We start from the raw sequence: 57,671 nt of genomic DNA, 5'->3' as shown, positions 1-57,671 counted from the left end.
CGATGCGAGGCTGGTCATGATTACACCAAAATAACGCATTCCATCCTCCGCCCTTTTGCATTTCAATTTGCCAGCTAGACATAATCTCTTTTAATTTAATAAAATCAAAATCAGCCTTCGTCCACTTATCACCATTCGGATAATCTACTTTTAAATGATGGAAACTAAACGTCATACTTAATTCATTACGCTCAGGGTTTGAATATTTAATACAATTATCAATTGTCGTAGATGACATTTCTCCAACTGTAATTACATCTTTTCCTGCAAAAACATTTCGGTTCATCTCTTGTAAATATTCATGAACACGCGGACCATCTGTATAATACTTGCGTCCATCACTTGTCGCAGTACTACCTTCATCGTTTAAGAAACATTGGTCTTTTGAAATTAAGTTAATGACATCTAATCGGAATCCTGTTACTCCTTTATCCAGCCAAAAACGCATCATATCATATACTTCTTCACGAAGTTTTTCATTTTCCCAATTTAAATCAGCTTGTGTTTCATCAAATAAATGTAAATAATATTGCTCCGTCTTCTCATCATATTTCCAAGCAGATCCACCAAACTTAGACTGCCAATTATTTTTTTCATCACGCCAAATATAGTAATTACGATATGGACTATTTTTATCTTCCTTCGCTTCTTTAAACCACTTATGTTCAGTCGAACTATGATTTACAACAATATCAAGCATAATTTCAATGTTACGTACTTTCGCTTCTGCTAAAAGTTCTTCAAACTCTTCCATCGTTCCGTAAGATGGATCAATGCTGTAGTAATCACTTACATCATATCCATTATCATTTTGTGGTGATTGGTATATCGGTGTTAACCATATATAATCCACTCCGAGTTCTTTTAAATAATCTAGTTTCTCTGTAACACCTTTTATATCCCCGGTTTCTCTATTGTAATAACTATTAAAGCTCTTCGGATAAATTTGATAGACTACACTTTTATGCCAATCCTTCATGTTTAACTTCCTCCTACTTCTGTTTGACTCTTTTTGCAAATAACCATGTTAAAGTAAATGGGATTACAACTGCAATAATCATTCCTACAATAAACATTGGAATCGATTTCGGAATGATAGAAATAAATGCTGGCAATCCGCCAATTCCGATAGCAGGCGCTAATACACCATTTAATGTAATGAATATCGCTGCCACAGCAGATCCTATAATCGCTGCATAGAACGGGAACTTATTTCGTAAATTCACCCCAAACATCGCTGGTTCTGTAATACCGAAGTATGCTGAAATGGCTGATGTTGATGCCATACTTTTATCATTTTGATTTTTAGAAATCCAGAACATCGCAAGTGCCGCACTACCTTGCGCAATGTTAGAAAGAGCGATCATCGGCCAAATAAATGTCCCGCCATGTTGTGCAATCAATTGTAAATCAATTGCAATAAACATATGATGCATACCTGTAATTACAAGCGGTGCATATAACGCTCCAAATAATACTGCTCCAACTACTGGTACTGTTTCATATACACCTACTAATCCTACTGTTAATAAATCTCCAATATGACGTGTAACCGGACCGATAATTCCTAGTGCTAACACACCTGTCACAACGATTGTTGTAATTGGTACAACTAATAATTGAATTGCATTTGGTACATGTTTCTTTAAGAAAATTTCCACTTTACTTAATACAAATGCTGCTACTAAAACAGGTAAAATTTGTCCTTGATATCCTACCTTCTCAATTTGGAATAGTCCTAAAATATTGAAGTACTCAATCTTTTGACCCTCTAAACCAGTCGCTGCTTTTCCATAGTCCCAAGCGTTTAATAAGGCCGGGTGCACAAGCATTAATCCCATAACAATCCCTAGTATTGGACTACCACCAAAACGCTTCGTTGCTGACCAACCGACAAGTGCTGGTAAGAATACGAATGCTGTATTGGCCATCATATTAATTAAATCCCAAAGCCCGCCTAAGTTCGGATAAACATCTAATAAATTTTTCCCATCAAAAAATAAGTCCTTTGCGCCTAATAGATTGTTAATACCCATTAGTAAACCAGCTGTTACGATCGCTGGTAATATCGGCATAAATACATCCGAAAATATTTTCACAAACTTTTGAGCTGGATTTAACTTCTGATTTCCAGAGTCTTTTACGTCCGCTACAGTCGATTCTTTCATACCTGCAAGCGTTATCAATTCAGCGTAAACACGATCTACATCCCCTGGACCAATTACAATTTGAAATATACCAGCGTTATGAAACGCTCCTTTCACTAATGAAACAGACTGTAATTTATCATTATCTATTTTACTTTCATCTTTTAAAGCGATACGGAGCCTCGTCACACAATGTGCAGCTTGTTCAATATTGTCTTTCCCACCAATATACTGCAACACTTCCTCTGCTGTTTTACGATAGTCTTTCCCCATATTCCCGTCCCTCTTTTCTTTTTTTGATACCGTTTACAATTACATATTAACTCGTATATATAAGTTAGTCAACACTCGTATATACGAGTTTGTGTTTTTTTTATAAAAAAAAGAGATGAAACAATATTTTGTTCCACCTCTTTACTTCCTGCGTGCCACATCCGAAAAGTGAAAAATATCTAAACGGTGGCGTGATTCTGTATATTCAAACTGACTTCCATCATACAAATGTGTAAAATTTTTCACAACGACAACATAGTCTGTTCCATTTAAATCTAAATACTTTCTGTCATCCTCTGTACATGGCTGTACTTCTATTACCCTCTGCGAATAACTAATATGTAGCCCAAGCTCTTTCTCGATGTATTTATAAATCGATGCAGTTGCAATTTCTTTCGTTAATCCTGGAATAAACTCAGATACAAAATGATTTATATCTAAAATTACTTTTTCTCCATCAATATTTCGTACACGTTTAATATGGTCAATCTCTGTTTTTTCTTTTACATTTAATAATTTCGCAATTTCTTTTGTGGCTTTTTCTTTGTCCATTTCCACAACTTCCGTAATACAATGACGTCCCAAACGTTCATTTTCTTCTTGGAAACTTACAATACCGCCAAAATTAAATTCAATATTTTTTCGCTTTAAAACAAAAACACCTTTTCCATGAATTTTTTGCACATATCCACGCTCTTGCAGTAAATCTACAGCTTTTCTTACCGTGCCTCGGCTTGCCTCATACTGCTTCATTAATTCTGTTTCTGATGGGATTTTGCATCCCTCTTTTAATTGTTTATTATCAATAGATTTACTGATTTCTGTATAAATTTGTTCATACTTACTCATCATCTACAATAGCCCCTTGTCACCTTCTAATTCTATATGTATTATAACATGCTTCACTCTTCTGCCAATCTCTCACTTATTTTCCAGTACAAGAAAAATATAGGTAAATATTTAATCTTTAAAACGTATTTTTATAAAAATTTTTATATTTTTCTTTTCATTCAAAAAAACATGTAGTATACTAACTTCAAAATCAGAGGAGAAAGGGAGCAAAGAACTATGCTTACTTATACAACAACTGTAGTTACATTTGCACAAAAACATCATCATCATACGTAACCCTTGAAACCTAGCGGAAAAATTACGCGTAGGTACAAGGGTTATTCCCGTTGTACCTACGCTTTGGCGAAAGAGCCATGTAGGTATTTTTTTATCTACATGGCTCTTTTTTTATTGTCAAAAAGCTAGTAAAAAATGATGTTTAAGCAAAACTTACTACAAAGGAGTTAACAAAAATGGAAACGAAAAAATGGGGATTATGGGTTTTAACAGCATTTGTTATCGGGAATATGGTTGGCGGTGGCGTATTTATGCTTCCAGCAAATTTAGCACAAGTATCAGGGCCAATGGGTTCTACACTCGCATGGAGTATTACAGGCCTTGGCGTATTTATGATTGCACTTGTATTTGGAAATTTAGCGGTTCGGAAACCAGAATTAAAAGCTGGACCACAAAGCTATGCTCAAGCGATGTTTCCTTCAAAAAAAGCTGGTAAAGTTGCAGGATATAGTATGGCATGGGGATATTGGGCTGCTAACTGGGCTGCAACAGCATCTGTTATTATTTCCTTTGCTGGATATTTATCAACATTCTTTCCAGTTTTACAAAGTAAGCAAATTCTTTTTTCAATAAATGGATTTTCACTGGAACTCGGAAAAGGATTAACTTTCCTCGTATGTAGCCTTATGCTGTGGGGAATTCAATATATTCTTTCTCAAAATATTGATCGAGCTGGAAACATGAATCTACTTGCTACCATTGCAAAAATTATTGGATTTACAATGTTTATTGTAATTACATTATTCATTTTCAACGCCTCTAATTTCGGAGACGGTCAAACCTTTATGAATGAAGCAGGACAATCAATCTCATTAGGTGGACAAATCAATTCAGCTGCTATTGCAACACTCTGGGCATTTATCGGTATTGAATCAGCAGTTATGCTTTCTAATCGTGCAAAATCACAGCGCGATGTAAAAAAAGCTACGATTTTCGGATTAATTATCGCTCTTCTTATTTACATGTCAATTACTTTACTTACAATGGGAGCTCTTCCGCAAGATGCTTTAAAAGAGTCTCAAAAACCATTAGTAGACGCATTAAATTTAGCAATTGGAAATAAAGGTGCATATATAATGGCTTTACTCGCTCTTATATCTTTATTTGGATCTACAGTTGGCTGGATTGTTGTTAGTTCAGAGGTACCTTACCAGGCAGCAAAAAATGGACTTTTCCCTAAGTTTTTCGGGAAAACAAATAAAAAAGGTAGTCCTTCAAAATCATTATTGATTACAAATGTAATGACGCAAATTTTCTTATTTTCAACGATTTCTGGTACTGTTTCAGAAGCGTATAGTTTCGCTATCGTCGTAGCAACATTAGCCTATTTAATTCCATACCTTGTTTCTACCTTGTACCAATTAAAATTAGTTATTACAGGAGAAACGTATGATATACTGCCAGGATCTCGAGTAAAAGATGGAATCATTACTACATTAGCGTTGATATACTCCATTTGGGTTATCAAAACGGGAACTGCTGATTTAAAAACATTCTTCTTAGGAATTGGATTGTTCGTATTAGGTCTTATTCTTTATCCAGTACTAATGAAAGACTCACAAAAAACGGATTAAATAAAGAGAAGCTGCTGGCTTCTCTTTTTTATTAAAAATCTGTAATTAACTTTTCTTTTAGCTCTCCTACAGATAAAGGTTTCGCATAATAAAATCCCTGTACATAATCACAGCTCATTGATTGTAACAAACTCTCTTGCTCTACTGTTTCTACTCCTTCAGCAACTACTGCTAAATTTAAACTATGAGCAATTTCAATAACGGATTTTACAATCGTTCGTTCTGGTTGTGCGTGATCATAATGAAATTCACGAATAAAATTACGATCAATTTTTACAATATCCAGTGGTAGTTGTTTTAAATAATATAAGGAAGAATAGCCAGTTCCGAAATCATCCAAAGCAATTAAAACACCCATATTTCTTAATTCTTGTAATGTAGCAATAATATAATCAAAATGGCGGACTGCAATACTTTCCGTTATTTCTAATATTAAACGGTTCGGAGGAAAACCAGTTCTCTTTAAAATGCTACGTACTGATAAAATAAAACGTTTCTGCATTAATTGTTGTATAGATAAATTCACAGATAACTTTAGTCCTTCTTGATAATTCGGCAATGTTTTAAACAAGCGACATGATTTTTCTAATACCCAGTCTCCTAGTTTTATAATAAGTCCAGACTCTTCAGCTACAGGGATAAATTCGCTTGGTGAAATAGGTCCGTCTTCTGTCATACAACGTACTAGAGCTTCTATACCAGAATATCTCTTCGTTTTCAAATCAATAATAGGCTGCAATGCTACATCTAACTCTTCATCACGAATTGCCTTTTGCAAAGCAAACTCAACTTTCATTCTACGATTTATTTTCGCGCGTAGCTCATCTGTAAAGAAACACGCAGCGTTTCTCCCCTGTTCTTTTGCACTATACATAGCTAAGTCAGAGTTTTTCAATAACGTTTCCACATCTTGTCCGTCTTGTGGATAAGAACAAAGTCCTAGACTAGCTGAAATGTATACTTCATGGCCTTCCAGCATAAATGGTGCCTGAAAACATGACAACACAGATGTCGCTAACTGACTCATATCATCTTGTCTATGATTTTTTGTTAACAGCACAAATTCGTCGCCACCTAGCCTAGCCAGAACATCTTTCTCTCCTAGTACATAATGCAACCTTGAAGCAACTTCACTTAAAAGTAAATCCCCTATCATATGACCTAATGTATCATTTACTAATTTAAAACGGTCCAAATCAAAGTAAATCATACCAAATTCTTTTTTATCTGCAATCAATTCGTTAACGGTCGTTATTAATTGTAAACGGTTAGGCAAACTCGTTAAAGCATCATGATAGGCAAGTTCCCTATAACGACTTTCACTTAGCCGCAATCTATGTTCCGCTTCTTTTCTACTACTAATATCATTTCGAATTGCGATAAACTGGTATGGCTCTCCTTTTTCATTTAAAAATGGAACAATTGTTGTTTTGACCCAATAATATGTACCATCTTTTGCTCGATTCCGAATCTCACCTGTCCATACTTTCCCATTCAAAATACGCTTCCATAAGTCTTGAAAAAAGGTTTTTGGATGATGTCCTGAATTTAAAATACGGTGATCTTTTCCAATTAATTCTTCTCTTTTGTATTTAGAGATTTCACAAAATTTATCATTTACATATGTAATAAGACCTTTTCGATCTGTAATTGCAACAATTGAAGACTCATCTAATGCTAACTTTAAATCTCGCAATGAAGAGTCATATAATGCATGACCTCTCTGTTCTAGCATGCGCATCTCTCCTTGCTTCTATCTGACTAAAACACAACCTGTTTCTCTTCATAGAAATAGAGATATTTCATTTTCTAATACTAGCCCATTACATAAATTATCTTTTTAAATAGACCGATTAAAATAACATAATATTATTTGTAATAAAAAGCAATATTATACCGTTCTAATTATAAATAGTAGCTTCTCATCTCCCTAATTATTTCGTACCTTATTATACTGCAATCCCTTTAAGTGGCTCTATGCAAGCCTTGTTTCCAACTAATACCACTCATATCTGATCTCTTTGTTTTTAATAACGAAATAGAAATTAGAACATACTACATAACTATTCACGAATAATAATATAAAACTCTACATCAATGTATATGTTTTTGAATTACAATAACAAAATATTAACATATTTTCACCTTAATTTTGGAAGTATTTTATAAATAAATACCGTATTAAACTAAAAAAGAGGATAGCCTCTTTTTTAGTTTAATACGAATATGGTATTTGCTGATAACCTGGGTATGGCATTGGATACGTTACAGGGTATGGCGACGGATAAGCTACTGGATATGGAGCCGGATAATACCCTCCACTTGTTGCACCTGTTAATGCACCAGCTGTCAGTCCGCCTAACACTCCTCCTGCAAAGCTTCCAGGGAAAAATCCGCCTCCCCATGAACTACCACCCCAGCCCCATCCGCCTCCGTGATGATGATGGTGATCATAGTGATTGTGTCCTCCATGGTGATGATGTCCACCGTTATGATTGTGCCCACCATGATTGTGTCCTCCATGATGATTTCGATAATACAATCCATTATTTTCTATATAATTCATGTTTCTCCGCTCCTTTTCGATTTTTTCATTTTCATATGCGTTAAGAGTGGGATAAAAAATGGGATAGTACACTGTATGTAGGACAAATGCGGAAAGTATAGGTGAAATGTCTATATTTTGTAAAAAAAGCAAAACACCTTATAATAAAGATGTCATATTACATCTTCTATTTAAGAAGTCTATATTGAAAAAAGATTAGGGGAATTATATAGAAATGAAGAAGCCTATCGTTCAATTACTATTAATATTTACAATTGTATCTATCGTTCTGTTCCTATTAAATACATCGTATATCTCGTTATATACATTTGTCGGTGCTCTATGGTCCATCACAATCGTAGGAATTTCATTCGTTATTTTTATAGAAAATAGATCTCCACAAAGTACATTAGCATGGTTTTTAGTATTAGCACTTCTTCCTATTATAGGTGTGCTATTATACGCTATTTTCGGGCGCAGCCGCTGGAGAAGAAAAAAACATCTCCATCGTTCAGAAGAACAAAGAAAATTATTCCGTGAAATATTAGAAGGAAGAAGACTAGAGTTATTACTCACAGTCCCACTAAATGAACGTTCCATACATTTAACAGAAGTCATACAAAAATTTGGAGGCGGTCCTGCTGCAGATAAAACAACTACAAAACTTTTAACAAACGGAGATCAAACATTTTCAGAAATTTTGCGAGCTATAGAGCAAGCAAAACATCATATACATATTCAATACTACATTTATAAATCTGATGAAATTGGTACAAAAGTTCGAGATGCTTTAATACAAAAAGCAAAAGATGGTGTTATTGTACGCTTCCTTTATGATGGCCTTGGAAGTAATACGTTAAGACGACGATTTTTGCACCCTATGAAAGAAGCTGGGATTGAAATTGTAGAATTTGACCCTATTTTTTCAGCTTGGTTACTTGAAACTGTCAATTATCGTAACCATCGAAAAATTGTTATTGTAGATGGCGAAATTGGTTTTACCGGAGGACTCAATGTCGGTGATGAATATCTTGGCCGTTCCAAGAAATTTCCTGTTTGGCGTGATAGTCATTTAAAAATAGAAGGAAAAGCATTATATAAATTACAAGCAATCTTTCTAGAAGACTGGCTCTATGCCTCTAGTGGTTTAAATACTTATTCCTGGGATCAATTCATGAATAGACAATACTTCCCAGGTAAAGAGATTTCAAATGCAGAAGGTGCTGTTCAAATCGTAGCAAGCGGACCAAGCTCCGATGATAAAAGTATTCGTAATACATTATTAGCTGTTATGGGTTCTGCAAAAAAATCCATTTGGATCGCTACACCCTACTTTATTCCAGATCAAGAAACTTTAACATTATTACGCTTAAGTGCAATTGCCGGAATAGATGTACGGATTTTATATCCAGGTAAAAGTGATAGCATCATTAGTGATCAAGCATCTCAATCCTATTTCACTCCGCTTTTAAAAGCTGGTGCTTCTATTTACAGTTATAAAGATGGTTTTATGCATGCAAAAATTGTACTCGTTGATGATACAATTGCAACTATTGGAACAGCGAACATGGATGTACGTAGCTTTGAATTGAATTACGAAATTATTAGTGTACTTTATGAATCAAAAACAGTTCACGATATTAAACGTGATTTTGAAGAAGATTTTAAACATTCAACTGAAATTAAATGGAACTCTTTCCAAAAAAGAAGTATAAAAAAACGCATATTGGAGTCTTTCATGAGGCTCATTTCTCCTTTACTGTAGGCAATCAACTTCATCTTGATTGCTTTTTCTTTTCCCTTTATCCTCCTTCCTTTTCTTTGCATACCATATTAAAACAAGTTATCATAAGATGTATTACTTTATGAAAATAATGTTAGGTGGGAAATACATGTTAGAACAATTTCATATACATGCTGATTTAAAACAACAGCTTTCTACGATTCATGAAAAGAATAAGCAAGAAGCTGGTGAAAATGCACATTTAATCGGAACGAAAATATATAAAGCGTCTGATAATAGCATTATTGAAGATGCGATTACAGCACTTCTTCTTGGCAAGAACATTCTATTAAAAGGACCGACTGGTAGTGGTAAAACAGTACTAGCGGAAACTCTTTCTTCTTTATTCCAAAAACCAATGCATAGCATTAACTGCTCTGTCGACTTAGATGTAGAGGGTATTTTAGGATACAACACACTACAAACGAAAGATGGTGCATCTGAAGTTTCATTCGTTAACGGTCCTCTTATGAAAGCAATGAAGAACGGCCACTTCCTATATATTGACGAAATCAATATGGCAAAACCTGAAACGTTACCACTTCTTCACGGCGCATTAGATTACCGTAAAATGATCACAAACCCATTTACACAAGAGGTTGTATACGGTGATGACGAATACCGTGTAATTGCTGCGATTAACGAAGGTTACGTTGGAACAAGTGAACTAAACGAAGCGTTAAAAAACCGTTTCGTTATTATTGAAGTTCCTTACATTCAAGGTGATACATTAAAAGAATTATTATTAGCAGAATCAAAATTAAAAGATGTTGCAACAATTGAAAAGTTCGTTGCCTTTGCAAGCGACCTTATGCCTTTAGCTCGCGATGGACGTGTAAGTGAAGAAGCGGCAAGTATTCGTGGCATTATCGACGCATGTGATTTAGGTGTATATATTCCTGTTATGCGAGCGATTGAACGAAGCATAATTGCAAAACTTAATGATGAAACAGAACAAATGACTGTCCGTGAATTAGCAGAAAGTTATTTCTTTGAGGGATAATTTATGAGACAAATTTTTAGTGACAAAAAAATTGATGCGTCGCTGTTTCTACAAATGGAAAACTTAATGTATGCCCTTCTAAAAGAAGACGATGCCTATCTTGAATATGGCTATAAAGCATACTACGACGAAATTGAAAAGAAAGTTGTCATTAGTCACTTTTGGGATGATCGAAAAGAAGAAGATACAGTAATCGGATTAAAAAGCGAAGTGTTCTTAAAAGCACTTGGTAATAAACATTACTCGGACATGACTTTAATTCGTTCTTATGCGATTGAATTGCAAGAATCGCCCCTAAAAAAGTTTTTAACACAATTATTTGTTCTATTAGAAGATTTACGCGTTGAGGAAATTGTAAAGAACTTACGTCCTGGCACGAAGCATGTTTTTAAAAGAAGAAAAGAAATGTATCGCAATTACTTTAGCTCACAAAATGAAATCAATCGCGTTCGTAACTATCACGGTGATCGTCTATTTTGCCTATGCTATCTTTCATTAACGAGCGATAAATATGAAATGTTTAATAATGAATATTTCGAACAAATTGAAGCTATTTTGCATGAAACATTCCAAGCTCGTAATACGGAAGATATTATGTATATCGTTGAGAAAATTCGCTACCGCTTAGAGGAGCTTCTTGAAAGTGATATGCTTAACAACTATTTCGGACATGCACCGCTTTATTTATCTGTTCTTGCAGACGAAAAGAACTGTCGCGTCGAAGATTTAGCAAATGATGATACGCAGCTTATAGATGACGATGAAAATAAAAACAAAATGGATGAAAGTTTCTCCACATGGCATCGTGAAAATAAAAATAACGAAAACGAGAACTTTTTACGCTTTGAATTAGAAAGCGGAACAAAAACAAACATGATGGGCGATACTGCTCGTGAATCAGAAGATGGCGACCAAGCACTTGGTTCTGTACAAGGTACTTCTCAAAAAAGTACACAATCCAACTTTGATGGCGCTGATACAGAAGAAGCAAGGGCTTCACACGCTTCTAGTCAAAATGATGGTGCATATGGTAAATATAACACTGGCGCTTCTCATACATTTAAAGAAGCACGTAAACCAAATCCTGATGAGAAAAAGGATTACCAAGCTATCAAATCAGTCGTTAATAAAGATGTAAAAGAATTAAAGAAAATTATCGAAAAAACGATTGAAAATAAAACGAATGCAAATAGTGATAAATATTACGGAAGACTTCGTAAGAAATTCCTTCGTATTTATACTGAAAAGCAGCCTCGCATGTTTTATAAAAAAGGGCAAGAATCACAAGAGCTCGACGTTGCATTCCAACTATTAGTTGACTGTTCTGGTTCTATGTATAACAAAATGGAAGAAACGAAGAAGAGTGTTGTACTATTCCATGAAGCTTTAAAATCTTTAAAAATCCCGCACGCTATTAGCGGATTTTGGGAAGATGCCTCTAGCGCTAAACCTGAAGATAAGCCGAACGTTATCCATGAAGTTGTAAATTATAAAAACTCAACGTTACCAAACGTTGGTCCAGAAATTATGCAACTTCGTGAAGAAGAAGATAACCGCGACGGATATATTATTCGTATCGTTTCTGAAAAGCTTGCCAAAAGACCTGAGAAACATAAATTCTTACTAGTCTTCACAGACGGTGAGCCTTCTGCGCTAGACTATCAACAAGACGGAATTTTAGATACGCATGAAGCTGTTAAACTCGCGCGTAAAAGTGGTATGGAAGTAATCGGTATCTTCATCGAAGAAGGCGAAGCGAAAGAAGCAACTTATCAATTGATGAAAAACATTTATAACCATCACTTCTTAGTTGCAAATCACGCTGAAGATTTACGACTGAAGATTAAACCATTACTGAAAAAATTATTACTGAAGACGATTGAATAGAAAATAGGAGCCTTGTGGCTCCTGTTTTTTCGTTCAATTACTTTGTTTCTGGTTGAAACTTGTATGGAATGGCTACTTCTAACAAATATTCAAATCCTCCGTCATAGTATGGGAAGCGCTCATTCGCAATTGTTCGATCCACCCACTCTACTGCAGAAATTTCACCTTCATCTTCCGCAATAAGTTCACCTTTTTCTACATTCGCTCGGAATGTAAAGAATAGCGCATGATTCCCTGATTCTTCAAAGAATTTTTCATTGATCGCAACAAGTCCACCTAACGTAGCAGTTAAACCTGTCTCTTCTTTCACTTCTCTTATTAGTGCTTCCTCTAATATTTCACCTTTTTCCACAGCCCCACCTGGCAATGACCAAACGTTTTGTTCTACATTATGTACCATTAATATTTTATCTGTTTCTTCGTCATGTATTAGTGCATATACGACATCAACTCTTTGCATAAGACTTCTCTCCTTCCAAAAATGAGGAAGAGCCGATTCCTAAGAATCGACTCTTCCTATTAATTCATCACTAACTCAGCTGTGAGCTTTTTTTTTAACTTAGCCAGCATGTCAGTTGTCATTTTGTCTAAATCGTATTCTGCTTTAAAGCCCCACTCTTTCATTGCTGCTGTTGCATCAATAGAGTTTGGCCAGCTATCAGCGATTGTTTGACGAGCTGGATCTACTGCATAATCCATTGTAAACGTCGGAATGTGTTTACGAATTGACGCTGCAATTTGCTCTGGCTCGAAGCTCATTGCTGTAATGTTAAATGCATTTCTATGCACTAGCTTACTTGGATCAGCTTCCATTAATGAAATGATCGCTTGTAAAGCATCAGGCATATACATCATGTCCATGTACGTTCCTTCAGCAATGTATGAGGTGTATGCACCTTTTTTAATCGCCTCATAATAAATTTCAACTGCATAATCAGTTGTTCCGCCTCCTGGAGGAGCTACGTAAGAAATTAAACCTGGGAAACGGACACCGCGCGTATCTACGCCAAATTTTTGATGATAATAATCACACAGTAATTCTCCTGCTACTTTGTTTACCCCATACATCGTAGTAGGACGCTGAATTGTATCTTGCGGTGTATTATCTTTTGGCGTCGATGGACCGAATGCACCGATAGAACTTGGCGTGAAGAACTTACAGTTTAATTCACGAGCTGCTTCTAGAGCATTTACAAGTCCACCCATATTTAAATTCCATGCAAATAACGGATTTTTTTCTGCTGTTGCTGAAAGTAAAGCTGCTAAATGAATAATTGTATCTACTTCATTACGCTTTGCGATATCATGTAGTTTTTGTCCATCTGTTACATCTAACGTTTCAAATGGACCAGACGTTACTACTTCACTATCTGTTTCACGAATATCTGTTGCAATAACATTTGATGCGCCGTATACATCACGAAGTTTCATTACTAGTTCAGAACCAATTTGCCCTAAAGAACCGGTTACTAGAATTTTTTTCATTTTCCCCACTCCTCATTTGCAAGCTATTCAAAAGATGTCGTTACTTAAATGATGCCCATTTCTTTTCCTACTTTTTCATACTTAAGAATTGCTTCATCTAACATTTCTTTCGTATGAGCTGCTGTAGGCATATTACGAACGCGCCCTGTTCCTTTTGCTACAGTTGGGAACACGATAGATTTTGCGTATACACCTTCTTCATTTAGACGTTTACTAAATTCTTGTGTTAATACTTCGTCCCCAATGATACAAGGTGTAATTGGCGTTTCACTTTCCCCAATGTTAAAGCCAAGTTCTTTTAATCCTTGTTTCAAGTAGCGGCCATTTTCCCATAAGCAATCGTGTAACTCTGTGCTTTCCATTAAGATTTCAATTGATCTCATGCAAGCTGCTGCATCAGCTGGTGTTAATGCTGTAGAGAATAAGAATGGACGTGAACGAACTTTTAACCAGTCAATTAAGTTTTGTTTCCCTGCTACATATCCACCAATTACCCCAATTGCTTTTGATAATGTACCAATTTGGAAATCAACTTTATCAGAAAGACCGAAGTGCTTTACAGTTCCTGCACCTTTTCCAAGTACACCTGAACCGTGTGCATCATCTACGTATGTCATTAAATCTAACTCTTCTGCAATCTCAACAATTTCTGGTAGTTTTGCAACATCTCCATCCATCGAAAAGACACCATCTGTAATTACCATTAATTTATTGTAAAGACCTGATTCTTTCGCCGCGATTGCTTTTTGGCGTAAATCTTCCATATCAGAATGTTTATAAACAATAATTTTTGCTTTTGATAAACGACTACCGTCAATAATAGATGCATGATTTAATTCGTCTGAAAGAATCGCATCATTTTTATCCATAACAGCTGAAATCGCTGCCATATTACAGTTAAATCCTGATTGATAAGCAATTGCTGCTTCTGTATGTTTAAACTTTGCAATTGTTTCTTCTAACTTAATATGCAAATCTAAAGTACCGTTAATTGTACGAACAGCCCCTGCTCCAACACCGTACTTATGAATAGCACCAATTGCTGCTTCTTGCAAACGGCTATCTGTTGCTAATCCCAGATAGTTGTTTGAAGATAAGTTAATATATTCTTTTCCGCCAATTGTAATGATCGGTCCATTTGAACTCTCAAGCGGATCAATTACGTTATAAAGCCCCTTTGATTTTAAATCCTCTAAATTTTCTTCTAAAAATTTCGCAAGTGTTTTACTAGACATCGTGAAGCCTCCCATCGTTCATGTAAGCGGATTATTGTCTTAATAGTTCTAATAATCCCTCTACTAGCTTAACACGTTTTCAGAATTTATTATAGAAAAATAGTTTAAAGTAACCGCTTACAATTCTAGATTATATATGATTCATTACAATAAATCTATCATTTACTTTTCATATTTGATAGAATTAAAAAAATATTTCGGGAGGTTTCAAACATGGCATTTACAGAATCTGATGTATACAATAACACAGCATTTTTCGAACAATATATGAAACGAAGATACCGAGAAAATAGCCCAAATGAATCCATTGAAAAACCAGTATTCTTTCAGCTCATTGGTCATGTACAAGGAAAACAAATTCTCGATTTAGGCTGTGGTGATGCTAAGTTTGGCGCGGAATTATTAGAGAAGGGATGCTACTCTTACACCGGCATTGAAGGCTCCGAACTTATGTATGAAAAAGCTAAAAAACAACTAGAAAATAAAAATGGATCTGTTCATTTTTTAAACCTCAAAGATTATACCTACCCCTCTTCCACTTTTGATTTAGTAACATCTAGACTCGCCTTACATTATATTGAACATCTTGATACTATTTTTCAAAATGTATTTCAAACTTTAAAAACAAATGGCACCTTTACCTTTAGCGTTCAACATCCCGTTATTACTTCTTCATTTGAAAGCTTACAAACAAGTGGTAAAAGAACGAGTTGGCTCGTCGATGATTACTTTAAACTAGGCAAACGGGTTGAACCATGGATTGACCAAGAAGTTATTAAATATCATCGTACAACGGAAGAGTATTTCACATTATTACAGCAAGCCGGATTTACCATTACATCATTAAAAGAAGCTACACCAAATCCAACCTATTTTCAAGATGAAGAAGAGTATAAACGTCGCTTACGTATTCCTCTCTTCCTCTTATTTTCTTGTACCAAATAAAAAAAACGATGAATCACTCATCGTTTTTTTATCTCATTGCCTGAGCAACTTCTTTAACTACACGTCTTCCTCTTCCGTGAGGGATACAAAGCGGTGTTCCAAACAACGGATCCGTACTAATTTGACACTCCATTCGGAATACATCACGTACTAGTTTCTCATCTACCACTTCTTCAGGTTTACCTTGTGCATATATTTGTTTATCTTGAATTGCTACAATGTTATCTGCATAGCGGCATGCTAAATTCAGATCATGTAATACCATAACAATTGTTCTTTGTTCTGTTTCATTTAATTCGAATAATAAATCTAGCACTTCAATTTGGTGAGTCATATCTAAGTATGTAGTTGGCTCATCCAGTAAAATGATATCTGTATCTTGTGCAAGTGTCATTGCGATCCAAGCACGTTGACGCTGCCCACCTGAAAGAGCATGCACATCACGCTCAGCAAATTCTGTCATACCTGTTGCTGCAAGTGCCTTCTGTACCATTTCCTCATCTTTTTCTGACCACTGTTTCAGCCATGTTTGATATGGATAGCGTCCTTGTTTTACAAGTTGCAATACTGTAAGCCCTTCTGGTGCTTGCGGTCCTTGCGGTAAAATTGCCATTTGACGAGCAATTTGCTTCGTTTGCATACTTTGAATAGCTTGATTATCTAACAAAATGTCACCAGTTGTTGGCTTTAATAATCTAGCTAGTGAACGTAATAAAGTTGATTTCCCGCAACCGTTGGAACCGATAAAGATTGTAATTTCACCTTTTGGAATTTCTAAATTCAACTCATCAATAATAATTGTTTCACCATAAGACAACGTCAAGCGTTTCGTCTCCAATGCTTTTTGCATATTCATCTCCCTTTATGAATTCCGACTTTTATAAAGTAAATAAATAAAATAAGGTGCACCAATTGCTGATGTAAATACCCCTGCTGGAATTTCAAGTGGTGTGAAAATTGTACGCCCTATTAAATCTGCAGCAAGTACTAGAATTGCACCGACAATAGCTGCAACTGGGAGCAATGCACCGTATAAAGAACCAACTAGCCTTCGTGAAATATGAGGTGCCATTAAACCGACAAATCCAATCCCTCCGGCGAAGGCAACTGCTCCCCCAATTAAAGCCGTACTAAGTAATAACATGAATACGCGTGACTTCGTTAAAGGAACACCAAGTCCTACCGCAATATCATCCCCTAGCTCTTGCGCATTTAAATGTCTAGCAGCTATAAATGATATTACTGTTAAAATGAGAACCCACGGTGCAAGTACCATAACATTTTGCCAAGAAGAGCCATAAACGGTACCCGTAATCCATACATTCGCTTGGCTCGCTTGATAAATTGGTGCTAACAACATAAATAATGTTGTTGCCGCCTTCGTTAATGCCCAAAATCCAACACCAATTAAAACGAGAATAATTGGTGATAATCCATCATTTTTCCATGCAAATAAGTATACAAAAACCGCTACAATCGTTGCTCCTGCAAAAGCTGCTAACGGCATATAATGAATGCTTACAGTTAGCGCATTATTTTTATCACTAAATAGCGCTAAAAATAATACAACTGCGACACTTGCCCCGCCCGTAATCCCGATGATATCAGGAGAAGCAAGTGGATTTCGAACGAGCCCTTGTAAAATACAGCCCGCTACCGCAAGCGCAATTCCTACGAGGATAGCAATTAAAATACGTGGCATACGAAACTTATTTACAACCATATTTGACATTGCATCGCCATTTCCGGTAATTGCTTGCCATACGTCATAAGGAGCAATTTTCATGTCTCCCATACCTGCGCTCGCAAAGAATAATCCTATTAAAACAACTAGTAAACTTAACAAGACGAGACAAGCTCGTTTATACATTAAAAACGAGAGCTCACCTTTTCCTATACGAAACGGAATATATTTCTTCATTTGCTAAGCCCTCTCTTACGTGCAATATAAATAAAGAATGGAGCTCCAATAAATGCTGTCATAACTCCTACTGGTACTTCTTGTGGCATAATGACATATCTTGCTGCTATATCAGCCAATATTAGTAGTATTGCACCTAACAATCCGCTATAAGGCACTCTCCATCTGTGGTCAACTCCAACAAGAAATCTCGCAAAATGCGGAGTAATAATTCCAATAAATCCAATTGGGCCAGCAACCGCAACTGAACCACCAGACAACAGTACAATAATAAGTAACACGAATGATTTCATTAAAATTGTTCGTTGTCCAAGTCCTTTCGCGACGTCTTCTCCCATCATCAATGTATTTACTTTCCCTGCCATCATAAGAGATGCAATCCATCCTATTAATAAATATGGGAATACAGATTGTAAAATTTCTAACTTTCTCCCTTGCACAGATCCAGCAAGCCAAAATAATACCTCTTCAAGTGCTTTTTCATTTAACACAAGTAATCCTTGTGTTAATGATGAAAATAACGCACTAATTGCGACCCCTGCTAACGTTAACTTAAGAGGAGTAGTCCCTTCTTTTCCTAAAGAACTAGAAGCAAATACAAGTACAGCTGCAACCGCAGCTCCTAAAAAGGCAATCCATGTGAAAGCTGATAATGATGTTACTGAAAAGATTACAATTGCTACAACTATGAAGAACGCAGCACCTGAATTTAATCCAATAAAATCTGGAGAAGCAAGTGGATTCTTAGTTAAAGTTTGCATAAGACAACCCGCGATGGCTAAACTAGCACCAACACTTGCTGCTATAAGTGCCCTTGGAAGGCGCACATTTTGAATAATAATATGTTCATTAGAACCATTAAAATGGAAAAAAGCATCTAGCGCTAATTTCCAGCTCGTATTTGTATATCCGAAAATAATACTTCCCCAAATACAAATAACGACTGCAATGATTCCAACAAATAATCCAATCCATTTTGCTTGATTTGTTTTTAATAACATGCAGCGTTTCCCCTTCAATGTATAATGATACGTTGTAAGTGTATTTCAACTTAATTCTCATTGTCAACGGAAATGAGAATTATTTTCAACCATATGTATTGACAATCAAAAGATAAAGGCTTAATATCATGCTTGCTATTGAAAAATATTCTCAACATATAGGGGGTACATAATGAATTTCATGCGGAAGAAATCGTTTACAGTATTTGTATTTTTACTAGCATTTTCAATGCTTTTAAGCGCTTGTGGAAAATCAAATAACAAAGAAGAATCTACAAAAGAAGATAATAAAAAAGAAGTGGTTACTGTAGAACATGCAATGGGTAAAACAGAAGTTCCTGCTAATCCAAAACGTGTAGTTATCTTAACAAATGAAGGAACTGAAGCTTTACTTGAATTAGGTGTGAAACCAGTTGGTGCTGTAAAGTCTTGGACTGGTGACCCATGGTATCCACATATTAAGGATAAAATGAAAGATGTAAAAGTTGTTGGTGATGAAGGACAAGTTAACGTTGAAACAATCGCTTCTTTAAAACCAGACTTAATTATCGGTAACAAAATGCGTCACGAAAAAGTGTACGAACAATTAAAAGCAATTGCACCTACTGTGTTCTCAGAAACATTACGTGGTGAATGGAAAGATAACTTCAAATTTTATGCAAAAGCATTAAATAAAGAAAAAGAAGGTCAAAAAGTTGTAGCTGATTACGAATCACGTATGAAAGATTTAAAAGGCAAACTTGGCGATAAAGTAAATCAAGAAATCTCTATGGTTCGTTTCATGCCTGGTGATGTTCGTATTTATCATGGCGATACATTCTCTGGTGTTATTTTAAAAGAACTTGGATTTAAACGTCCTGGAGATCAAAACAAAGATGATTTTGCAGAGCGTAACGTATCTAAAGAGCGTATTTCTGCTATGGATGGTGACGTATTATTCTACTTCACATTTGATAAAGGAAATGAGAAAAAAGGATCTGAACTAGAAAAAGAATATATAAACGATCCTCTATTTAAAAATTTAAATGCCGTAAAGAATGGTAAAGCATACAAAGTCGACGATGTTATTTGGAATACAGCTGGCGGTGTAATTGCTGCTAACCTATTACTAGATGACATCGAAAAGCGCTTTGTTAAATAATACACCTCTAGTCAGCACCCTCCTATGGTGCTGGCTATTTTCTATTTCACTGAAGTGTCACATTATTTCATTTTGTATTTTTATTCCCAATATGTTATATTATAAAAGTAAATAGAATATATTTTCTCTATATCAGAATAAATATTTTAATCTAAATTTTCTGATTAATCACTATTTTATTTTCTTTTAGAATTCAATTATTACATTTGAAAACGCTTATCATCTCGTTTTCAGGGCAAAATACAGTAACGGTTGAAGAAAAATAGAACTTTTTTAGAAATTTTCTTTCTATTTCCATATAATTCTATTGACTTCTAAATATTTTGTAAATTAAAATGATTACATAAATATCCGTTATACAGGATTAGGGGGAAACAAAAATGGATGCAGCTTTAAAATTAGACAAAGCTGGAGAGCAACAATCACCAAAAAAACATCCACCAGGGTTATACTTGTTGTTCTTTACAGAAGCATGGGAAAGATTTAGTTATTACGGAATGCGTGGCTTATTAGTTCTTTATTTAACAACGAGCTTAGTAAGCGGCGGTTTAGGATTTGATAAAGCAGTTGCAGTTCAAATTTACGGTATTTTCACAATGTTAGTATACTTCACACCGATTATCGGTGGTTGGTTAACTGACCATTTCATTACGAAGCGACATGCCATTACTATTGGTGGTATCATCATGGCACTTGGTAACTTTGTACTATTTTCAATGAACACAAAAACCGGACTATTTTTAGGATTAGGATTATTAGTTATTGGTAATGGATTCTTCAAACCAAATATTTCGACTTTATTAGGTCAATTATATAGCGAAAACGATTCTCGTCGTGATAGTGCCTTCACTATCTTCTACATGGGAATTAACTTAGGGGCTTTTGTTGCTCCATTCATTTGCGGTTATTTCGCAGATTATAAATATGGATTCTTAACAGCTTGTATCGGTATGATCATTGGTCAGATTGCCTTTAACTTATTAGCACCTCGTTACTTAGGATCTATCGGAACAACTGTTGTAGGGAAAAAATCTAAAGAAAAAAATGCAAAAGTAATTGAGAAAAAACCTTTAACAACACAAGAGAAAAAACGCACTGCTGCAATTTTAATTTTAACTTGTTTCGTAGTATTCTTCTGGGCAGGATTTGAACAAGCTGGTAGTTCTTTAACACTTTACACAGATAAGTTCGTAGATCGTACAATCGGTGGATTTACAATTCCAACACCTTGGTTCCAATCTGTAAACCCACTATTCATTATCTTATTAGCATTACCAGTTTCTGCATTATGGATTAAACTTTCGAAAACAAAAAATGGTGATTTGAAAATCCCAACAAAAATGGCATTAGGTATGATTTTACTAGGAATTGGATATCTAGTTCTAACTTTAGCTGTATTAAAAACTGGTAGCGATGAAAGTAATATTACAATAAAGGCAAACTTACTATTCATTGTATTCACTTACATGTTCCATACAATCGGTGAGTTATTCTTATCACCTATCGGATTATCTATGGTAAGTGCAATCGCTCCTGTTAAATTAGCATCATTATTAATGGGTGTATGGTTAGCTGGTACTGGCTGCGCAAACTTATTAGCAGGACAATTAGCTGCTTTCACTCAATCTTTAGGATATTTAGAAGTATTCGCAAGTATCGGTATTATCGTAATTGTACTGGGATTAGTACTTCTTATGTTCTCTAAGAAAATTGCACATATGATGGAATAACAAAAAGACGCTTCTCAATTGAGAGGCGTCTTTTTTATTATTTCTCCTCTAAAGCTGTCACGTCCACATGAACGCTCTCACCAGGATTAGATACATCATACACTTGAGCACTCCCCTTCTGCTCATCACAGCTCTCAATCCATACTGGTACGCCCTCATATGTAACGTCAATTCTACTTGAAGAAGATAAAATTTGTTTCACACGTTTCACATCCATACTACTATCCCTCCTTTTGCTTACTACACTCCTTTCTATTTTTTCTTTTCCTTTTAGAATATATTCCGTAAGGCAGCATGTTGATTGATAGTCATTTCTTCCTCACATGCTAATATTTACTCTCTCGCTACCTTTCTGACAAATAAAAAAAGACGTATATTCCATACGTCTTTTTCCATAATATTCAAATTTTAAGAAAATAATGTTTTTACTACCGCACTTACTTTATCATTATGGATTTGATAATACACTTCTAATCCTCGTCTTTCAAAGCGCACTACTTTATTTTGCTTTAACTTCGTTAAATGTTGTGAAACCGTTGATTGCGGAATTTCTAATACTTCCTGTAGTTGTGTTACATTACATGTTCCTCTTTGCATAAGTTCCATTACTAGACGTAGACGAAGTGGGTGAGCTAACGCTCTTAACATTTGTACATCTTCTTCTGAAATACGACATTCGAATTGATTTTGGCTCATAAAGTTCCCCTCATTTTCGTTTTTATTTGCGTTTTTATGTTCTTTTTATTTATTTATATATCTGTTCTTATATTTCCTGTTACGACATAACTTTATCAACCTATAAAGCCGAAAAATTTTTCCATCTTTATCAGCAAAAATTCAGGAAAAAATCCTTGCTGATTTTGAATATTATACTATATGATATAACGAAAAAGCAAAATAATGGCCTACGAATACTTTGCTTGCAAACGTTGTTTTATCAAGCTTTTTGTTATATTTTCACCTCATTGAAACGCACAGTAACGGTATTGTAAAATACCGTCTATAATTGATAACCTATCGTAATGTAGTTGAACTATAATTAACCTCTTTGTTACGCTAAAAGGAATTTTCAGTAAAAAGAGATGATATGATATTAAAAATTTGTTTCTAATTTTTTATTCGTATTGCAAGCAGTTGGACTGTTGTGCAAAACTTCCTATTTAAATCCACTCACCAATCCTCCCTCACACTAGATCAAATAGGACAGATCAGTTCATATATCAAACTTTATACTCGATATAAAAGATGGCATCTAATATACACTTATAGGAAACATGCCAGCTGAATAAGCAAAATAATATGCAAATAGTTTATACAGCACACTTAAATTCATTTGAGTGTGTTTTTTGTCTACTTTATGAACAAAGCTTTTCTTTTAACACTATTATGGAATAATTATACTTTTTTACGTTGACAATAGTGTTGAAGGAGAATATACTAAGCATGTAAGTTGATTGTGAATAGTTTCACAAATAATGTGAATTTCTTCACATATAATAGATAGGAGTTGTCATTATTATGAGTACTTGGACACAAATTTATGACCCCTTAAACAATATTTGGTTATCTGCACTAATCGCAGCACTTCCAATCTTTTGTTTCATCATTTGTTTAATGGGATTCAAAATGAAAAGTTACATGGCTGGTCTTTATAGTGTGATTGTCGCTATTATCCTTGCAATATTTGTTTATAAAATGCCAGCAACAGTAGCTGTAGCATCTGCTGGATTCGGTGTTTTATCTGGATTTTATCCAATTTGTACTATCGTTATCGCCGCAATTTTCCTTTACAAATTAACTGTTAAAACAGAGCAATTCAATATTATTCGCGATAGTATTTCAAGCATTACAAATGATCAACGTTTACAAGTATTATTAATCGCTTATTCTTTCGGTGCTTTCTTAGAAGGTGCAGCTGGTCTAGGGGTTCCAGTTGCTATTACAGCCGCACTACTTGTAGGTATGGGCTTTAATCCATTAAAAGCAGCAGGTATTTGTTTAGTAGCTAATATTGCTGGTGGTGCTATGGGTGCTATGGGTATTCCAGTTACAGTGCCAGCACAATTAACTCAACTTGACGCATTAACTATTGGTCGTCAAACTGTTCTTATTTTACCTTTCATTAGTATTATTTTACCTTTCTTACTCGTTTCAATGGTCGATGGAATTAAAGGTATTAAAGAAACTTGGCAAGGTATTCTTGTAAGTGGTGTTTCTTTCGCTATTACTCAATTCGCTGTGACTTACTTCTTAGGTGCAGAACTTACTAATATTTTCGCAGCAGTTGTAAGTATGATTGCTCTTGCATTATTCTTACGTGTTTGGCAACCAAAATCTTCTACTAAAGAAGAAAAACAAGAAACTAAAGTATCACATACATTCAATCAAATTTTATACGCTTGGTCTCCATTCGTATTCTTAACTGCATTTGTAACAATCTTTAACTTAAAACCGATTAAAGCTTTATTTGCTCCAGATGGTGCGTTAGCAAACTTAGTATTTAACATTCAGTTCCCTGGTCTTCATAATGCTGTTATGAAAACTACACCAATTACAAAAGCTGATACACCTTTCGCAGCTGTTTTCAAATTTGATGTATTCTCTTCTACAACTACTGCGATTGTACTAGCAATTATCGTTTCACTTATCGTTTACCGCGTAAAAGGTAAAATGGTTAAAGAATTAATGATTGAAACAATGAAAGAATTAAAAGCTCCAGTATATACAATTTGTAGCGTTATCGCTTTAGCTTACGTAGAAAACTACTCTGGTATGTCATCTACACTTGGACTTGCATTCTCTTCTACTGGTAATGCATTCCCAGTTCTTTCTCCAATCTTAGGATGGATTGGCGTATTCATTACAGGTTCAGTAGTTTCAAGTGGTTCTTTATTCGCACCACTTCAAGCAGTAACAGCAGACCAGTTAAACATCGTTCCTTCTACACTCGTTGCCTTAAACGTAGTAGGTGGTACAATGGCAAAAATGGTTTCACCACAATCTGTAGCAGTTGCTTGTGCCGCAGTTGGACTAGTTGGTAAAGAATCTGCTCTATTTAAAACAGCAATGAAATACAGTTTAATCTTCTTAGCTGTTATTAGCTTACTTCAATTAAACGCTGTATTTAATATCTTTTAAAAATAAAACACCGATCCAAGTGGATCGGTGTTTTTCACATTACATTTTTTTATTTTTTAATAAAGAAGCTCCAGCAATTTCAGGGTGAGTCATTTCGAATGGATCTAAAATAATATCCAATTCCTCTTCTGTCAGTACACCATGTTCTAAACATAACTCCCTAACAGATTTCCCTGTTTCAATTGCTTCACGTGCAATACGAGATGCTACTTCATAACCAATATGAGGATTAACTGCTGTAATAATTCCAACACTTTTCTCAACATATTGCTTCAGCAATTCTTCATTTGCCGTAATTCCTTCAATACAATATTCACGGAATACACGGAATCCATTATTCATAATACTAATAGATTGAATTAAATTAAATACAAGCACAGGCTCCATTACGTTTAACTCTAATTGTCCTGCTTCTGATGCTAAGCAAATTGTATGATCGTTTCCGATTACTTGGAATGCGACTTGGTTAATCACTTCTGCCATAACTGGATTTACTTTTCCTGGCATAATCGATGAACCTGGCTGACGTGCTGGCAATTGAATTTCAGCTAACCCAACACGTGGACCAGACGCCATAATACGAAGATCGTTTGCAATTTTAGACATGTTCATCATACATACTTTAAGTGCTGCAGATACCTCTGTGTATGCATCTGTATTTTGCGTTGCATCAACTAAATGCTCTGCACCAACAAGTGGGAATCCACTAAACGTTCTTAAATGTTTTACCACTTGTTCAATATACATAGGATTTGCATTTAATCCTGTACCAACAGCTGTCGCGCCCATATTCACTTCATATAAATGTTGACGAGACTGTTTAATTCTTTTTATATCACGCGCAAGCACTCGGCTATACGCTTCAAATTCTTGTCCAAGGCGAATTGGAACTGCATCTTGTAAATGTGTGCGTCCCATTTTAATAACATGATCAAACTCTTTTGCTTTTTTACGAAAAGCAGAATGAAGTTCTTCCATTGTAATAAGAAGCTTTTCTAACATCATAAGAGTTGCAATATGAATCCCTGTTGGAAACGCATCGTTCGTTGATTGGGCCATGTTCACATGAGTGTTTGGGCTAATTTTCGCATACGCCCCTTTTTCATATCCCATACGTTCTAACGCTCTATTCGCAATTACTTCATTTGTATTCATATTAATAGAAGTTCCGGCTCCACCTTGAATAGGATCCACGATAAATTGATCATGAAACTTTCCATCAACAATTTCTTGCGCTGCTTCTGCAATTTCATGTCCAATGTCTTTAGCTAAGTAACCAGTATCTATATTCGCAAGCGCCGCCGCTTTTTTCACAATTGCCATTGCTGTAATGAGTGATGGATGAATGCGATATCCTGTAATTGGGAAGTTTTCTACGGCACGTAATGTTTGTACACCATAATAAGCTGCACTTGGTACTTCTTTTTCACCTAAAAAATCTTTTTCTATACGTATATCCTTCGTTGCTATCATTTTTATCACCTATACTTTTTCATTCTAAATCCTTATCCAAAAAATCCGCCCTCTAAAAACACGAGTATCATTCAGAAGAATTTTTCAGTATCCACCTTCACTATATAGCACCTTTTTTGAAAGCGCAAACATTTATTTTTCTGTATATCCTTTTTATTAAAGTTTATAGAAAATCATTCTTCTACTTTCCTTATTTCCACTCGTTTAATTTGATGCATATCCTTTTCAAGGACTTTAAAATAAAAACCGTGTTTCTCAATAATATCTCCTTCAGCAACGATTTGTTTTTGTACCATAATCCAGCCACCAATTGTATCTACATCATCAGCAATTAAATGTATGCCAAGCAAATCATTTACTTCACTAATAAGCACTTTTCCTTCTACGATTTTATAACCTTCACTTATATGCTCTATAGGGGGATTCTCATCTTCATCGTATTCATCTCGAATTTCTCCAACAATTTCTTCTAAAATATCTTCTAGTGTAACAATCCCAGCTGTACCACCATATTCATCATACAATACAGCTAATGGAATGTGTTTTCTTTGCATTTGTAATAGTAAATCATGAATTGGAATATTTTCTAGCACTTCAATAACTGGCCTTGTATATGGCATAATTGAGCACTCCTCATCCCGATTACCATCCATATAACGAATAAATAAATCTTTTACATTAACCATCCCAATAATTTCATCTTTATCTTCACCAAATACAGGATATCTCGTGTACTTTTCTTGCGCGATTACTTTAATATGTGTTTCAAATGGTTCGTCCTCATATAAGCCTACAACTTCCGTACGAGGTACCATAATTTCTTTTGCTACTCTATTATCAAATTCAAAAATATTATTTACATATTTAAATTCCCTTTGGTTAATCTCTCCACTCTCATAGCTCTCAGATAAGATTAACCTTAATTCTTCTTCTGAATGAGCTACTTCATGTTCAGAAGCTGGATGTAATCCGAATAAACCAGTTACAACCCTCGCTGAACCATTCAAAGCCCAAATAAACGGATACATAACTCGGTAAAAATAAATAAGTGGTTTCGATAACAATAAGCTAACTTGTTCTGCTTTTTGTATAGCAAATGTCTTTGGAGCAAGTTCCCCAATGACAACATGTAAAAATGTAATTACTGCAAAGGCAATAATAAATGAAACTGTACTGGAAATTGCAGGTGAGAATTTTAATTTTAAAAACAACGGCTCGAGTAAATGTTTAATGGTTGGTTCCCCTAACCACCCAAGCCCTAAAGCAGTAATTGTAATACCTAGCTGACAGGCCGATAAATATTCATCTAAATTTGAAGTTACCTTTTTAGCTGCCAGTGCACCTCGTCTTTTTTCGCTAACGAGTTGATCAATACGACTGCTACGTACCTTAATAATTGCAAATTCAACAGCCACAAAAAATGCTGTTAACCCAATAAGAATGACTACCATCAATAATTTTAAAATATCCACATATGCTCTTTAGCTTTCTTAGCTAAAGTTACACCTCCTTTTAAAAAGAAGTTTCACTTTAGTTTCTTCAATTATTGGAAAGCAACTCTATATAAAATCCACCAATTTTCAAACCTCATACAATTCTAAAGGTAAACCATCAGGATCTTGGAAAAAGACGAATTTCTTCGCCGTTATTTCATCAATACGGATCGGTTCCGTCTCAACACCACATTGGTTTAAATGCTTCACAGCTTCTTCTATATTTGTAACAGCAAATGCTAAATGTCTAAGACCGGCTGCTTCTGGAAAACTTTTACGCTCAGGCGGATTTGGAAATGAAAATAATTCGATTTGATACTCTTCTCCTACACATAAATCTAATTTATAAGAATCTCGTTCCTTTCTATATACTTCATTTATCTCTTTAAACCCTAATATCCTAGTATAAAAATCCTTTGACGTCTCATAATTCGAACAAATAATTGCAACGTGATGCACTCTACATATATTCATGCTCTCTCTATTCCTTTCTTTACCAAAGATGCATATTCTCCCTTGAAATGAAAAACATATATAGCAGAATATCTCTTTTAGGGGGCTTACCATGAAATTCATTACTTTTTTCGTCGGACTAATTGTTGTTTTCTTGCTCGCTTATATTGCTAGCAATAATAAGAAGCATATTAAATTTAAACCAATTTTTATCATGCTTATTATACAGTTAATTTTAACCTATTTACTATTAAATACAGAAATCGGCCTCATACTTATTAGAATCATTTCCAGTTTGTTTACCAAGCTACTCGAGTATGCTGCTGATGGAATAAATTTCGTATTTGGTGGTCTTGCAAATAAAGGTGAAATGCCATTTTTCCTTACTGTATTATTACCAATCGTCTTTATTTCTGTTTTAATTGGTATATTACAACATTTCAAAATATTACCATTTTTCATTCGTTGGATCGGGTACTTTCTTAGTAAAATAAATGGTCTTGGTAAATTAGAATCTTACAACGCTATCGCCTCTGCCATTGTCGGCCAATCAGAAGTTTTTATTACAGTGAAAAAACAATTAGCTCAAATTCCAAAACACCGTCTTTATACACTTTGTGCCTCTGCTATGTCAACCGTATCTATGTCTATCGTAGGTGCCTATATGACAATGATTGAACCTAAATATGTAGTAACTGCACTCGTTCTCAATTTATTTAGCGGTTTTATTATCATACTCATCATTAACCCTTACGACGTTAAAGATGACGAAGATATTTTAGAAATCAAAGGTGAAAAACAAAGCTTTTTTGAAATGCTTGGAGAATACATTCTTGATGGTTTTCGTGTAGCCATTGTTGTCGGCGCTATGCTCATCGGATTCGTCGCATTAATTAGTTGTATTAATGACCTGTTCCTCATTATATTCGGTATTACGTTCCAACAATTAATCGGCTATGTATTTGCACCTATCGCATTCCTTATCGGTGTACCCAGTTCTGAAATTGTCGCGGCTGGCAGCATTATGGCAACGAAGCTTGTAACGAATGAATTTGTCGCAATGATGGACCTTAGTAAAATTTCTAATAGCCTTTCTCCCCGTACAGTTGGTATTATTTCTGTTTTCCTTGTATCTTTTGCCAATTTTTCTTCCATTGGTATTATTTCAGGTGCGGTAAAAGGACTAAACGAAGAACAAGGAAACGTTGTTGCGAGGTTTGGCCTTAAATTACTATATGGAGCTACTCTCGTTAGTATTTTATCTGCAATTATCGTAAGCATTATGTTGTAATTAGGTAAAATTTTATCATTTTCTTATCCCTATCTTTTGTATACAATAACGAATAGGTGTCTTATAAATAATCAAGACATCTATTTTTTATACATGTACAATCGCTTTTATTTAGCGTAAAATATTTTTTATGTGTTTGAATACACTTCTAAATGTATACACTTTGATAGTTTTAAAGGAGAAAAAATGATGAAATCCGACACGAACAACAATACGCGAGCCAAAAAAGGACGCTCAAAGAAAAAACGCCTACTTTGGTTCCTTCTTATTCCATTACTAATTGTAGCACTTGGAGCAGGAGGCTACTCCTTCCATATATACAGTAAAGCAAAGTCCGTCTTAAATAATGCTTATGCTGAACTAGGTCGAGGAGATAAGTCCAGTAAACGTGAAAAAGCTGTTAAACCTATGACCGACAATATTTCCGTACTAATTATGGGTGTTGATGAAAGTGATATTAGGGAAAAAGGTTATGGAAAAGCAACTCGAACAGATGCGTTATTACTTGCAACAATTAATAAAAACGATAAATCCGTTAAACTTGTAAGCATTCCACGTGACTCACGCGTCTACATTAAATCACGTGATAAATACGATAAAATCACACATGCGCACGTATTCGGTGGTGTAGACAGCACAATTGATACGGTAGAGAACTTTTTAGATGTTCCAGTTGACTACTATGTAACATTCAATTTTAAATCCTTTATTAAAATTGTTGATTCTCTTGGTGGTATTACTGTAGACGTTCCAGTTGAGTTCACAGAGCAAAATAGTAAAGATGAAGCAGATGCCATTCATCTAAAAAAAGGACGTCAACATTTAAATGGAGAAGAGGCACTGGCACTAGCTAGAACTCGTCATATCGATAGTGATTATATGCGTGGTCAACGTCAACAGCTTGTATTAGAGGCCATTGCTGAAAAGGCACTATCTCTTAATTCCATTAATAAAATCGGTGGCCTACTAGACGCTGTCGATAAAGATTTAAAAACTAATTTAACTTTTGATGATATGATGACAATTACAAAAAATTCAATGGATTCAAATTTAAAAATGGAAAAAATGCAAGTAGAGGGTACAGATAAATATATAGGTGGTATTTATTATTACGTTCCAAATGAAAAAAGCGTCGATACTATTTCAACTACCCTTCAAAAACATCTCGGTGTTACGAATAAAAATGAACATAAAAAATTATAATAAAAAGGCTGCTAGATCTTTCTAGACAGCCTTTTTATTATATTTTTCAACATATTTTTCATACACATTGTGACAAGAAGTGACAATTATTACAGCGGTGTAACATTTTTTATGAAAACATTACACACACAGTGAAAATAATAGTATACTAGTACGTACATAATGTTATTTTCATCATTTTTATACAAAAAATGTAATACATATATTTATACATAAATTTCTGGGGGGAAATAAATGAAGCTAAGTAAAATACTGATTGGTTCTGCAATTGCTGGGGGCATATTACTTTGTGTAGGCGGTGTTGGGGGATATCAATATGTATCCAAATTAAATAATCAATTAGATACTACTGCATTACCAAATACTACATTTGAAGGTATTTCTCTCGACGGAAAAAATAAGAAGGATATTCAAGCAATTATTAATCAAAAGGTAACTGAGTTAGATCAAAAATCCCTTACCTACATATTCCAAAACGATAAACAAACTTACACATGGAAAGATTTAGGAATAAATTATAAAGAGAAAGATATTATTGACAAAATCTTCAAAGAACAAGAAGGAAACGTAATGAATCGTTACAAAATGCGTAAGCAAGCTGAAAACGGTGAATTAAAACGTGACTATAAATTAACACCACAATTAAATGCAACAGCTTATGAAACCTTTATAAAAGATAAATATAATGAAACATTAAAAAATCCTGTTAACGCAGAATTAAGTATTGAAGGCTCAACAGTAAATATTAGTCAAAGCCAAAACGGAGAAAAAATTGATAAAGGGAAACTAAGCGGTTTAACAAATGAAGCTATTACTACTGGTAAATCAGATGTTACATTACCAGTTACATTCATAAAACCAGAACGTTCTACAGAAGACATACAGAAAATGGGTATTAAAGAAGTCATTGCTGAATATTCTACTCCAATGGCTGGCCGTAACGGAAATCAATCATTTAACGTAAATAAGTCAGCTAATACTTTAAGTGGGGTTATTGTCGCACCTGATGAAACATTTAGTTTTAACGGTCGCGTTGGCGTAACTGATGCTGCACATGGTTATAAATCTGCAGCAGTATATTCACAAGGTAAAGTAATACAAAGTGCAGGCGGAGGAGTTTGCCAAGTCAGTAGTACATTATACAGTGCAGCTTTAAGGGCAGATTTAGGCATTGTTTCTCGAAGCAATCATTCTATGCCAGTAAATTATTTACCACTTGGGCAAGATGCAGCAGTAGCAGATTATGGTCCAGATTTAAAATTTAAAAATAATACAGGCAATCATATTTATATTCAAGCATTTTCAAATGGAGGTAGTATTACTACACGCATTTTCGGTACAAATACTGGTAAAAATGTTGAAGTTTCTTCTCAAGTAATTAGTAGAACTAGTGATAAAATCACCGCGGTTACGTATAAAAAAGTAACACAAAACGGGGAAGTAATATCAAATGGACAAATTTCAAAAAGCGTATATAAAAGCGCTCCAAAAGAATAGATAATATCAACCGAATAACATAAAGAAAAAGGCGTGATTTAATCACGCCTTTTTCTTTTGCAGTAATAGTAAAAAAGTTTCAAGATGGTCTTTCGTTTCTTCTAAAGACCACATACGATTTCCTTGCTTCGCAGCTAATACACACGCCTCTTCCCACGCGTTCTTTTTCTTCATATTTATTAATTCATCACGTAATTTCAAAACAATTTCTTCATCTTCTTGTTCAATAAACTCTTCCATCACGCTTACTATTTCATCCTCATGAATACTTAACGTACAGTACGATTTAAGAAAGTATTGTAATGTCGTATACATAATGTACTCCCCCTTCTTATTTATCAGATGGATAAGAAGTAATAATCTTAAACCCTAATTCTCCTGACTTATCTCTTGCTAAAACAGTAACAGTTTTTACTAACTTGTCTTTTACACTCATATTTTTCTTTATTACCGTTTTTCCAACAGGAAATGAATGAGTTGTATTTAATACGAGACGAGCCTCTTTAGAATTTTTTAACCAATCTTGAATTTCCTTGTCATGTTGCTTCAAGCTATCTTTTACAGCTTTCGTCGCTGTTTCTTTATCATAGTATGTACTTGCGGCTGACACTTTATCTGTCTTCAAGCGATTCTTCAAATCCTCTTCTGACTTGCCTACATGTCTTTCAATCGTATGACCATTTTTAGGTGGTCCTTCCATTTCATCTAAAATATTATCACTAATTTTTTCTACCGATGTAGCTTGATTCCCTGTCTGTTTCTCTGTTTTTTGTTCTTTTCCTGCACATCCGCTTAAGATCAGCATTAATGCCAATAAACTACTGAAGAAAAGACTACTTATTCGTTTCATCATATCACCTCTTCCATGATTATTATCGCAACTTCACTAAAAGTCAATTTCACAACGAAAAAATCTATCAGTTTTCATTTTTTTATCTATTTTTCCATATTTACTCCAGCAAATTCATCAACCCTCTATTTTTCGCCTTTTATAATATATACCCCCTATATTTTTCGTTTATTTCCCAGATAAAATCACCGATAACATAACTATAAAACTCTTTTATACAAAGGTTTTTATAGTATTTTTAAAAATATTTTAAAATACCCCTATTTTTACATACCCAATACCCATATAAGGTATAAAACACCCTTCTTATCAACGTTTTTCTACATTATGTAAATTCCCCCTTGCCTATACAAACGAAATGTGGTGTAATGCAAAAAAAGATAAAGGATTTTAAACAATGGCTGAAACGATTCAAAATTTCTTAACAGAATACTATTCAATCGCAATTCCACTTAGTATCTTAATTAACATCATCATTAGTCTTTTAGGTTTTATCCCTAGTATTTTTTTAACCGCCATTAATATACAGCTCTTTGGCGTAACAAATGGTACTGTTATTTCGATCGTAGGCGAAGCATTAGGGGCTATTATCTCGTTTTATATTTACCGCATGGGCCTTCAAAAGTTCACTCACGATAAAGTAAATAAATACCCAAAGGTAGAGCGTCTTCTTTATGTAGAAGGTAGAGAGGCCTTTCTACTCGTTCTATCGTTTCGCTTGATACCTTTCATCCCATCAAGTATCGTGACTTTATTTGCGGCTCTAGGTAAGATGTCATTACTATCCTTCAGTATTGCCAGCACAATAGGGAAAATACCGGCATTGTTAATCGAAGTATATTCTGCCTATCATGTCATCAACGGAACAAATGAAGCAAAGTGGATTGTGACAATTGCAGGTTGTATCGGATTATATTATTTGTGGAAAAAATGGAGAAAAAAATAAAGAAGGAGCATAGGCTCCTTCTTTATTTTTGAGGTATTTTATTAATAGCTATCCTTTAAATCCTTAGTTAATACCAACAGCACTAAATGATTGCTTAACTGCTGCTACTTCCGCAGAAGTCGCACCATATAAATCAGCTGCAGCTTGTACTGCACCAGCACGAGCTTGGCTAAATGTAGTAGATTGCGTGAAATATTGTGTGTTTGCACGGTAATAAATTGCACCTAACTTATCTTTACCAATGCCCGTTACAGTTACACCCGAATGCGTACCACCATTTGCTAATAAATAAGCTTGTTTGTTAATGATACCACTGTTTGTATGAACCCCACCGTTATCACTAGTACCAGTGTAACGCTTAGAATAATGGTCTGGATCACCGTATTTCGCTGGATCACTCATAGAGCGAAGCGCATCTCCTGCTTTACCAGGCGTATAAATATCTTCACCAATCTCCCAATCCGGGTTACGGTTATCATAGAATTCTACTAAAGTACCAAAAATATCAGAAATTGCTTCATTTAGCGCTCCTGATTCATTTTGATAAATTAAGTCCGAGCTATTTTCAGTAACAGCATGCGTTAATTCGTGACCAATTACATCAATTCCACCAGATAATGAAGTGAATGTTACACCATCACCATCTCCGTATACCATTTGTGAGCCATTCCAGAATGCATTATTATACTTACTTCCGTAATGAACTGTCGATTTTAACGGAGCTCCTGCATCATTAATAGAGTTTCTGTTAAATGTAGCTTTATAATAATCATATGTTCTACCTGCATAGTAATGAGCATCTACTGCTGCTGCATCATACGCTGCATTGAAAACATTATCTGCATCTACCCATAAAGTTCCTGGCAATGTAGTACGATTTTTCGCATCATATGTGAAAATTGTTGCCCCGCGCGTATTATCTTGTAAGTAGTAAGATGAACCAGATAACGTTGTATTAAGTGATTTCGTATCTCCTAATACACCTTTACCAGTTCCTACTTTATTTGTTCCTGTTACAGGTTTTACTACTGCTTTCGCATCCTGTTTAGGAGCCTCTTGCTTAACTGGTGATTTATCTTCATTTGTTACATGATCCAATTTATTATATTTATTTAATACTTTACCGCTGTCTGCTTCAATGAAATAGTAGTAGTTTCCTGGACTTGGATCTAAGAAGTTTAGATTTACAACGTATGCATATGTTGTTTCTTCACCATTTTGATATACATATAAGTCCGCTTTTGGTTCTACCTCATATTTCGGTGTTACCCCTAAATCTTGTTGCGCGATTTCAATTGCTTTTGCGCCTTCAATCTTATTTTTATTTTTCAACTTTTCCTTTTTGTCTAAATCAGGTGCAACTGTTCCAGACAATACTTTTAAAGAACCGTCTTTACTTACGTGAGCCACTTGAGTAGAACCCCATACAGGCACTCCTTCGTAAACTTGTTGCATACGTACTACTGTTGAATCAGTTACAGCATCTTTCTTCACTTGTTTCACTTTGAAAGAATCTTGCGCACTCTTTTCCCCTAGCTTGTAATCACCTTTTGCTGCATTTAAGTAATCAAACACAACAGATTCCGCTTTCTTACCAGTCGCTCCAGTTAGATCACCAGAAATAAACTCAGGTGACTGTACTGTCTCATTGTACTTCTTCGTAGAGAGTACATTTTTAGAATCCGCAAATGCAGAGCCTGTCCCTCCAAATGTTGTAACTGCCATTCCTGTCGCTAACACTAACGCTAAACTTTTCTTTTTCATGAACCTTCCCCCTAATAAAAATTTTTTTTGAAAAAGAGTAGTTTTATATTAGCATTATGTTTCCACTATTAATATACTAAAAATTCAAATAATTATTTTCTCAAGTTTTGTAGAATTTTGAGGAACAAATATTGAAAAAACCCTTTCCGATTGGAAAGGGTGGAGATTATAAATTAACTTGTTCAACAGTTTTAGCTTGTTGACCAACAATATCAGGTTTACTGCTATATTGATGTATTCCTCCAGCAACTGTAAGAGTCAATATAAACGCCAATACTCCAAATACCATCTTTTTCATGTTTATTCCTCCTTATTATCATTCATTAAATCAATAACTAACCTATAATATCGATTACTTTCTTCAAATCTCGATAAACTGGAAAAATGTTCTGCTAGTTCAACGTATACTTTCTTTAATTCTATTTTATTTCCTGCAGATTTATACAACGGGATAGCCTCATTTTCCAAAAATGCTTTATAATCTTTTGCTTCTTCAAAATATTTATATCTAAGCATTAAAAGCAAATATAATTTTGCATTAAATCTCTCTTCCTGTTTTGCTGCATCAATTCCCTTATCAATTAATGTCCTTGCCTCTTCCAATTCTTCTAATTTAATGCATACTAATGCCATTTCGTATATTGTATCTAAATAGTTTAAATCTATTTGTTTTTGAAGTTGTAGACTATCTAAATAATATTTTTTCGCTTGCTGATATTTACCTTTTTTATAATAGATACTTCCCATATTACTTAAAGTAATAGCTAATAGTACATCCTTATCAGCAAAAGATGTGGCCTCTCTCAATATACTCTCATACATTTTTAAAGCTTCTTCATACTGACCTTTTTCTGTATAACTTACCGCAATAAGGATTTGGCAATTAATTATATTTCTAAACTTATATTCACTACGAAATCCTTCTAATGCCATATTTACAAAATGAATTGCAAGATGATGAATATCTAAATGAGTATATGCAAGCGCTATATTATAATACAAGCCTGTTTCATGATACCCTTGTTCTTTGGCCATTACTTCTGTTTTTAATAAGTAATCTAGCCCATCCTTCCATCTATACTGTAAACAGCACAATAATCCTCTACTATACATATATAACAACTTCTGAAATGGAGAATATTTTTTATATACCTTCTTCAACTTATCTAATTCTTCTTCGAGTGCAGAAATATCCCTTTTCATAATTAAATAACGTGTATACAGCAGTTTATAATAATTTATAATTTCAAAATCCAACACATGCTTCATTTCACCTTGCAACTCTTCATATATACGTTCTACTTGTTGCTTGTCTAAATGAACTAGTGCATTTAACCATTCATCTAGCTTCCCCTTCACATCTTCTTCTACATCTCTCAAATCCGTCACAGCAATTTCTAGTCTTGTGCAGAGCAATTGTAGAATTTCTTCTGATGCTTCGATCTTTCCATTTTCGATCTTACTTAAGTATGAGACAGAACAAATGCCCTGACATAATTCTTCTTGTGTCATTTTTTGCTGGAGCCGTTTATAAAAGACTTGTTTGCCTATTTTTTCTAATGTTTGTTGCATTGTCCTCCTCCATTCTCATTACCCCCATTACTCTAATAATACATAAAATTTGGAGAAATATAAATTGATAAATATAAATTTTCTAAAAAATATGCATAATTTCATTTTTTTCTCTCTTGACTTCACATCAATATCTCTTCTTTGCTACGAATGGTGAAAAATTGGTATACTATAACCAAATTATGGAGGTGTTCTCGCGATGACTCATTATAAAGACGATAGTTATGCCTTACATACAGACCTATATCAAATCAACATGGCTTATACATATTGGAAAGATGGTATTCATAATCGCCGTTCTGTTTTTGATTTATATTTTCGAAAGCTTCCATTTGAGAACGGCTACGCTGTTTTTGCTGGCCTTGAGAAAATTGTAGAGTACATAGAAAATTTCAGTTTTACTGAAAGCGATATCGCTTACTTAGCAGAATTACAATTCGAAGAAGAATTCCTTCATTATTTACAAAATATGAAATTCACTGGGACGATTCGCAGTATGCAAGAAGGTGAAGTTGTATTTAATAACGAGCCTTTATTACGTGTTGATGCACCACTTGGTGAAGCACAAATTATTGAGACTGCCCTCTTAAATATTGTGAATTACCAAACATTAATTGCCACAAAAGCAGCACGTATGAAACATGCTGCAAGTAATGATGAGCTTTTAGAGTTCGGCACAAGACGTGCCCATGAGTTCGATGCTGCCCTTTGGGGGACGCGTGCTGCCTTTATTGGTGGTTTCTCCTCTACAAGCAACGTTCGTGCTGGGAAACGCTTTGGGATTCCTGTAGCTGGCACACACGCTCACTCTTTCGTTCAAGCATATCGCGATGAATACGTCGCGTTTAAAAAATACGCTGAAACTCATAAAAAGTGCGTCTTTCTCGTTGATACATATGACACATTGAAATCTGGTGTTCCAAATGCGATTCGTGTTGCAAAAGAATTTGGGGATCGTATTGATTTCTATGGCATACGTCTTGATAGTGGTGATATGGCTTATTTATCGAAAAAGGCACGAAAACTACTAGATGAAGCAGGGTTTACAAATACAAAAATTATCGCTTCTAGCGATTTAGATGAATACACAATTATGCACCTTAAATCTCAAGGAGCAAAAATTGACGTATGGGGCGTTGGAACGAAATTAATTACGTCCTTTGAGCAACCTGCATTGGGGGCTGTTTACAAACTCGTTGCGATTGAAGATACTGACGGAAAATTAAATGATACAATTAAAATTTCATCTAACCCTGAAAAAATTACCACTCCAGGACTGAAACGAATTTATCGTATTATCAATCGGGTTAACGATCATGCAGAAGGCGATTATATTGCGTTAGATTCTGAAGAACCAGGAAAAGAAGAGCGCTTAAAAATGTTCCATCCAGTTCACACATATATAAGTAAATTCGTAACAAACTTTGAAGCCCGTGAACTGCATAAAGACATTTTCGTTAACGGTGAAAGAACATATGAACTACCAAGTATATTAGATATTCAAAAATATAATGAACAGAGCCTCTCTCTATTTTGGGAAGAATATATGCGAACTTTAAACCCTGAAGAATACCCTGTCGATTTAAGCCAAGAGTGCTGGGATCATAAAATGAATTACATTCAAACAGTTCGAGAACAAGTTGAAAAAAACATACAAAAGTAAACAGAGAAGTTTCCCCTTCTCTGTTTTTTCAATACTATATGGATATTTGTAAAAAATATATTAAAATAATAAGACGAATGTATCTTATTTGTAAATTTTAATATTATACTATTTTAAAGTAAAATAATATTTGATATTATTTTATTGAGTCAATTTCAACAAAATCACCAATAAAAAAGAGGACGCGGTTCGCGTCCTCTTTTTTATAAATCTTTCACTCGTAATACACGCATTGCATTTAACACTGCAAGTAGTGTCACACCAACATCTGAGAAAACAGCTTCCCACATTGTTGCAATACCAAAGGCACCAAGTAATAAAACGATCCCTTTTACACCTAGAGCAAAGATGATATTTTGCCACACTATACTTCTTGTGCGTTTTGCAATTTTTACAGCTGTCGCAATTTTTGAAGGCTCATCAGTCATAATAACGATGTCTGCCGCTTCAATTGCTGCATCTGACCCTAAACCACCCATCGCAATACCAACGTCTGCACGGGCTAATACTGGTGTATCGTTAATACCGTCACCAACGAAGGCAATTTTTTCTTTTCCGTGCTTCGCTGCATCAATTTTTTCAATCTCTTCTACTTTTTGTTGCGGTAGTAATTCCGCATGAACTTCATCTAAGCCTAATTCTTTACCAACAGCTTCACCAACTGGTTTTGCATCACCAGTTAACATTACTGTCTTTTTAATACCTAGTTCTTTTAACTTTTGAATCGCTTGTTTCGAATCCTCTTTTACCTCATCAGAGATAACAATATAACCTGCATATCTTCCATCTACAGCAACGTGAACTAATGTACCTACTGTTTCTGGTTGCTTAAATTCAATATTTTCTTTTCTCATTAATTTTGCATTACCTGCAAAAATTTCTTTTCCTTGTACTTTTACGACTGTACCGTGACCAGAAATTTCGTTATAATCATCGATTATTTTTTCATCAATTGATTTTCCATATGCCTTTCGAATAGATTGGGCAATTGGATGGTTAGAATATACTTCAGCAAATGCCGCATACTCTAATAACTCTTCACTTGTAGTACCTTCGCTCGGTTCCATTTTTGTAACTTTGAAAACACCTTTTGTTAATGTTCCTGTTTTGTCAAAAACAATATATTTCACATCATTTAAAGCTTCTAAATAGTTACTACCTTTTACTAACACACCACTTTTAGATGCACCACCAATACCTCCAAAGAATCCAAGAGGAATGGATACAACTAACGCACATGGACAAGAGATTACTAAGAACACTAAAGCTCTATAAATCCACTCAGAGAATGTAGCTCCTTCTAAAATAAGTGGTGGAATAAACGCCATGATTGCCGCTGTAATAACTACAACTGGAGTGTAGTAACGTGCAAACTTCGTAATAAAGTTTTCCGTTGGTGCTTTTTTACTGCTTGCATTTTGAACTAAATCTAAAATTTTCGATACAGTTGATTCACCGAATTCTTTTGTAACTTCAATTGTCAACACACCGTTTTGGTTCACAAAGCCACTTAATACATCATTTCCAACTTCAACTTCACGTGGTACAGATTCACCTGTTAATGCTGAAGTATCTACCATTGATGTTCCTTCAATTACTTTTCCGTCTAACGGCACTTTCTCACCTGGCTTAACGATAATATAATCGCCAATTTGTACATCTTCTGGTGATACTTGTTTCGTTTCATTTCCAACCTTTACATTCGCATAATCAGGACGAATATCCATTAATGAAGTAATTGATTTTCGAGAGCGGTTTACCGCAATGCTTTGGAATAGTTCTCCTACTTGATAAAATAGCATTACTGCTACAGCTTCTGAGTATTGTTGAATTGCAAAAGCTCCTACAGTTGCAATTGCCATTAAGAAGTTTTCATCAAATACTTGGCCACGAGTTATGTTTCTTACCGCTCTCCAAACGATATCTCCACCTATTAATAAATAAGCAAGGACGAATAACGGAATTGTTACCATTTGTGGTAAGCCCGCTAATGCAGCAATTGCTGTCAAAATTCCGCCGACCACTAATCTCCCTACCATCTTTTTCACATTTGCTTCACCATGATCATGACTATGCCCGTGGTCATGACCGTTCTTCTCTTCACGAACAACTTTCACGTCTGGCTCTAACTTTTGAACGACATTTGTTATATTTGCTACAGTCGCTTCTAGTTCTCTTTTATTCGCAACTTCTACTCGTAGTTTCTTCGATACGAAATCAACAGTTGCTTCTGAGACAGCTGGCATTTCCTTAACTTTATTTTCAATTTTCATTGCACAGTTCGCGCAATCTAAACCTTCTAATATAAATACTTCTTTAGCAATTTTATTTTTTTGTTCTTCTTGCACTTTAATATGCGGTTCTAATTTTGTAACGAGTTGTTTTGCTTCCGTAACAACTTCGTTTTCTTTATTTTGTGCCGTTTCTAAAATCATTGTCTTTGTTGCAAAGTTTACAGAGCAAGAATTTACTCCTTCTATATTCCCAACACCTTTTTCAATTTTCATTGCACAATTCGCACAATCTAAACCTTCTAACATCAGTTTCTTTTTCACTAACGCTTCAGCCATCGTTCTCCCTCCTCGCGTTCTTTTTATTCTTCTTCGTTTACGTGTTCAAACGCTTGCTCGAAGATATGAATTACGTGCTGGTCAGCTAACGAATAATAAACAACCTTTCCTTCTTTACGATTCTTCACAAGTTTCGCTTGCTTTAACACACGAAGCTGATGCGAAATAGATGATTGTGTCATTCCTAATAAATAAGCTAAATCACAAACGCACATTTCAGCTTCAAATAGCGCATGTAATATTCTCGTACGTGTACGGTCACCTAACACTTTAAATAGTTCTGCTACTTTACTTAAACTTTCATCAGTTGGAATTGTTTGTTTTACTTGCTCTACAACTTCTTCATGAATTATCGTTTGAGAACATGTCTCTTGTGGTGTTTCTACTTTATTTCCAGCCATTATAGCTCACCTCTTTAATTGAACATATGAACAATCATTCATATATCTTATACTCTTATTATATGAGCGCCTACTCATATGTGTCAATGAAATCTGATTTTTTTTTATGAACTTTCCGTTCACATTTTAATAAGTCATATACATATTTTTCGCATCCTCTATATTCTCATACAAAAAAGGATGCACAATTCGCACACCCCTTTTTACTTACTTTTCATTTTCACCGCATCCACAATTAAAGAAACAAATCCTAACTGATTATCCCGATTTCTATGGTCAAAACGTTTCGAACGATAAATAAATCCATCTTTCTCATTCCAATCATTATAGTGAAACTTACCATTTTCATCACAGTATTCTAAGAGCCTCACTTGAAAACCTGCTGATTCAAATATGGACGTGATTGTTTTATAGTTATGAACAATTTTATGGCTTGCTGCAGGATGATCTAATGGACCAGGTCCACCTACTTGTACCCCTTGCTGATATTCTTCATCTGGAAAAAATGCATCTGGTACTGCACAACGAATATATCCATTCTCCATTAAAAACTCATAACAAATTTTTGCAGCTTCAATTCCTTCTTCATATGATAAATGCTCCCATACATGTTCTGCCAAAATTACTGATAAAGAATTAGGTTGAAATTTATCAAGCCAAGTTTCTCTCCGTAATAAATTTAATTCTTCTTCATTCGTATGTAACCAACCAGGGTTATTATTATAACCCTCTGCTCCAACTACAACTTTTGTTTCTTCCATTTTGCTCCCACCCTTTTTTCATATTCCGACATAAAAATTCAACAAAGTAATATATATTCCCTTTATTTCAACAAAAGAAAAAGCCTTGCGCGCTCCCTAGACGCACAAGGCTTACTATACTTATATCCCTTTTAATTAAGCTTTTAATTAGCTTGTTCTAAATTATCCTGCGAACTTCCATCGTCTTTTAAATGACTATGTTTTTTCGAATAAACAAAGTATACAACTACTCCAATTGCTAACCAAGCACCGAAGTACATCCATGTTTTTAATGGTAGATTTACCATTAAGAATAGACAACATGCAATCGAAATAATCGGCAAGATCGGTACAAGTGGTACCATAAATCCACGTTGTAATTTTGGATGTGTTTTACGAAGAATAATAACTGACACACCAACCATCGCAAATGTTAACAACGCTCCAATATTCGCTAAATTCGACAATTCTTTTAAATCGATAAATCCAGCAATTAAAGCACTACCAATTCCTGTTAACCAAACTGTAAATGTTGGCGCTTCTGTCTTTTTATTAATTTTCGCGAAAGATTCTGGCAATAAACCGTCACGGCTCATCGCAAAGAATACACGTGTCGTTGCATAAATGTAAGCAAAAATTACTGCCATAATACCAATTACAGCTCCAATTGCGATTACACCTGCTACTTTATCTTGTCCTACAACTTCTAACACATATGCCATAGCTTCTGGTACATCTAATTCTTTATAAGAAACCATACCCGTCATAACGAGACAAACTACAACATAAATGATTGTACAAATGACTAACGAAGCGATAATACCAATCGGTAGATCACGTTGCGGATTTTTTACCTCTTCAGCAGAAGTTGCTAATGCATCAAATCCTAAGAAAGCAAAGAATACTGCTGCTCCCCCCGCGAAAACTCCACTTAAACCGTACGGTGCAAATGGTATCCAGTTTTCTGGTTTCACGTAGAATACACCAACTGCAATGAATAAAACAACGATACCAATTTTAATTAATACCATTATGTTATTCACGCGTTTACTTTCTTTCGTACCTCTTGATAATAACCAAGTTATAACTAATGTAACGATAACTGCTGGTAAATTCACCATACCACCTTGAGACGGAATCGTTAGCAGTGCTTTTGGAATTTCAAGCCCTAATCCACTCACTAAGTTATGGAAGTAACCAGTCCATCCGCCAGCTACTGCGGCAGTCGTTACAACATATACGGATAGTAATGTCCATCCCATTAAATGAGCTACAAACTCACCAATTGTTGCATATGAGTATGTGTACACACTACCTGAAACAGGAAGTGTAGAAGCAACCTCTGCGTAACATAATGCTGCAAATCCACAAACGATGGCTGCAATCATGAATGAAAAAATAACTGCTGGACCAGCATCTCTTGCTGCTACTAATCCAGTTAATACTAGAACTCCTGTACCAATTATCGCACCAATCCCTAGCATTGTTAGGTCAAATGCCCCTAGCGTTTTCGTCAAAGTTTTACTTTTACTTTCCCCTAACAATTGCGTAACGGATTTCTTTTTAAATAGGTTGGCCACGATGTATGCCCCCTTTTGCCAAGAAGAGCTAAGAGATCTTCACTCTTAGCTCTTATCATGTTGTTTTATATATTGTTCGATTTTGTTTTGTATAATGCTTCTATTAGCAAGATACTGTTTCTGCTTCTAATAATTCTTTAGCACCTTTGTACTCTACACCGTGAGCTTCTGCAACTGCTTCGAATGTTACATAGCCATCTAATGTGTTAATACCTTTTAGTAATGCAGAGTTGCCTAGGCAAGCTTCTTTGTAGCCTTTGTTAGCAATTTGTACTGCATATGGTACTGTTACGTTTGTTAATGCAAGAGTTGATGTACGTGGAACCGCACCTGGCATGTTTGCAACTGCATAATGAACAACGCCGTGTTTTTCGTAAGTTGGGTTATCATGAGTTGTAATACGGTCAGTTGTTTCGAAAATACCACCTTGGTCAATCGCGATATCTACAACAACAGAACCTGGTTCCATTGATTTAATCATTTCTTCTGTTACAAGTTTTGGAGCTTTTGCACCTGGGATTAATACTGCACCGATTACAAGATCAGACTCTTTAACAGCTTCTGCAATATTGTAAGGATTAGACATTAAAGTTTTTACTTGGTTTCCGAAAATGTCATCTAATTGACGAAGACGTTCTGCACTTAAGTCGATGATTGTTACATCCGCACCTAGTCCAACTGCAATTTTAGCAGCATTTGTACCAGCTTGTCCACCACCGATGATTGTTACTTTACCACGTTTAACCCCTGGAACACCTGCAAGTAAGATACCTTTACCGCCTTTGTTTTTCTCAAGGAATTGTGCACCAATTTGTGCAGCCATACGACCAGCTACTTCACTCATAGGTGCAAGTAATGGTAATGAACGGTTTTCTAATTGTACTGTTTCATATGCGATAGAAACAACTTTTTTCTCGATTAAAGCTTTTGTTAATTCTGGCTCTGGAGCTAAGTGTAAGTATGTGAACAAGATTAAGCCTTCACTGAAGTGTTTGTATTCGCTTTCAATTGGTTCCTTAACTTTCATAACCATTTCCATATTCCAAGCTTCTTCAGCTGTATCAACAATTTTTGCTCCCGCTTCAACATACTGAGCATCTGTGAAACCAGACCCTAAACCTGCACCCTTTTGAATGAATACTTCGTGATTGTTACGAATTAAATGTACAACACCTGCTGGTGTCATTGCCACACGGTTTTCGTTGTTTTTAATTTCTGCTGGTACCCCAATACGCATAATGAAATGCCCCCTTATAATTAACAGAAAAAAGAGATTCTTTTTTCTTTTTGTAATAATTAATAACTTATGTCCTTATTCTAGCATAACTTAAAAGTTATGAAAACGCTAACATATCATTTTCCTAAAGTTTTTATATTTAGAATAGTGTAAATATATAAAACATTGATTCTATTAGGGGTTTCGTGTCATTCCATTATCTTTCACTCTATTTTTATTATACTGCTTCAAAATAAACAGCAATCATTTATTATTTGACAATAATTTAACAATGTAAGAAACCTAAGCGATAACGTATACATATACAGTTATTACTTTACTCAATACTTTAGAGATATATTCTTTTCACAAAAAAACAGCTGCTAGCATTTAGCTAGCAGCTGGGTAACTTATAAATAACTTAGAAAATAAATCATCTGTCGTTTCAGTAATTTTATCAAACAGATCACTTTCTTCCGCTTCTTGCTCTTTTAACATCTTAATTGTTTCACGTGCATCTTCAGGGTAATCGGTTATAATACCATCTACGTTTAACTTATAATATGCCTTTAAATTTTCCATATCATTTACTGTCCATACGTAAATTGGTTTGTTTAACTTCCTTGCTTCTTTTACTAATTTCTTATTTAACATATATTCTTCTGCTACGTAAAAGTCAGCCTTCACATTCTTTAAGTTAGCTCTACTTGCATACAGTATATACCCTACTTTTATATCTGGATTTGCACGCTTAAACTCTTTAATAAGTGGATAGTGTAACGTTTGAATTACACATTGCTTCTCAAATTCATTATCTTTAATCGTTTTTAAGACTTTGTTTACAAAATCTTTTTCGCCCCCATGAAGCTTCACTTCTATATTAAGTTTGATTTTGCCATTTGCTAGCTTAATGATTTCATCAAGTGTACTTATTTGTCCTGAAAGTCCATCTTGACTAAGGGTAAGCTGCCTTAACTCCGCCATCGTTAAATCTGACACATGCACATTAGCATTTGCGAGACGTTTCAGCTTCAAATCATGTATAACCGCTAGCTCACCGTCTTTCGTTTGTAATACATCTATTTCAGCGTAGTCTGCTTTTGCATCAATAGCACCTTGCACAGCTTCTTTCGTATTTTCTACGCCTTTTGATATATACCCGCGGTGCGCCATAATAATCGGTTCTTTATACGAATTTGAAATAAACGTTACAATGAAGGCAACGACCATTCCCGCAGTAATAATCCCTACAATGTATACGCCAATGAATTTCCAACGATGTTTTTGGAAGAAACATTTATCTGCTTTCGTTTTCGAATAATCTAATCCTTCTTCTAATAAAACATCCTCAACTGGAACCTTTTGTAAGTATAATCGCGTAATCGCCATAATATAAAATGGCGTCACGATAAAGCTGAATAAATACAATGTACTCGTTAAAAATACCGAAATCGTTGATTCAGCTAATAATGCAAATGTTCCTTTCGGGTTTGTAAATTCATAAACACCCCATAGGCACAATAAATACATTCCCAAAAACATGACATATACAATTCCAATTGAAATAAAAAATCCTACTAAAAAGAATAGTACTTTAAAAAAGCTTTCCTTTACTAAAGTTGCACTTTTACGTGCTGCCACGCGAAATGGTTTTTGCTCTAAAACAACAATAGGTAGAACGAAAATCCATCTAAGATTCAAATACGCGACTACAGCAAAGAACGTGTAATAACCAACTTGTCCCATCGTTGTCTTAAACAGCTCTCCTGTAATAAAGTTAGGAATTTGAATTTGCGGGATTAATGCCGTTTCATATCCCATATTTAAAAGAGGCAACAATACGACAGCATATAAAATAAATCCTGGTAAGCAATATGTGAAAAGAGTAGGTAAATACGTTACCGTTTTATATAAAATCGGACGTAATTTCACCTTCTGTCTTTTATGAGCGAAATACGAAATAATAATAAGCACCGCAAATTCTGTAAAGATAAGAAACAGTGCTAACAATGATAAAATTACGATTGCTAAGATGCCATAAGGCGTCTTTAAAAATGCTAATAATTCATCATTTGTCGCATTTGCATAACCACCAAAATACAATAACTTATTAAAAATAATCCCAAATAGTGGAACAAACACAATCGCTGCTAATAATTTATAAGCAAGTTGAAAAGTTAATACATTCCAAAAGGCAAATTTAACTGTTTGAAAGGAATGTCTCATTACTCCTGGTATAGATAGTTTTTTACGGTGTTGCATATATTCCTCCAAATTCTAAAACGGTATTTGAGATGGATTCCATATTTCCAGTTCTAATCCATCTTTTTAATAATAATATATTCCGCTTAACATGAACACACTTATACATATAATGAAAAAAGTGATGGCTACTTCCCATCACTTTTTCATTTATTCTATTTTTTCTCTAGCCCTTGTCCAAATGCTTTCAAGAAGCTAAAACCGAATGTAATAGCTCTATTGATATCTGGATCTTTTAATACTTTAAAGAAATCCATCACTTTTGTTTTTTTGCCACTATTTAATTCATCTGTTGCAAATTGCAATCCTGTAACTAAACTTGACGTAATTTGCTTCGTTATTTCTGGGTCAACTGAAGATAACGCTTCTCCTGCCCCCATCATATTATTTAACGCATTTTTAACGGGTTCACGATTTAATTGCTCCACAGCGATTTTTGAAACATCTTCCTTCGCAGCAAGTAAACTAATTGCCGCATCTAATATACCAGCCTTCTGCAACTGTGCTAAAAGCTGCATCGTTTCTTCTACTGCTTCACGATTATTAGATAGCTCATTTAGAAGTTCATCTGCTACTTGCTGTTTCTGTTCTTCCTCTGTTACAACTTTCTTTTTAATTACAGTAATTTCTTTCGCCACTATCTCCGCCCCCTAGTCCACAAGTGATACGTATTGTTTTCTTTGCCATTTTTGCTGGATTTCAACACCGTTTTGCGGATTACGCTTTTTATCTCTCGGGTTTGAAGATGGTAACGGACGATTCCCTTTTTCACGTAGTACACGCATCTTTACCATCGTTTGTTTGTACGCTGGTGTACACGTATAAAGATCTGTCGCCGTTCCAGTTAAAATATTGATTGCCTCTTCATTTACCGTTGCATGCATCGGTAAATATAGCTCTTTCCCCGTTACACGATCTGTAACAAGTGCCTGTACTTTAATTTTCCCAAATGGTGATGCTAATTCTACAAGGCCACCATCTTTCACATTGCGCTCTAGGGCAAGTTCAGGCGAGATTTCAACGAACACTTCAGATACTTTAGATAAAATACCAGCCGATTTATTCGTCATATTCCCTTCGTGGAAATGTTCTAACATACGACCATTATTTAAAAGTAAATCATACTCATCTGGCGCTACAACTGGTGGTACCCATTCATCTAATGATAGACGAGCTAGTTTATCCGGGAAGTTAAATCCGTCCACATATAATAGCGGTGTATCGCTACCATCATGGCTACCCCAACATAAACTATTCCATCCTTCTAAACGATCGTATGTTGCCTGAGAATATAAAGGTGCAAGCGATGCAATTTCATCCATGATTTCACTTGGACTTTCATAATTCCAGTCCCCGCCAAGCGCACGAGCTACTTTTTGTAAAATCCACCAGTCTGGCTTTGAATCACCAAGCGGCTTCAATACTTCATATAATCTTTGAATACGGCGCTCTGTATTCGTAAATGTTCCCTCTTTTTCTAAGCTTGGTGCTGCCGGTAAAATAACATCAGCAAAACGAGCTGTTTTCGATAAGAACATATCTTGAACAACAAGGAAATCTAAATTCGCTAAAATATGTTGTACATGGTTGGCATTCGAATCTACTAAAGCCATTTCTTCACCCATAACATACATACCACGCAGTTTTCCTTCATCTGCCGCAAGTAACATTGCAATATTATTTAAGCCTGGTGCTTTCGGAATTGTAGTACCGTATGCTTTTTCAAATTTCGCACGGAGCGCATCATCTGAAACCGCTTGGTAACCTGGAAGCCAGTTTGGTAATGTTGCCATATCACAAGCGCCTTGTACGTTATTATGTCCGCGTAATGGATATGCTCCTGCACCAGGACGACGATAATTACCCGTAACAAGCAATAGATTTGAAATTGCTGCTGAAGTTGTACTTCCTCCAGTATTTTGCGTTACACCCATTCCCCAAAGTACACAAGTACCATCTGCTTCATATACCATACGAGCCATTTCTTTCAGATTTTCTTTCGAAATCCCCGTAATTTCTTCTGTATAATCAAGCGTATACTTTTCTACCATTTTGCTATATTCATCAAAATTCTTCACATTTTCAGCTATGAACTTTTTATCGTGCCAATCTTGATCAATAATATATTTCGTAATACCAGCGAGCCATACATAATCAGTTCCTTGGCGCGGATGAATGAATAAATCCGCACGCTCTGCCATTTCATGTTTACGAAGGTCCGCCACAATTAATTTTTGGTCATGTAATTTATGAGCACGTTTTACACGCGTTGCAAGTACAGGATGTCCTTCTGTCGGATTTGCTCCAACGATAATGACAAGGCCTGCTTCCGCAATATCTTTCACTGTTCCAGCGTCCCCGCCCATACCGACAGTTTTAAATAAACCGTCTGTTGCTGGAGATTGACAATAACGGGAACAGTTGTCTACATTATTCGTTCCATATATTTGACGGGCTAGTTTTTGCATAAGATAATTTTCTTCATTCGTTACTTTCGAAGAAGAAATAAACCCAAATGCATCACTTCCATATTCTGATTTAATATGCTGCATATTGGATGCAACAACTTCAAGAGCCTCTTCCCATGAAGCTTCAACAAACGTATCCCCTTGGCGAATTAATGGCTTTGTAATACGATCTTCACTGTTTACAAAATCCCATCCAAATTTGCCTTTTACACATGTTGAAATACCGTTAACCGGCGCATCTGAAACAGGCTGCACTTTCAAAATGTGGCGGTCTTTCGTCCATACTTCAAATGAACAACCTACACCACAAAATGTACAAACTGTTTTTGTTTTATTCACTTTCGTCTTACGCATCGCAGCCTCTACTTCTGAAACTGCTAAAATACTACTATATCCCGGCTCTACATCCTTTACAAAATCAATCATCGGATCTAACACATCCGGTTTCAATCCTGTCATGAATCCAGCTTCACCTAACATTGATTTCTCCATCAACGCATTACATGGACATACTGTTACACATTGCCCGCAACTTACACAAGATGAGTCATTTATACTTACACCATTGTCCCATATAACACGTGGACGGTCTAAGCTCCAGTCTATCGATATAGTTTCATTCACTTGTAAGTTTTGACATACTTCTACACACTGTCCACAAGCAATACATTGATTTGGATCATATCGATAAAACGGATGTGACATATCCACTTCACACGCACTTACTTTTGGCTCATACGGATATTTCTGTTCCTCAATTCCCATCATATGTACTGTATTGTGGACTTTACAGTTACCATTATTGTTATCACAAACGGTACAATACAGTAGATGATTCTCTAATATTCGATCCATTGCCTCAGTCTGTGCCTCTTTTGCACGCTGGGACTGTCTTTCGATATGCATACCGTTCTCTAATTTCGTTGAACAAGCACGCAATAACTTTCCATTTACTTCTACAATACACGTATCACAAGTTTGAATTGGATCTACTTCTGGTACATGACAAATTTGAGGATGTTCCAAATTACTCTCGTTAAATAATTGTAGTATCGTCTTTTCACCTGATGCAGAAAATTCTTTACCATCGACGGTTACACGGACTGTCTGTTCTGCCATAGTTTCCCCTCTCCTTACAACCAACTGTACAACACAATCATGAATCCGTTTTCAAAATCGCATTACTGTACATATTTTTGAAACGCTCTACCCAAATACTTTCTTATGAAGTCGATTCTAGATGTTATAAGGTATAACTACGAAAGCTTGAAAATATCACTATTCTACAGTTCTATTATATCGTACATATACAATAATAACCAAAATAATCTGTGATCTTCTTGTTAATAGGTGTTTTTATTTTTCCCATTGTTTTATGATAAATGTGGGAGAGAAATACATATAAAAGGGGAATTAAATATGGGGCCTACGCAAGAGACTTATACAATTGTACGTTATCAATCTGGTACATTTTCAAAACAACTTGATGAGATTGTTACAGAATCTCCTATTACTATTAAATTGAATGGTGAAGAATATGTAACAGTCGTATGCACACCAAATTATATTGAAGATATGGTAATTGGTTTTTTAATTTCTGAGGGGATTATTTCTTCCTATAACGATGTTGAAGAACTATGGGTTCAAAAAGATAACGGAATTGTCCATGTAAAATCATCAAAAGTGAATCCGCTCTATCAAACTTTATATAATAAACGATACGTCACTTCTTGCTGCGGAAAAGGTAGACAAGGTTTTATTTTCGTAAACGATGCAGCAAAAGCAAAAGACTTACATGATATACATGTAAAAATTACTCCTGAAGAATGTTTTTACTTAATGAATACGTTACAACAATCTTCCACTACCTTTCGCCAAACCGGCGGTGTTCACAATACCGCGCTCTGTGATCGAAACAAAATCCTCCTATCAAGAATGGATATTGGCAGACATAATGCATTAGATAAAATATATGGTCATTGTTTGCGCAACGATATATCTGTTATAGGAAAAATTATCGCATTTAGCGGACGTATTTCATCTGAAATTTTACTCAAAGTTTCAAAAATCGGATGTGAAATTGTTCTATCTAAATCTGCCCCAACAAAACTAGCATTGCAACTCGCTCACGATTTAGGCATTACAGTCGTAGGATTTATCAGAAATGAATCCTGCAATATTTACACACATCCACATCGAATTGATGGTTATCAATCGAATAACTAAAATAACTCCTCAATTGAGGAGTTATTTTAGTTATGAAAATGTAATATATTAAAGACTTGAATAGTTAATAAAGTTAATATATAATTTCATTACATATTAAAAAACAAAACATTGTAGCATATATCTTTTCATTCTTTTACAAATTAAAAGAGACTGCTAACAAAACACATACACATTCTTATAAAAGTAATGGATTTATTTTATTTGAAATCGACCAAGGAGGTTACAACTATGGAAATTCGCTTATTAACGACAGAGGACGCAGAAATATATTTAAAAGTTTGTATGGAAGGTTTAACGAAGAACCCGGAAGCTTTTAGCTCTTCCTATGAAGACGTTTTGAAACATGAGGATCCTGTAGCTGCTATGGCAAAACGATTAAGCAATCCGGATAAGTATACTCTAGGGGTCTTCAAAGATGATGATTTAATCGGCATTGCTACTTTAGAAACAAAGCCTTTTATAAAACAAGAACATAAAGCAAAAATCGGTTCCGTTTTCGTTTCCCCAAAAGCGCGTGGCCTTGGAGCAGGACGAGCTCTTATTAAAGCAATTATTGAAAATGCCGATAAATTACATGTAGAACAACTTATGCTCGATGTTGTAGTTGGTAACGCTGGTGCCAAAAAATTATATGAATCATTAGGTTTCCAGACTTACGGCGTACAAGAGCGTTCATTAAAACATAACGGTCAATATTGGGACGAGGAACATATGGTTCTGTTCTTAAATGATTAATACTTCAATATAGTTTTCCAAAAGCATCTTTTTATTAAGAAAGATGCTTTTTTCATTACAACAATGTAATCTTCATGTCACCTTTATCGATCGTACCAAACCTTTCCATTCATTATACTAAAAATATAAAGTGAAACTTTACTCAGTGGGGAACTACATCCCACGCTGATCGCATGTACTTGATATGTAGAGGAGAATGTGACATGAAACAAAACAAACGAGCTATGCTTTTAATATTTACTACAGCAATTGTAACTTCTGGATTAGCAATTTTACCTTGGTTTATTATATGAACACTCCCCCTAACAATGAAAAAAGCTGATTGCTTCTTAAGAAGCAATCAGCTTTTTTTATATTATAAAATCCCCAAAATTTTATTTACGCAACTTATAATAATAACCATAGATACGGCAACGCACATGACAACCGTATTACGATCTTGCTTTTCTTTTTTTGAAATTTCTTCTTTTGAATTCATGTGTATGATCTCCTTTTAAAAAAAGTGTGAGATAGGAAATTTTTCTTATCCGATGCGAGGTGAATACGAAAACCCTCTCTATCTCACATACACAATAGAATGGAATTGTCATTTTATAAATAAAATGACATGACGTTATGTCGCAACATAGGGTATTTTGTGTCGCTACGTTTTCTATTATAAAAAATAGTTGTGCAAAACTAGTGCATTTTTTATGTCAATTACTCTGAGCGAAAAAATCAGCCCTCCATTCAATCACATAAAAAGAGTTTTTTATTATTTTCATGTAAACTATACAAGTAGAATGAACAGTTTGGGGTGCACAAGATTATGGTAAAAATTTTATTAGTAGACGATGAAGAACGTATGTTACGATTATTAGATCTGTTCTTAAGCCCTCGCGGCTATTTTTGTATGAAAGCTACCTCTGGCCTTGAAGCACTAAAATTAATCGAACAAAAAGAATTCGATATTATTTTATTAGATGTTATGATGCCAAGTATGGATGGATGGGATACTTGCTATCAAATTCGTCAAATTTCCAACGTTCCTATCATTATGTTAACAGCTCGCAACCAAAACTACGATATGGTGAAAGGCCTCACGATGGGCGCAGATGATTATATTACAAAACCATTTGATGAGCATGTATTAGTCGCACGAATCGAGGCTATATTACGCCGTACAAAAAAAGATGGCTTTGTTAGTTTCAATGGTATTGAGTGGGATAAAACGAAACATACTGTCACAGTTTATGATGAAAAAATCTCATTAACTCCTATCGAATTTTCGTTACTCGGACTATTTTTACAAAATACAAACCGTGCTTATAGCCGAGATGATTTAATCGAAAAAATTTGGGGCTATGAAACAGATATCGAATATAGAACAATTGACTCACACATTCGTAATATCCGTGATAAACTACGCAAAAAAGGATTTCCGATTGAAGATTACCTAGAAACGGTCTATAAAGTCGGATATAAATGGAAAAGTGAATAATTACTTCGGTCAGTGGGAAATCGTATACCACTGACTCTTTATTATGAATAAGGTATGGTGAAAAAATGAGTAAACTTTCCCTTAAAATTGGGACATACTTTTTAATATTAGCTTTATGTATTGAAACAATTGCTTTCGTATCTTTTTATAAAAGCCTTTCAAAAATGCGTATTGTAGAGGAAACAGATGCTCTTTTAGAGAAAGGTAATCGCTATAGTAAAAAAATTAAAAGCCGCGAGAGACGGGATGAATATTATAAAGAAATGAAACACGCTGAACATAATAAAAATCCTAAACGTCCTGTGTACCCTGAGTTCGATATTACGAATGAGGCTGCACACTTAGTTGAATCGGAATCAATTTCGAACTCCGATATAGCTATCATTATTACTGACCATAACGGCAAAATTATTTCCACCTCAGAACCCGTAACAAAAGATATGCAAAAACAACTTACTTGTAAAACAGAAACTGTCCCAGACGGCGGATTGGTCGTTGAAAGGAACTGGAAAAAATCAAAGTTCATCACAACAGTAAGCCCACTTAACACAACAAAGTTTCAAGGAAAGCTATATATGTTATTAAAAACATCTTTCCTAGAAAATATGTTACTTAAACTCATGAACCAATTTCTTATCATTAGCGTTTTAACAATTATTTTAACAACAATTTCTGTCTTTGTTTTTTCACGCGTTATTACAGAACCACTTGTAAAAATGAAGAGAGCGACAGAAAAAATGTCAAAATTAAACAAGCCAATTCAATTAGGTATTAAACGAAATGATGAACTCGGAAGTTTAGCAAAAACAATTGAAGATTTATCGAGTGAACTTACGTATATGAAAAAAGAGCGTAATGAATTTCTCGCTAGTGTCGCTCATGAACTATTAACTCCATTGACCTATATGAAAGGTTATGCGAAGGTAGCAAAGAGAGACTCTTTAACCAAAGAGGAGCGAGAAGAATACTTACAAATTATTGAGGATGAAACGGATAGTGTAACCGATCTCGTCCAAGATTTATTTATGCTTGTACAATTAGAACAACACCAATTTGTTATAAAAAAACAAAAAGTGCTTCTTCAGCCATTTTTAGAACGAATGGTTGAAAAAACAAAAACAACATTAACGAATAAGCAAATGCAACTTCATGTATATTGCAAAGATGATTTAGAAGTTTGTATAGACGAAAGACGTATGGAACAAGTTATGTTAAATTTATTACACAACGCTTATCAACATTCGCCAGAAAACACAGCCATTACGATACGTGTACTCATGGAAACAGATTCTTTTACAATAAGTGTACAAGATGAAGGTGAAGGTATTCCTGAAGAAGATATCCCGCATATATTTGACCGTTTTTATCGTGTCGATAAATCTAGAACACGAGCTACAGGCGGAAAAGGTATCGGCCTAGCTGTTGCAAAGGAAATTGTAGAATTGCATAACGGTTCTATTCTAGTAACAAGCCAATTAGGAGCGGGAACAAACTTTATAATCGAGCTACCTTTTGAATAATATGCGTGTGAAAACACCAGTAGTAGTAAACACTACTGGTGTTATTTTGTTCATAAAAACAGCTCATATAAGCTAAGCTTTTGAAATTATTCTTATTTCAATATAAAATAAAGGTACATTTGCAAAGATTTGGAGGGTGATATAATTGGATATCCATGTATTAACAAAAGACGAAGCAGAAATTTACTTAGAACTTCGCGTAGAAGGATTAAAGCAAAACCCTGAAGCATTCAGCTCTTCTTATGAAGATATTATTAATAAAGAGTGTGCGATTGAATATAAAGCACAAAAATTAGCACAAGATGAAAACTATACGTTAGGTGCATTTAAAGATGGAAAATTAATCGGGGTTGCAACACTGGAAACGAAACCATATGTAAAACAAGAACATAAAGCTAAAATCGGTTCTGTATATGTATCTCCAAAAGCGCGCGGACTTGGAGCAGGAAAAGCACTTATTAAAGAATGTCTTGAGCTTGCTAAATCTTTAGAAGTAGAACAAGTTATGCTTGATGTTGTTGTTGGCAACGATGGAGCGAAAAAACTTTATGAATCATTAGGTTTTAAAACATTCGGTGTACAAGAACGTTCATTAAAATATAACGGACAATATTGGGACGAAGAGCATATGGTCTTATTCTTAGATGAAAATAAATAATAAAAAACATCCTCATGTTTGGAGGATGTTTTTTACTTTCTTGTAAACCATGCCGTGTGTAATAATTGAATCGCTTTCGCAATTTCTTCCTCTGATAATATCGCAAACCCAAGTAAAACTACATTCTCAGGCGCCGTACCGTCTTTATAGTACGTAGACACAGGATATATTTTGATACTATGTTTCGCAGCTTCTTGAATTAATTCTTCTTCCCGCATTCTATTATGCACTTTTAATAAAATGTGTAATCCCGAATCTTCTCCTATCACTTCAACACGATTAGAGAAATATTTCTCTATTTCAAAAACAAGTCGATCTCTCTTCTTTCGGTAGACGACACGCATTTTATGAATATGTTTTTCCCAATAGCCTTCATTTAAAAATCTTCTAATCACTTCTTGGTCCATTCTTGAAACACTTTGTGTATAAAATAAATATTGCTGTTGATACTTTTTAATTAATTTCTTCGGCAACACCATATAGCTCATCCGTAGCGATGGCAATAATGCTTTAGATAGCGTCCCCATATAAATAACTTTCCCCTCTGTATCTAACCCTTGCAGCGCCGGTATAGGCTTTCCAGAATAGCGAAATTCACTATCGTAATCATCTTCAATAATATACCTGCTCTCTTCTTTCTTTGCCCATTGTAAAAGCTGCATCCTTCTCGT

General features: G+C 34.9%; 49 protein-coding genes (2 of these 49 only partly in view). 18 read left to right on the top strand and 31 right to left on the bottom strand.

What is annotated here, in order from left to right:
- From treC to treR, 3 genes are all read right to left on the bottom strand, one after another.
- Nucleotides 1-979 carry the 5' portion of an alpha,alpha-phosphotrehalase gene (gene treC, locus ACTL4X_RS03280; RefSeq protein WP_017657287.1) on the bottom strand. Its footprint begins 683 nt before the window's first position, so the window shows 979 of its 1,662 coding nt (coding positions 1-979); the start codon lies at nt 977-979; the stop codon falls past the left edge of the window.
- Nucleotides 980-992: 13 nt separating this feature from the next.
- Entirely contained in the window at nt 993-2,420 is a 1,428-nt protein-coding gene (treP, locus tag ACTL4X_RS03275) for a PTS system trehalose-specific EIIBC component (RefSeq protein ID WP_000513935.1), read from the bottom strand.
- Nucleotides 2,421-2,561: 141 nt separating this feature from the next.
- On the bottom strand, nt 2,562-3,272 hold the full coding sequence (treR, locus tag ACTL4X_RS03270) for a trehalose operon repressor (protein WP_000987242.1): 711 nt from the start codon (nt 3,270-3,272) through the stop codon (nt 2,562-2,564).
- A 452-nt stretch (nt 3,273-3,724) separates the two neighbouring features.
- Between treR and ACTL4X_RS03265 the strand changes: the two genes are divergently transcribed.
- On the top strand, nt 3,725-5,122 hold the full coding sequence (locus tag ACTL4X_RS03265; protein WP_000448469.1) for an amino acid permease: 1,398 nt from the start codon (nt 3,725-3,727) through the stop codon (nt 5,120-5,122).
- A 31-nt stretch (nt 5,123-5,153) separates the two neighbouring features.
- Here ACTL4X_RS03265 and ACTL4X_RS03260 read toward each other — a convergent pair whose 3' ends face one another.
- Both ACTL4X_RS03260 and ACTL4X_RS03255 read right to left on the bottom strand, forming a co-directional pair.
- A complete protein-coding gene (locus ACTL4X_RS03260; protein WP_000893345.1) occupies nt 5,154-6,857 on the bottom strand; it encodes a putative bifunctional diguanylate cyclase/phosphodiesterase in 1,704 nt (567 codons plus the stop codon).
- A gap of 480 nt (nt 6,858-7,337) precedes the next feature.
- Complete coding sequence (locus ACTL4X_RS03255) at nt 7,338-7,688, bottom strand: cobalt transporter (protein ID WP_075718951.1); 351 nt, start codon at nt 7,686-7,688, stop codon at nt 7,338-7,340.
- Between the two features lie 214 nt (nt 7,689-7,902).
- Between ACTL4X_RS03255 and ACTL4X_RS03250 the strand changes: the two genes are divergently transcribed.
- From ACTL4X_RS03250 to ACTL4X_RS03240, 3 genes are all read left to right on the top strand, one after another.
- The gene (locus ACTL4X_RS03250; protein WP_000743025.1) at nt 7,903-9,432 is read left to right on the top strand and encodes a cardiolipin synthase; all 1,530 of its coding nucleotides are present in this window, start codon (nt 7,903-7,905) and stop codon (nt 9,430-9,432) included.
- Between the two features lie 127 nt (nt 9,433-9,559).
- Nucleotides 9,560-10,453, top strand: a complete 894-nt coding sequence (locus ACTL4X_RS03245; RefSeq protein WP_000892971.1) for an ATP-binding protein — start codon at nt 9,560-9,562, stop codon at nt 10,451-10,453.
- A gap of 3 nt (nt 10,454-10,456) precedes the next feature.
- The gene (locus ACTL4X_RS03240; RefSeq protein WP_001248875.1) at nt 10,457-12,340 is read left to right on the top strand and encodes a vWA domain-containing protein; all 1,884 of its coding nucleotides are present in this window, start codon (nt 10,457-10,459) and stop codon (nt 12,338-12,340) included.
- A 37-nt stretch (nt 12,341-12,377) separates the two neighbouring features.
- Here the strand turns inward: ACTL4X_RS03240 and ACTL4X_RS03235 are convergent, their stop codons facing one another.
- Genes ACTL4X_RS03235 through ACTL4X_RS03225 form a run of 3 tightly spaced genes read right to left on the bottom strand, consistent with a single transcriptional unit; the run spans nt 12,378 to nt 15,060 of the window.
- Entirely contained in the window at nt 12,378-12,800 is a 423-nt protein-coding gene (locus tag ACTL4X_RS03235; RefSeq protein ID WP_001189941.1) for an NUDIX hydrolase, read from the bottom strand.
- 59 nt (nt 12,801-12,859) lie between these two features.
- Nucleotides 12,860-13,825: an L-threonine 3-dehydrogenase gene (locus tag ACTL4X_RS03230; protein ID WP_000723125.1), complete on the bottom strand. Its 966-nt coding sequence runs from the start codon at nt 13,823-13,825 to the stop codon at nt 12,860-12,862.
- A gap of 44 nt (nt 13,826-13,869) precedes the next feature.
- Nucleotides 13,870-15,060: a glycine C-acetyltransferase gene (locus ACTL4X_RS03225; protein ID WP_086692370.1), complete on the bottom strand. Its 1,191-nt coding sequence runs from the start codon at nt 15,058-15,060 to the stop codon at nt 13,870-13,872.
- 213 nt (nt 15,061-15,273) lie between these two features.
- Here ACTL4X_RS03225 and ACTL4X_RS03220 point away from each other — a divergent pair, with 213 nt between their 5' ends.
- Nucleotides 15,274-16,005, top strand: coding sequence for a class I SAM-dependent DNA methyltransferase (locus ACTL4X_RS03220; protein ID WP_000885972.1), 732 nt, complete (start codon nt 15,274-15,276; stop codon nt 16,003-16,005).
- A 28-nt stretch (nt 16,006-16,033) separates the two neighbouring features.
- Here ACTL4X_RS03220 and ACTL4X_RS03215 read toward each other — a convergent pair whose 3' ends face one another.
- Genes ACTL4X_RS03215 through ACTL4X_RS03205 form a run of 3 tightly spaced genes read right to left on the bottom strand, consistent with a single transcriptional unit; the run spans nt 16,034 to nt 18,927 of the window.
- A complete protein-coding gene (locus ACTL4X_RS03215; RefSeq protein ID WP_001167962.1) occupies nt 16,034-16,855 on the bottom strand; it encodes an ABC transporter ATP-binding protein in 822 nt (273 codons plus the stop codon).
- 12 nt (nt 16,856-16,867) lie between these two features.
- Complete coding sequence (locus ACTL4X_RS03210; protein ID WP_000760056.1) at nt 16,868-17,926, bottom strand: FecCD family ABC transporter permease; 1,059 nt, start codon at nt 17,924-17,926, stop codon at nt 16,868-16,870.
- On the bottom strand, nt 17,923-18,927 hold the full coding sequence (locus ACTL4X_RS03205) for a FecCD family ABC transporter permease (protein ID WP_000925211.1): 1,005 nt from the start codon (nt 18,925-18,927) through the stop codon (nt 17,923-17,925). The genes ACTL4X_RS03210 and ACTL4X_RS03205 overlap by 4 nt, the downstream gene beginning before the upstream one ends.
- 172 nt (nt 18,928-19,099) lie before the next feature.
- Here ACTL4X_RS03205 and ACTL4X_RS03200 point away from each other — a divergent pair, with 172 nt between their 5' ends.
- Both ACTL4X_RS03200 and ACTL4X_RS03195 read left to right on the top strand, forming a co-directional pair.
- Entirely contained in the window at nt 19,100-20,068 is a 969-nt protein-coding gene (locus tag ACTL4X_RS03200; RefSeq protein WP_001010276.1) for an ABC transporter substrate-binding protein, read from the top strand.
- Nucleotides 20,069-20,448: 380 nt separating this feature from the next.
- On the top strand, nt 20,449-21,798 hold the full coding sequence (locus ACTL4X_RS03195; protein ID WP_000338317.1) for a peptide MFS transporter: 1,350 nt from the start codon (nt 20,449-20,451) through the stop codon (nt 21,796-21,798).
- Between the two features lie 37 nt (nt 21,799-21,835).
- Here the strand turns inward: ACTL4X_RS03195 and ACTL4X_RS03190 are convergent, their stop codons facing one another.
- Nucleotides 21,836-22,015, bottom strand: coding sequence for an acid-soluble spore protein H (locus tag ACTL4X_RS03190; RefSeq protein WP_000382679.1), 180 nt, complete (start codon nt 22,013-22,015; stop codon nt 21,836-21,838).
- Between the two features lie 191 nt (nt 22,016-22,206).
- Nucleotides 22,207-22,494 carry an ArsR/SmtB family transcription factor gene (locus ACTL4X_RS03185; RefSeq protein ID WP_000081428.1) on the bottom strand — a complete coding sequence of 96 codons (288 nt, stop codon included), beginning with the start codon at nt 22,492-22,494 and terminating at the stop codon, nt 22,207-22,209.
- Nucleotides 22,495-23,316: 822 nt separating this feature from the next.
- Here ACTL4X_RS03185 and ACTL4X_RS03180 point away from each other — a divergent pair.
- Complete coding sequence (locus ACTL4X_RS03180; protein ID WP_000109096.1) at nt 23,317-24,936, top strand: L-lactate permease; 1,620 nt, start codon at nt 23,317-23,319, stop codon at nt 24,934-24,936.
- A 39-nt stretch (nt 24,937-24,975) separates the two neighbouring features.
- On the opposite strand, the gene aspA is transcribed toward ACTL4X_RS03180, so the two are convergent.
- From aspA to gloA2, 3 genes are all read right to left on the bottom strand, one after another.
- Nucleotides 24,976-26,409, bottom strand: coding sequence for an aspartate ammonia-lyase (aspA, locus tag ACTL4X_RS03175; protein WP_000562128.1), 1,434 nt, complete (start codon nt 26,407-26,409; stop codon nt 24,976-24,978).
- Nucleotides 26,410-26,582: 173 nt separating this feature from the next.
- Nucleotides 26,583-27,881, bottom strand: coding sequence for a hemolysin family protein (locus ACTL4X_RS03170; protein WP_000353313.1), 1,299 nt, complete (start codon nt 27,879-27,881; stop codon nt 26,583-26,585).
- Nucleotides 27,882-27,989: 108 nt separating this feature from the next.
- Nucleotides 27,990-28,376 (bottom strand): SMU1112c/YaeR family gloxylase I-like metalloprotein, encoded by a 387-nt coding sequence (gene gloA2, locus ACTL4X_RS03165; protein WP_086692372.1) that lies wholly within the window; start codon nt 28,374-28,376, stop codon nt 27,990-27,992.
- Between the two features lie 91 nt (nt 28,377-28,467).
- On the opposite strand from gloA2, the gene ACTL4X_RS03160 reads away from it, so the two are divergent.
- The 3 genes from ACTL4X_RS03160 to ACTL4X_RS03150 all read left to right on the top strand — a co-directional run bounded on the left by ACTL4X_RS03160 (nt 28,468) and on the right by ACTL4X_RS03150 (nt 32,346).
- Entirely contained in the window at nt 28,468-29,646 is a 1,179-nt protein-coding gene (locus ACTL4X_RS03160; RefSeq protein WP_000668866.1) for a NupC/NupG family nucleoside CNT transporter, read from the top strand.
- Between the two features lie 186 nt (nt 29,647-29,832).
- Nucleotides 29,833-30,849: an LCP family protein gene (locus ACTL4X_RS03155; RefSeq protein WP_142285635.1), complete on the top strand. Its 1,017-nt coding sequence runs from the start codon at nt 29,833-29,835 to the stop codon at nt 30,847-30,849.
- A 234-nt stretch (nt 30,850-31,083) separates the two neighbouring features.
- Nucleotides 31,084-32,346, top strand: coding sequence for a VanW family protein (locus ACTL4X_RS03150; RefSeq protein ID WP_000777355.1), 1,263 nt, complete (start codon nt 31,084-31,086; stop codon nt 32,344-32,346).
- A gap of 42 nt (nt 32,347-32,388) precedes the next feature.
- Here the strand turns inward: ACTL4X_RS03150 and ACTL4X_RS03145 are convergent, their stop codons facing one another.
- Together ACTL4X_RS03145 and ACTL4X_RS03140 are read right to left on the bottom strand one after the other, a co-directional pair.
- Nucleotides 32,389-32,661 carry a hypothetical protein gene (locus ACTL4X_RS03145; RefSeq protein WP_000288803.1) on the bottom strand — a complete coding sequence of 91 codons (273 nt, stop codon included), beginning with the start codon at nt 32,659-32,661 and terminating at the stop codon, nt 32,389-32,391.
- Nucleotides 32,662-32,677: 16 nt separating this feature from the next.
- Nucleotides 32,678-33,196 (bottom strand): RNase A-like domain-containing lipoprotein, encoded by a 519-nt coding sequence (locus ACTL4X_RS03140; protein ID WP_000822694.1) that lies wholly within the window; start codon nt 33,194-33,196, stop codon nt 32,678-32,680.
- Between the two features lie 397 nt (nt 33,197-33,593).
- On the opposite strand from ACTL4X_RS03140, the gene ACTL4X_RS03135 reads away from it, so the two are divergent.
- Entirely contained in the window at nt 33,594-34,142 is a 549-nt protein-coding gene (locus ACTL4X_RS03135; RefSeq protein WP_000852224.1) for a TVP38/TMEM64 family protein, read from the top strand.
- A gap of 63 nt (nt 34,143-34,205) precedes the next feature.
- On the opposite strand, the gene ACTL4X_RS03130 is transcribed toward ACTL4X_RS03135, so the two are convergent.
- From ACTL4X_RS03130 to ACTL4X_RS03120, 3 genes are all read right to left on the bottom strand, one after another.
- Nucleotides 34,206-35,906 (bottom strand): M4 family metallopeptidase, encoded by a 1,701-nt coding sequence (locus ACTL4X_RS03130; protein WP_000730383.1) that lies wholly within the window; start codon nt 35,904-35,906, stop codon nt 34,206-34,208.
- Nucleotides 35,907-36,072: 166 nt separating this feature from the next.
- Entirely contained in the window at nt 36,073-36,204 is a 132-nt protein-coding gene (gene nprX, locus ACTL4X_RS03125) for a quorum-signaling peptide NprX (RefSeq protein ID WP_000738910.1), read from the bottom strand.
- 2 nt (nt 36,205-36,206) lie between these two features.
- Nucleotides 36,207-37,478, bottom strand: coding sequence for a tetratricopeptide repeat protein (locus ACTL4X_RS03120; protein WP_001187961.1), 1,272 nt, complete (start codon nt 37,476-37,478; stop codon nt 36,207-36,209).
- A gap of 199 nt (nt 37,479-37,677) precedes the next feature.
- Here ACTL4X_RS03120 and ACTL4X_RS03115 point away from each other — a divergent pair, with 199 nt between their 5' ends.
- A complete protein-coding gene (locus tag ACTL4X_RS03115; RefSeq protein ID WP_000150184.1) occupies nt 37,678-39,141 on the top strand; it encodes a nicotinate phosphoribosyltransferase in 1,464 nt (487 codons plus the stop codon).
- Between the two features lie 203 nt (nt 39,142-39,344).
- Here ACTL4X_RS03115 and ACTL4X_RS03110 read toward each other — a convergent pair whose 3' ends face one another.
- The 8 genes from ACTL4X_RS03110 to fdhF form a co-directional block, all read right to left on the bottom strand.
- Nucleotides 39,345-41,711, bottom strand: a complete 2,367-nt coding sequence (locus ACTL4X_RS03110) for a heavy metal translocating P-type ATPase (RefSeq protein ID WP_000796569.1) — start codon at nt 41,709-41,711, stop codon at nt 39,345-39,347.
- Nucleotides 41,712-41,734: 23 nt separating this feature from the next.
- Nucleotides 41,735-42,112 (bottom strand): ArsR/SmtB family transcription factor, encoded by a 378-nt coding sequence (locus ACTL4X_RS03105; RefSeq protein WP_000918378.1) that lies wholly within the window; start codon nt 42,110-42,112, stop codon nt 41,735-41,737.
- Nucleotides 42,113-42,315: 203 nt separating this feature from the next.
- Complete coding sequence (locus ACTL4X_RS03100; protein ID WP_086692378.1) at nt 42,316-42,873, bottom strand: class I SAM-dependent methyltransferase; 558 nt, start codon at nt 42,871-42,873, stop codon at nt 42,316-42,318.
- Between the two features lie 143 nt (nt 42,874-43,016).
- On the bottom strand, nt 43,017-44,432 hold the full coding sequence (locus tag ACTL4X_RS03095) for an amino acid permease (protein ID WP_001284893.1): 1,416 nt from the start codon (nt 44,430-44,432) through the stop codon (nt 43,017-43,019).
- A gap of 103 nt (nt 44,433-44,535) precedes the next feature.
- Nucleotides 44,536-45,669, bottom strand: coding sequence for an alanine dehydrogenase (ald, locus tag ACTL4X_RS03090; protein ID WP_001219742.1), 1,134 nt, complete (start codon nt 45,667-45,669; stop codon nt 44,536-44,538).
- A 369-nt stretch (nt 45,670-46,038) separates the two neighbouring features.
- Nucleotides 46,039-47,910 carry a glycerophosphodiester phosphodiesterase gene (locus ACTL4X_RS03085; RefSeq protein WP_001164716.1) on the bottom strand — a complete coding sequence of 624 codons (1,872 nt, stop codon included), beginning with the start codon at nt 47,908-47,910 and terminating at the stop codon, nt 46,039-46,041.
- Nucleotides 47,911-48,065: 155 nt separating this feature from the next.
- Nucleotides 48,066-48,548, bottom strand: a complete 483-nt coding sequence (locus ACTL4X_RS03080) for a DUF1641 domain-containing protein (protein ID WP_001040540.1) — start codon at nt 48,546-48,548, stop codon at nt 48,066-48,068.
- Between the two features lie 12 nt (nt 48,549-48,560).
- Entirely contained in the window at nt 48,561-51,497 is a 2,937-nt protein-coding gene (fdhF, locus tag ACTL4X_RS03075) for a formate dehydrogenase subunit alpha (protein WP_086692380.1), read from the bottom strand.
- 300 nt (nt 51,498-51,797) lie between these two features.
- Here fdhF and fdhD point away from each other — a divergent pair, with 300 nt between their 5' ends.
- A complete protein-coding gene (gene fdhD / locus ACTL4X_RS03070) occupies nt 51,798-52,604 on the top strand; it encodes a formate dehydrogenase accessory sulfurtransferase FdhD (RefSeq protein ID WP_086692382.1) in 807 nt (268 codons plus the stop codon).
- A 231-nt stretch (nt 52,605-52,835) separates the two neighbouring features.
- Nucleotides 52,836-53,342 (top strand): GNAT family N-acetyltransferase, encoded by a 507-nt coding sequence (locus tag ACTL4X_RS03065; protein ID WP_000405868.1) that lies wholly within the window; start codon nt 52,836-52,838, stop codon nt 53,340-53,342.
- Between the two features lie 355 nt (nt 53,343-53,697).
- On the opposite strand, the gene ACTL4X_RS03060 is transcribed toward ACTL4X_RS03065, so the two are convergent.
- A complete protein-coding gene (locus tag ACTL4X_RS03060) occupies nt 53,698-53,820 on the bottom strand; it encodes a hypothetical protein (RefSeq protein ID WP_001085006.1) in 123 nt (40 codons plus the stop codon).
- Between the two features lie 330 nt (nt 53,821-54,150).
- Here ACTL4X_RS03060 and ACTL4X_RS03055 point away from each other — a divergent pair, with 330 nt between their 5' ends.
- The 3 genes from ACTL4X_RS03055 to ACTL4X_RS03045 all read left to right on the top strand — a co-directional run bounded on the left by ACTL4X_RS03055 (nt 54,151) and on the right by ACTL4X_RS03045 (nt 57,000).
- A complete protein-coding gene (locus ACTL4X_RS03055) occupies nt 54,151-54,822 on the top strand; it encodes a response regulator transcription factor (protein WP_000238957.1) in 672 nt (223 codons plus the stop codon).
- Between the two features lie 65 nt (nt 54,823-54,887).
- Entirely contained in the window at nt 54,888-56,342 is a 1,455-nt protein-coding gene (locus ACTL4X_RS03050; protein WP_000041022.1) for a HAMP domain-containing sensor histidine kinase, read from the top strand.
- 145 nt (nt 56,343-56,487) lie between these two features.
- Complete coding sequence (locus tag ACTL4X_RS03045) at nt 56,488-57,000, top strand: GNAT family N-acetyltransferase (RefSeq protein WP_000351212.1); 513 nt, start codon at nt 56,488-56,490, stop codon at nt 56,998-57,000.
- A 32-nt stretch (nt 57,001-57,032) separates the two neighbouring features.
- On the opposite strand, the gene pdxR is transcribed toward ACTL4X_RS03045, so the two are convergent.
- A protein-coding gene (gene pdxR / locus ACTL4X_RS03040) for a MocR-like pyridoxine biosynthesis transcription factor PdxR (protein WP_065211573.1) crosses the window boundary here: on the bottom strand, nt 57,033-57,671 show its 3' end. The gene runs 762 nt beyond the window's last position; the window shows 639 of its 1,401 coding nt (coding positions 763-1,401); its start codon lies off the right edge, out of view — the gene reads right to left on this strand; it ends in the stop codon at nt 57,033-57,035.

This window comes from Bacillus sp. RE35 (genome assembly GCF_052146655.1).
GTDB classification, from domain to species: domain Bacteria; phylum Bacillota; class Bacilli; order Bacillales; family Bacillaceae_G; genus Bacillus_A; species Bacillus_A cereus.
The sequence above is the reverse complement of the archived record's forward strand: the minus strand, read 5'-3'. Positions and strand labels throughout refer to the sequence as shown.

Coding starts and splice junctions, on each gene's coding strand:
- ACTL4X_RS03215 (WP_001167962.1), bottom strand. CDS start 16,855: ATGCAAAAAGCATTGGAGACGAAACGCTTGACGTTGTCTTATGGTGAA.
- ACTL4X_RS03180 (WP_000109096.1), top strand. CDS start 23,317: ATGAGTACTTGGACACAAATTTATGACCCCTTAAACAATATTTGGTTA.
- treR (WP_000987242.1), bottom strand. CDS start 3,272: ATGATGAGTAAGTATGAACAAATTTATACAGAAATCAGTAAATCTATT.
- fdhF (WP_086692380.1), bottom strand. CDS start 51,497: ATGGCAGAACAGACAGTCCGTGTAACCGTCGATGGTAAAGAATTTTCT.
- ACTL4X_RS03195 (WP_000338317.1), top strand. CDS start 20,449: ATGGATGCAGCTTTAAAATTAGACAAAGCTGGAGAGCAACAATCACCA.
- ACTL4X_RS03160 (WP_000668866.1), top strand. CDS start 28,468: ATGAAATTCATTACTTTTTTCGTCGGACTAATTGTTGTTTTCTTGCTC.
- ACTL4X_RS03120 (WP_001187961.1), bottom strand. CDS start 37,478: ATGCAACAAACATTAGAAAAAATAGGCAAACAAGTCTTTTATAAACGG.
- ald (WP_001219742.1), bottom strand. CDS start 45,669: ATGCGTATTGGGGTACCAGCAGAAATTAAAAACAACGAAAACCGTGTG.
- ACTL4X_RS03255 (WP_075718951.1), bottom strand. CDS start 7,688: ATGAATTATATAGAAAATAATGGATTGTATTATCGAAATCATCATGGA.
- ACTL4X_RS03140 (WP_000822694.1), bottom strand. CDS start 33,196: ATGAAACGAATAAGTAGTCTTTTCTTCAGTAGTTTATTGGCATTAATG.
- ACTL4X_RS03115 (WP_000150184.1), top strand. CDS start 37,678: ATGACTCATTATAAAGACGATAGTTATGCCTTACATACAGACCTATAT.
- ACTL4X_RS03220 (WP_000885972.1), top strand. CDS start 15,274: ATGGCATTTACAGAATCTGATGTATACAATAACACAGCATTTTTCGAA.
- fdhD (WP_086692382.1), top strand. CDS start 51,798: ATGGGGCCTACGCAAGAGACTTATACAATTGTACGTTATCAATCTGGT.
- ACTL4X_RS03260 (WP_000893345.1), bottom strand. CDS start 6,857: ATGCTAGAACAGAGAGGTCATGCATTATATGACTCTTCATTGCGAGAT.
- ACTL4X_RS03100 (WP_086692378.1), bottom strand. CDS start 42,873: ATGGAAGAAACAAAAGTTGTAGTTGGAGCAGAGGGTTATAATAATAAC.
- ACTL4X_RS03055 (WP_000238957.1), top strand. CDS start 54,151: ATGGTAAAAATTTTATTAGTAGACGATGAAGAACGTATGTTACGATTA.
- ACTL4X_RS03240 (WP_001248875.1), top strand. CDS start 10,457: ATGAGACAAATTTTTAGTGACAAAAAAATTGATGCGTCGCTGTTTCTA.
- aspA (WP_000562128.1), bottom strand. CDS start 26,409: ATGATAGCAACGAAGGATATACGTATAGAAAAAGATTTTTTAGGTGAA.
- ACTL4X_RS03105 (WP_000918378.1), bottom strand. CDS start 42,112: ATGGCTGGAAATAAAGTAGAAACACCACAAGAGACATGTTCTCAAACG.
- ACTL4X_RS03265 (WP_000448469.1), top strand. CDS start 3,725: ATGGAAACGAAAAAATGGGGATTATGGGTTTTAACAGCATTTGTTATC.
- ACTL4X_RS03130 (WP_000730383.1), bottom strand. CDS start 35,906: ATGAAAAAGAAAAGTTTAGCGTTAGTGTTAGCGACAGGAATGGCAGTT.
- ACTL4X_RS03050 (WP_000041022.1), top strand. CDS start 54,888: ATGAGTAAACTTTCCCTTAAAATTGGGACATACTTTTTAATATTAGCT.
- ACTL4X_RS03085 (WP_001164716.1), bottom strand. CDS start 47,910: ATGCAACACCGTAAAAAACTATCTATACCAGGAGTAATGAGACATTCC.
- ACTL4X_RS03210 (WP_000760056.1), bottom strand. CDS start 17,926: ATGAAGAAATATATTCCGTTTCGTATAGGAAAAGGTGAGCTCTCGTTT.
- ACTL4X_RS03190 (WP_000382679.1), bottom strand. CDS start 22,015: ATGGATGTGAAACGTGTGAAACAAATTTTATCTTCTTCAAGTAGAATT.
- ACTL4X_RS03150 (WP_000777355.1), top strand. CDS start 31,084: ATGAAGCTAAGTAAAATACTGATTGGTTCTGCAATTGCTGGGGGCATA.
- ACTL4X_RS03235 (WP_001189941.1), bottom strand. CDS start 12,800: ATGCAAAGAGTTGATGTCGTATATGCACTAATACATGACGAAGAAACA.
- ACTL4X_RS03135 (WP_000852224.1), top strand. CDS start 33,594: ATGGCTGAAACGATTCAAAATTTCTTAACAGAATACTATTCAATCGCA.
- treP (WP_000513935.1), bottom strand. CDS start 2,420: ATGGGGAAAGACTATCGTAAAACAGCAGAGGAAGTGTTGCAGTATATT.
- nprX (WP_000738910.1), bottom strand. CDS start 36,204: ATGAAAAAGATGGTATTTGGAGTATTGGCGTTTATATTGACTCTTACA.
- ACTL4X_RS03145 (WP_000288803.1), bottom strand. CDS start 32,661: ATGTATACGACATTACAATACTTTCTTAAATCGTACTGTACGTTAAGT.
- ACTL4X_RS03230 (WP_000723125.1), bottom strand. CDS start 13,825: ATGAAAAAAATTCTAGTAACCGGTTCTTTAGGGCAAATTGGTTCTGAA.
- ACTL4X_RS03155 (WP_142285635.1), top strand. CDS start 29,833: ATGATGAAATCCGACACGAACAACAATACGCGAGCCAAAAAAGGACGC.
- ACTL4X_RS03060 (WP_001085006.1), bottom strand. CDS start 53,820: ATGAATTCAAAAGAAGAAATTTCAAAAAAAGAAAAGCAAGATCGTAAT.
- ACTL4X_RS03250 (WP_000743025.1), top strand. CDS start 7,903: ATGAAGAAGCCTATCGTTCAATTACTATTAATATTTACAATTGTATCT.
- gloA2 (WP_086692372.1), bottom strand. CDS start 28,376: ATGAATATATGTAGAGTGCATCACGTTGCAATTATTTGTTCGAATTAT.
- ACTL4X_RS03245 (WP_000892971.1), top strand. CDS start 9,560: ATGTTAGAACAATTTCATATACATGCTGATTTAAAACAACAGCTTTCT.
- ACTL4X_RS03110 (WP_000796569.1), bottom strand. CDS start 41,711: ATGGCTGAAGCGTTAGTGAAAAAGAAACTGATGTTAGAAGGTTTAGAT.
- ACTL4X_RS03065 (WP_000405868.1), top strand. CDS start 52,836: ATGGAAATTCGCTTATTAACGACAGAGGACGCAGAAATATATTTAAAA.
- ACTL4X_RS03205 (WP_000925211.1), bottom strand. CDS start 18,927: ATGTTATTAAAAACAAATCAAGCAAAATGGATTGGATTATTTGTTGGA.
- ACTL4X_RS03225 (WP_086692370.1), bottom strand. CDS start 15,060: ATGTCTAGTAAAACACTTGCGAAATTTTTAGAAGAAAATTTAGAGGAT.
- ACTL4X_RS03200 (WP_001010276.1), top strand. CDS start 19,100: ATGAATTTCATGCGGAAGAAATCGTTTACAGTATTTGTATTTTTACTA.
- ACTL4X_RS03185 (WP_000081428.1), bottom strand. CDS start 22,494: ATGAGCCAAAATCAATTCGAATGTCGTATTTCAGAAGAAGATGTACAA.